Below are 54,522 nucleotides of genomic sequence, written 5' to 3' on the forward strand. Positions count from 1 at the left end.
CGCGTGCGCGACATGTTCGAGCAGGCCAAGAAGAATGCCCCCTGCATCGTCTTCATCGACGAAATCGATGCGGTCGGCCGTCATCGTGGTCATGGCCTCGGCAATTCGAATGATGAGCGCGAGCAGACCCTCAACCAGCTGCTGGTCGAAATGGACGGGTTCGAAGCCAACGAAGGCATCATCATCATCGCCGCAACCAACCGCCCCGATGTGCTCGATCCTGCCCTGCTGCGCCCGGGCCGGTTCGACCGCCAGGTGATCGTCCCGGTTCCCGACATCGAAGGCCGCGAGAAGATCCTGGCCGTGCACATGAAGAAGGTCCCGACCGCGCCCGACGTCAACCCGCGGGTGATCGCGCGCGGCACGCCGGGCTTTTCGGGCGCGGACCTCGCCAACCTGGTCAACGAGGCGGCCCTGCTCGCAGCCCGGCGCAACAAGCGCCTGGTGGCGATGAAGGAGTTCGAGGACGCCAAGGACAAGGTCATGATGGGCGCCGAGCGCCGCTCGATGGTGATGACCGACGACGAGAAGAAGATGACCGCCTATCACGAGGCCGGCCACGCGCTGGTCTCGGTCAACGAGGCGGCGTCGGACCCGATCCACAAGGCCACGATAATCCCGCGCGGCGGCGCACTCGGCATGGTGGTTCGTCTGCCAGAACGGGACCGTTATTCCTATCACCGTGACCAGATGCACGCCCAGCTGGCCGTGGCGATGGGCGGGCGCGTCGCCGAGGAAATAATCTTCGGGCACGACAAGGTCTCGTCCGGGGCTTCCAGCGATATCCAGCACGCCACGTCGCTGGCACGCAGCATGGTTACGCGCTGGGGCATGTCGGAAAAGCTCGGCCCGCTGCAGTATGAGGAAACCCAGGAGGGTTACCTCGGCTATGGCGGCTCGGCCCGGACCATGCAGTCGGCCGAGACCAACAAGCTGATCGATGCGGAGATCCGTGCGCTGGTGGAAGGCGGGCACAAGCGCGCCACCCAGATCCTCAAGGACAACGCCGACCAGCTGCACTTGCTGGCCAAGGCCCTGCTCGAATACGAGACGCTGACCGGCGAGGAGATCACCGAACTGCTACAGAACGGCAAGATCGACCGTCCGGCCGATCCCACCGGTCCCTCGCTGCTCCCTCCGGCCGGAGGCTCGGCGGTGCCGAAGGCGGGCAAGCGGTTTGCCGGAGCGGCGGCGCAGGGGGCCTAGGCCCCCGCGCGGTCAGCCGGCCGCGGCGTAAAGCGCAACCCCGGTGGCGAACAGGATCAGCACGACCGTGGCGAAGATCGCCAGAAACCACGTGCGCCACCATGCGCCAAAGCGGCTGAGCCCATAAGTCTCGCGGGCCTGTCGGTACATGTGGAACGGAGCGTAGAGCAGCAACAGGGCCGGGAACGGACCACCAAGCCCGCCCCACACTGTCAAGCCGCTGACCAGCGCCAGCAGCATCAGCTGGAAGCTGACCGAATAGGTCACGAAGACGGTATGATCGTACAGATGAAAGCGGCGGCTGAACGGGAACAGCAGCCACATGAACGGCACTGACAGCGGGATCACCAGCCAGGCATATTTGTAGGCGCTCGACTGCAGCTTGTAGGCGATCAGCTCGGGATTATCGCGCGCGTGCTGCCATGCGGCGTTGATCTTTTCTGCGCCTTCAGCGGAGCTGCCAAAATCCCCTTCGGCAATGGTTTCGGGCAGCTTGCCGCTGCGCGCCGAACGGATCACTTCCACCGCCTTGCGGGCATTGGCGAGATCTGCCTCGAGCCTGGTCACATCGCCGCCCTTGCCGGCGCGGGCATCGGCCAGCTTCTGCTCGAGCCCCGCCTGGACCTTCAGCGCCTCGACCTCGGCATCGGCCATGCCGGTCTGGACCTCACCCTTGGGTTTGGCATCGAAATTGACCGGGCTGCCGAGCGAATTGAACACCGCAAAGGTCAGGAACACCACGAACAGGAACAGCGCGATCGGGCTGACATAGCTGGCGCGGCGGCCATCGATGTATTCGCGGGTCAGCCTGCCCGGGCGCCAGACCAGCAGCGGAAAGGTCCGCCAGATCTTGCCTTCGAAGTGGAACACGCCGTGCAGCAGATCGTGAAAGAATGCGCCGATCGTGCGGTGGACGTGCGCCGCCTGACCGCAGGCATGGCAGTGGCTGCCCACCAGCGCGGTTCCGCAGTTGAGGCAGACCGCTTCGTGAGTATGGCCATCCTGGCCCTCGCCGTGATCCGGTTCGGCCGCGCGCGAAAGCAACGCGCCCTGGGCGATATCGCCGATAATCTCGCCGCCGTTGGTCATTTGCGTCTCCCCTGATATGCAGTTCATGGTCCGGCAAGCTTGGCGCGGTCAAGCCAGCAGCCGCACATTCGTTTGGGAGATTTCGATGAAGCGTTTCGCATTGGCCGTGGCGGCTACCTTTGCCTTGGCCACCCCGCTCGCCGCAGCACCGGGCGACATGAACGTGGCGACCTTCCTCGCCAAGGCCGACGCGCTGCGGGCCAAGGGTCCGGCCGCGCTGTTCTCGTCCGACTACAAGCTGCTCAAGAGCGAGGGCGAAGCGGCCGGCCAGGCCTATCGCGCGCGGCTTAATGCCGAGCGGGCCGCCGGAAAACCGTCAAGCTGCCCGCCGAAGGGCACCAGGGTCAATTCGGACAAGCTGATTGCCCACCTGCGGACCTATCCCGAGCCGGTCCGGCCCCGGGTCAGCATGAAGCAGGCGATCGGAGACTACTTCGCGCGCACTTACCCCTGCCGCTAGGCCAATCGCAAAGCGGCCCGCCTCCGATCAGGAAGCGGGCCGCCAATGCATTCGGCAATTGCCGGGGGCTCAGCCCTCGTAATCGCCGCCGATCGAGGTGTTGCGGACCGGGGCCGCAGCAGTGATCCGCAGGGCTTCGGCCGACTGGCTGAGCGAGCCGACATCGTCCATCTCGTCATCGTCATCCGGCAGGACGCGCTGCAGCGAGCTGACCACCGATTCCTTGAGGTTGGCCGGGTGCACGGTCTGCTCGGCGATTTCGCGCAGGGCGACCACCGGGTTCTTGTCGCGATCGCGTTCGATCGTCAGTTCCGCCCCGCCCGAAATCTCACGCGCACGCTGCGCAGCAAGCAGGACGAGGTCGAACCGGTTGGGGACCTTGTCGACACAATCTTCAACGGTAACGCGCGCCATCGGGCACTCCAGTTCAGCAAAATGCAGGGATTGGCACTGCGCCTACACGCCCCTTGATTCGCAAGTCAAGGAAAATTCGTATAACCTATTGATAATCAATCGTTATCGTAGGCGGAATATCCACGCGAATCGGGCGCAAGATTGCCGAACTTGGTGAATTCGCTCTGGAAGTGCAGCTGGACGTTTCCGGTCGAGCCGTGGCGCTGCTTGGAAATGATCACGGTCGCCTTGTTCACCACTTCCAGATGGCGCTGCATCCAGGTGTCGTACTTGGCCAACGCATCGCCGCTGCTGGTCTCGGTCGGTTCGTCCGGCTTGCTGGCGTTGTGGTAATATTCCTCGCGGTAAATGAACCAGACCATGTCGGCGTCCTGCTCGATCGAGCCGGATTCGCGCAGGTCCGACAGCTGCGGCCGCTTGTCCTCGCGGCTTTCGACCGCACGGCTGAGCTGCGACAACGCGATCACCGGGACCGCCAGCTCTTTGGCCAGTGTCTTGAGGCCGCGGCTGATTTCGGAGATTTCGTTGACCCGGTTGTCATTGGCCCGGCCCGAACCTTGCAGCAGCTGCAGGTAGTCGATCACGATCAGGCCAATGTTGTGGCGGCGCTTCAGCCGGCGTGCCCGGGTCCGCAGCGCCGCGATCGACAGCGCCGGGGTATCATCGATGTAAAGCGGCAGTTCGGCCAGACGCTGGCTGGCGAAGGAGATCCGCTGGAAATCCTCGCGGCTGATCTTGCCCATGCGCAGCCGCTCGCTGCTGATCTCGGCCTGTTCGGCCAGGATACGCGTGGCGAGCTGGTCGGCGCTCATTTCCAGGCTGAAGAAGGCGGTGGGCGCGCCGACCGACTTGGCCGGATCAATCCCGTCCTGCAGGTCGCGCAGATAGCGCTCGGCGCAGTTGAATGCGATGTTGGTGGCAAGCGAGGTCTTCCCCATGGCCGGGCGGCCGGCAAGGATGATCAGGTCCGAATCGTGCAGCCCGCCGACCTTGGCGTTGAGATCGTCGAGACCCGTGGTCAGGCCCGAGATGTGCCCGCCCGAGGCCAGCGCCTTTTCAATCTGAGTGATCGCGGTCAGACTCGATGTGCGGAACGACTGCGCCTCACTGCCAACCGATGCCCCTTCGGAGACACGGTAAAGCGCAGCCTCAGCCTCGGAAATCTGCTCCATAGGCTCAACCCGTTCAGAGGTGTCGAGTGCGGAATTGACCAGGTTTCGCCCCACCGAGACCAGTTCGCGCAGCAGGGCCAGGTCATAGATCTGGCCCGCCAGTTCGCGCGGGGCGAGCAGCCCCTGCCCGTCGGCGGTCAGCCGCGCGAGATAGCTGGCTCCGCCGAGGTCCTTGAGCGCCTCGTCCGCTTCGAAATAGGGCTTGAGCGTGACCGGGGTGACCACTGCCTTGCGATCGAGCAGCTGCATGATCCGGTCATAGATCCGGGCATGGATCGGCTCGAAGAAATGCTCGGGCTTGAGCGGGGTAACCAGTTCCTCGATCACCCGGTTGTCGATCAGCACCGCGCCCAGAAACGCGGCTTCGGCCTCGACATTCGAGGGCAGCGCGCGGGCGGCAGTTTCATCGGGACGGGGAAAGGGGATCGGTTCGGCCATAAGCGCTGTTAAATGCGCCGGGCGCGCGCCGCGCGCAAGCGTGTCGGAGCCAAGGTCCGAACCATTTTCATCCACAGGCTGTGGAAGGCGATGACACTCTTGCCCGCGAATCCCGCATCTGCGAGAAGCGCCCGCCATGGCAGACCCGCGCATCATCCATGTCGAGCTCGACGAAGCGACCATTCTGTGGCGCAACGCGGATATCGAACAGGAACGGCGGATCGCGATCTTCGACCTGATCGAAGAGAACACCTTCAAGCCCAACCGCGCCTGGGAAGCCGGGCACCAGGGGCCCTATCGGCTGCGTCTGGCGGTCGATGACGGGCGGCTCTCGCTCGACATTTCGGACGAGCACGGCGCCCAGCTTGAAACGCTGATTCTCGGTCTCGGCCGGTTCCGCCGCCCGATCCGCGAATATTTCGCGATCTGCGATTCCTATTACCAGGCGATACGCAAGGCGACTGCGGCCGAGATCGAAACGATCGACATGGCCCGCCGCGGGGTCCACAACGAGGCGGCTGAAATGCTGCTCGAACGGCTGGAGGGCAAAGTGGAGACCGATTTCGCCACGGCCCGCCGGCTCTTTACCCTGATCTGCGTCCTGCATATTAGGGGGTGATGGGGTCGCAAACCTGATGGCACGCAAAGCAACCAGCCGCTGGCGGCTGCGCCTGATCGCCGCAATCTCCCTTGTGGCGATCATGGCCGGGCTGTGGGGCTGGTGGACGATCCAGCACTGGCGGCCCGACAGCCGTGAATTCCCGATGCAGGGCGTCGAGGTTTCGGGCGAGGATGGCGTGGTTGACTGGAAGGCGTTGAAGGCGGTCGGGGCGAATTTTGCCTATCTCGATGCTTCGGCCAGCGCCTTTGCCCGCGATCCGGCCTTCGTGAAAAACCTGGAGGATGCCCGCACCGCGAAGCTGCGGGTCGGCGCGGTGCACCACTATGATCCATGCCAGCCGGCCGAGAAGCAGGCGGCAAATTTCGTCACCGTGGTCCCGCGCGACCGCACCATGCTGCCTCCGGCGGTCGATCTGGACATGCTGGCCGACGATTGCCCGGTCAAGGTCAGCGATGCGGCGGTGGAAAGCGAGTTGATGACCTTCCTCAACCAGATTGAGACTCACACCGGCAAGCCGACGATCCTGAAGATTTCGCCCGAATTCGAAGACCGCTATCATCTCGCCGCCGGGATCGATCGCAATCTGTGGCTGGTCCGCGGCGTGTTCGAGCCTGACTATGCCGGGCGGCCCTGGACCTTGTGGAGTGCCAATCCGATGCTCAAGACCGAAGCGGCGAACGGCCCGCTCAACTGGGTGGTAGTGCGATGAGCTGGACCCGTGAGAGTTTGATCGCCGCCGCGCGCGATGCCGCGACCCGCGCCTATGCCCCCTATTCCAACTTCCACGTCGGCGCCGCGCTGGGCTTTGCCGACGGCTCGGTGGTGACCGGCGCCAATGTCGAGAATGCCAGCTATGGCCTGACGCTCTGTGCCGAAACGGTCGCGGTCGGCAAGGCGCTGAGCGAGGACTGGCGCGGGCGGCTGGAAGCTGTCGCGGTGATCGGCGGAAAGGCCGGCGCGGTCGGCGCGGGCGATCCGGTCACGCCGTGCGGACGCTGCCGCCAGGTCCTCAACGAGGTCGCCGCACTGGGGGATAACGATCCGACGGTGTGGTGCGTTGGAGAGAACGACGTGCTGGAACTGGTGCTCTCGGACCTGCTGCCGCGGAGCTTTGGGCCGTCAAGTCTGAGCTAATAATCCTCCCCTGCAAGGGGAGGATTATTAGCCTCCCAACCACTCCAGCAGCGCGCCCAGACAATCCCGCCCCAGGATCGCGCTGCGTTCGGGCGACCAGCCTTGTGCGGCGCAGGGCAGGTCATCGTTGTCCTTGAACGGCATTTCCAGCGTCATCGAGACCGCGCCAAAGCGCTCGGCGAGCTGGTTGGTGCTCATCGTCAGGTTGGCCCTGCCCTTGCCCGCGACCGGATAGCCCTTGGCGGTCTGGAAATCGGGAGTACGCCGCGCGAGGATTGCCTTGTAGCGGTCATAGCCCGATTGTAGCTCCGCGCTCCACGCGGGGATGCCTTCGAACCCGGCCAGGAACACTGCGGCGATCGCCTCGTCGCCGTGGACGTCCATTGCGAAGTCGACCCCGGTTTCGTCCATGGCGCTCAGGATCGCCAGCACTTCGGGCGATTTCTCGGCGCTCGGCGCGGCCCATTCGCGGTTGAGGTTGATCCCGCCGGCATTGGTGCGCAGGTGCCCGCGCCGCGATCCGTCCGGGTTGGCATTGGGCACGATGTGGAACCGGCACAGCTGGCGCAGCCGCCGTCCGACCGGATCGGCCGGATCGGTCAGGCAATCGAGTGCGCCTTCCATCCACCATTCGGCCATCGTCTCGCCGGGGTGTTGGCGGGCATAAAGCCAGACCTGCTTTTCGCCCTCGCCGAGTTCCAGACAGTCGATCGGCTGGCCATCAAGGCTGTGGCCCAGAACCCGGTGCGTCACCCCATCGGCCATGGCCGCGCCTGCGACCAGGTCGTGATGCCGCTCCATCGAATAGGGCGCGAAATAGGCGAACCAGGCGATGTTCGCAGCCGGGGCATGGCGGATCGTCAGCGTCCCGTCCTGCTCGGCCTTGTCGTAGGATGAGGCGGCGCGGCCCCAGAACTCGCGGTCCTCGCTGACCGCCGCGTTATAGCGCGGCCAGCCGCCCGGATAGGCGGAGCCTTCCAGCCCGGTTATCTTGAGCACCAGTTCGCGCCCTGCGCAGTTCGATACGCGGAAGTGGAACCACTGGTAGAAGTCCGACAAGTGATCCTTGCGGATCGCGAGGTGCGCGGTTGCGCCCTCGATCGACAAGACTTCGATATTGCCGGCGTCGAACGCCGCGTCGATCAGGATCTGGCTCATTTCACTTCGATCGTTTCGCCCGATTTTCCGGGGAAGTTCAGGAACAATGCTTCGCTCATTTTCGGCGCGGCAAGGCCGGTGCCGGACAGCGGCGAGGCGGTGCTGGCGGTAAAGCTGGCGCGGCCTTCCCACAGCACCTTGCCGCTGGCGCGTTCGCGGATCGAAACCGCCAGTTCGGTCGAAACCTGGGCCTTCGGCTTGGGCGTCAGGTCGAACCCGATCCCGACCCCCAGGCCCGAGCCATAGCTGCCGGTCGATCCGCCGACCCCGACGCTGACCGGGCTGCCGCTGCGGTCGGGCTGGAAGGTGCTGCGGACCAGCCGCAACTGCGCGACCTGATCGCCCGCGCCTGTGCCCGCTTCGGTATAGCCGACCCGGACCAGCTGGCGCATCACCGCAGCGCGGTAAGTCTGCCATTCCAGAGTCGAGCCATCGCTGCCCGGTGCGGGTTCGACCGCGATCGTGCCCTTGCCGAGCGGACTGACATCCTCGGCATGGAACCGCGTGACCTCGACCGGGCCGACCGGGGTTACGCAGCCGGCCAGGGCGGCAAGTCCAACAGTCAACACGGCGATCCGCAAGCACTTCATCTCGGGCGACCTTTCACTCCAGAGCAGCCCTGCCGTTGTGGTGCCGATCAGCGCAGGATGCAAGCGTCAGGCAAAGGTCAGCGCCGCTCTCGCACCTCACCGGTGCGCTCGGGAAAGCCGGCGAACAGCGATTTGGACAGTCGCGCGGCGATCGCGTCGTCGTCCCAGCGCTCGTCTCCGTCGCGGCTGAACAGCTGGGCGCGACCTTCCCACAGCACCTGGCCCGTCGCGCGGTCGCGGATCCGGGTTTCGAGCCGGGTCGCGATCAGCGCCTTGCGCGGCTTGCTGCCATCGACATGGATCGCCATCCCAACCATCGAGCCGCGATTGGATACGCCGACGCTCATCTCGCCGCTGACCGGATTGCGCTTTTCCTCTGGCGGTTCGGCCTCGGACCGGACGATCCGGACCTCGGCGATCTGCGCGCTGTCCCCGCCCTGCCCGGCGAGATAGCCGTGCGAGACGAGCTGACCTTCGACCGCCGCCTCGAAAGTCGCGGTCAGCCGGGGGTCCTCCTCGCCTTCATCGCCCGGAATGCGGATCACCACGATCGGCCCCTTGACCAGCGCCGCCTGATCGATCCCCTCGGCGCGGAACCGTGCGACGTCGATCTGGCCTTCCAGCGATGGCGCGGCGCGCGGTGCGCGCATGCCCCAGCCCGGATCGCCCCAGCCACCCGGCTGCGCCAGCAGCGCGGTCCCGGTCAGGGTCAGCGCCCCGGCGGCGATATAGGGGAGAAGCTTGGCGGCAGATGCTTGCATGGATGGGCCCTCTGGCAGGTGAAACGATGTGCCCCTTCCCGCCCTCTCCTGTCTATCGCCTTGCCGGGGCATGAACGAAACCGAAAAGCCTGCATACGTTAACCACTTGCTTGGCTATCACTGCTAGGCCATCGCCCTGTCATGACCCAGAAATGTCCCGTCCTGGTAACCGGCGGCGCCGGTTATATCGGCAGCCACGCCGTTCTCGCCCTTGCCGACGCCGGCTGGCCGGTTTCGGTGATCGACAATCTGACCACCGGCTTTCGCTGGGCTGTGCCCGAAGGGGTGCCGTTCTATCAGGGCGACATCGAGGATCCGGCGCTGCTGGCCCGGATCTTTGCGGAACAGGGGATCAAGGCGGTGATGCATTTCGCCGGATCGATCATCGTCCCCGAATCGGTTGAGAACCCGCTGAAGTACTATCACAACAACACCGCCAAAAGCCGCGCGCTGATCGCTGCTGCGGTGGCCGGCGGGATCAAGCACTTCATCTTCAGCTCGACCGCGGCGACCTATGGCATTCCCGAGGTTTCGCCGGTCAGCGAAGACAGCCCCAAGCTGCCGATCAATCCCTATGGCATGTCCAAGCTGATGACCGAGATCATGCTGGGCGATGTCGCGGCGGCGCATCCGCTCAACTTCTGTGCGCTGCGCTATTTCAACGTCGCCGGGGCCGACCCACGCGCCCGCACCGGGCAATCGACTGCCGGGGCGACCCACCTGATCAAGGTCGCGGTCGAAGCTGCCCTGGGAAAGCGCGAAAAGGTCGAAGTATTCGGGACCGATTTCGACACCCCCGACGGCACCGGGGTCCGCGATTACATCCACGTTTCCGACCTCGCCAATGCCCATGTCCTTGCGCTCGAAGGCCTGATTGCCGAGCCGGAGCGGTCGCTGACCATGAATTGCGGCTACGGCCAGGGCTATTCGGTGCTCGAAGTGCTCGACGCGGTCGACCGGGTCACCAACCAGACGATCACCCGCGTTCTCAGCCCGCGCCGGGCCGGCGACCCTGATTCGCTGATTTCGGACAACCGCCGGATCAAGGCGACCCTGCCGTGGGTGCCGCAATATGCCGATCTCGATACAATCGTGGCCCACGCGCTGCAGTGGGAGCGAAAGCTCGGCGAATTGCGGTCTGGCGGTTGACTTCGCCGCGAGTCACCACTAACGGCCCACCTTCAATTTCAGCGGCGCCAAGCCGCCCCGAGGAAACCATGAAGATTCGCAACAGCCTCAAGTCGCTCAAGGGTCGCCACCGCGACAACCGCGTGATCCGTCGCCGCGGGCGCACCTATGTGATCAACAAGACCAACCGCCGCTTCAAGGCGCGCCAGGGCTAAGCGCCCTGGCTGGCGGGGCCGAGCGGCTCCGCGCTGGCATTCTGACGGCCCGCCTCCCATCCGGGGTGCGGGCCGAAAGTGTATTAACCGCAGGGGTTTGAACGTGTCCGACCGAGTGGAAGCCGTGGTCTTCGACATTGGCAAGGTGCTGGTCGAATGGGACCTGCGGCTGATCTACCGCGACCTGATTCCCGATCCGGCCGAGCGCGACTGGTTCGTGGAGCACGTGGTCACCCCCGAATGGCATTTCCAGCACGACGCCGGTCGCCCGCTGGCCGAGATCGTGCCCGAGCGGATCGCCCTGTTTCCTCAGCACGAGGCGCTGATCCGGCGCTATGCCAGCCACTTCGGCGATTCGGTTCCCGGCCCTGTGCCCGGTACTGCGGAACTGGTCGAGGCGCTGCACGCACGCGGGGTGCCGCTGTTCGCAATCACCAATTTCGGGGCCGAGTTCTGGCCGGAATTCGCCCCGCGCTTTCCGGTGTTGGAGCGCTTCCGCGATATCGTGATCTCGGGCGTCGAGCGGCTCGTCAAGCCCGATCCGGCGATCTACGCGCTGGCCGAGACGCGCTTTGGCCTGCCCGGCTCGGCGATGCTGTTCGTCGATGACAACGCCCACAACATCGTCGCAGCGAGCGATTGCGGCTGGCATGCTCATCACTTCAAGAATGCCGCCGGGCTTGAAGCTGAGTTGGTCCGGCGCGGGCTGCTCTGAGGATATTCTCTCGCAAAGGCGCTAAGGCGCTAAGGGGTTGCACCCGCCGCAGGCGGATTAAATCAGCCCCAGAGTTCAGCCCCAGAGTTGCGCCATCGGTCACAGTAACCTGAACAGCGTGGCTTCGCCGCTTGCGCAACATTTTCGCGCCTTTGCGCCTTAGCGAGAGCCCAAAAAAAGGGGGCCTATATACCTGCTTGACCCAATCTGGAATCCATCCATGATCGCGACCTATGCAGGAAGACGAATCGACCAGCGCGGGAGACATCTTAGCTAGAGCTTTGATGGCTGAAAGATCTGTCCCGCCTGACCTAATCCCAATTCCAGAATTCAGATATGCAGAACCGGCAGATTATGATGCTAGCCTTTCACCCGAAGCGGCACTTGCAAAGTTTCCGTTTGAGCCGATCACCGCAGTAACCCAGATCCACCGCGAGTTGGAAGTCGCCAGAGTTGTCGGAATCGCGGAGCATGCCATCTGGCGTAGGGACGGCGAGACAAGCCAAGCCTACTTTTTGATCGTAACAACGTGGTTTTGGAGCATCGAAACACCACTCGTGCACGACTTTTGGGTCACAGGTTATCGAGAGCGACTATTCCCAGCTAAGGGATACGGCATCAGTGGCGACAACTGGATCAAGCTTTTTGCAATACGATTTTGGTTCGCCAACTCGTCAACTGAATTGCCAAGCAAGCCCGCAGAGCCAACGGAAAGACAAGAGAAGCCAGTGGTCAGCAGGCAGGAATTGGCAAATTGGCACGAGGTGTTCAAATCGGTACATCCAAGTGCCGTTGAAGCGTTCGCCCAGCGCTCAGCCAAGGCGATGTTCCCGGACAATCATGTTCCTAGGTCATGGGTGCGGGAATTAAGAGGGCCTCAAAAGCGCGGAAAACCAGCAACTCGCCACGAATAGCGGCGAATATCCGGCGAATTAGCGGCAGATTTTGACGGCGATTTTTCATCCGTTCAAAACATCTCCATCAACCCGGCACACCGGGCAACTGATGGAGCGAAACATGGGACCGTGATTTAGCTGAAAACGAAAAAGGCCACCCGAGGGCGGCCTTCCCGAACCGGGGCCGATGGCCCGCGATCTGTCTGGAAAACAATCATCGCACCATCGGCCATCGGATGCAACCCACATCATGCGATGGAGGGACCAATGGTCTACATCTGCGCTTATTACCGCATCCGCTTTGGTCGTGTCGAACACGTCCGGGCGCACTTCCGCAGCGCTTAGCTAAGGCTTGGGCGCAGCCTTCTTTGCAACACCTGGGGGTCGCTTCGGCGGCCCCTCCTTTTGGCGCAGCTTGACGTTTTCCGGCAGCTCTGCGGGATCAACGCCGATGAACCGCTCCAGCGCCTCGCTGAACGGCATATCGAGCCCTAGCGGCTTCTCCCGCTTTTCAGTCATGCCTTGAGCATCTTGTAGGTGAGGCGTCCCGCAGTCTGCGCCAGCAGCGCGTTCACGCGGTCGCCCTCACCTATGCTGCGAAGATTGAAGCGCCATGTCATTTCGCCAAGATAGGCGTTCAGATGCTTGGGCGAAAGGAAATGATGCGTCCCGACGATCTGGCGCTTGAACAACGCCCAAACGCTCTCAATCCCGTTGGTGTGCAGGACATAGTGCCGGACATACTCGCCAACGCTGTGGTTCACCCGGTGGTGGCTGTAGTCACCTTGCAGGCCAACAAAAGCGCCATGCTCATCGGTCATGAGCGCTGCGCCGGTCTTCACGTTGTCGCGGATCACAGTCTGAATATTGCGGGCGCTTAGGTTCGGTGTGACGCCGGTCCGCAGTTCGCCGCCGCGTTCGAGCATACCCAGCACGGCAACCTTGCCTTTGCCGCCCTGCTTGCCGCCCGTGCGCTGCCACGCATGCTTGTTCTTTTCCTTGCCGCCGATGAACGTTTCATCGGCCTCAACCTCGCCGTCGAGCGGGCGATTGAACGACTGGGTTTTGATCGCGTAGCGCAGCCGGTGGGTCATGAACCAAGCGGTCTTTTGAGTGACGCCGATATCCTTGGCGAGTTGGGTGCTTGCGATGCCCTTCTTGTGCGACGTAATCAGCCAGATCGCCAGCATCCAAGACCGCAGCGGGATCTTACTGTCCTCAAAGATGGTGCCAACCTTGATCGAGAAGCGCTTCCGGCAATCGCCGCACTTGTGAGTGCGCTGGTCGGAGAAGTGATAGACCTTCACCGATTGGCAGTGCGGGCAGAACGCCCCGTTCTTCCAGCGGATCGCCGTGAAGTGGTCGATTGCGGCCTGTTCATCGGGGAGCGCGGCCATCATTTGAAGGATGGTGTCGAACTGCTGCATGGCGGGTTTCTTGCTCATGCAGCCTGATTAGCATGCCTTCCAATTTGGGTCAAGCATGTATATAAGTCTCAAAAAAAGCCCCCCGTCTTGCGACGAGGGGCGGAGGGGGCTGTTGAGGAGTGCCTGGGGCCGCTTGATAAGGGTGGGGGGCGCGGCCCTTCGGACCCTTTCGGGTCCGGCGGCTCAGGCGGCGCCGTTGCAGCTCTGAAGATCTTCAGCGCTGAGTTCGCCCTTCGGGGTGGCGAAGGTTGCAACCTTGCCAAAGGCCTTCACGACCTTGGCGCAGGTGTTGGCGGGGCGGGCACCGTCGACGGCGCCGGTGCAGGTATCGCCGGCGCAGTTCCAGACGACGCCATTGACGACCTTCTTGGCCGGAGCTTCGAGCGCTGTGCTCAGCTTGGCGGTATAGCGCGGCGCGGCGGCCTCAGCCGGCGAAACGGTGGCCGAGAAGCTGGCAACGGTGCCGAACAGGGCGAGGCCGGCAAGAACGGCGGTGCGGACGGTGCTGTGCGTGTTGGTCAAAGTCATTTTCTAAACTCCCCTTGGGTCTGGCACGCAGGGATCGAAGGGGTCCTGGGAGGGGAAGACTCGATTTGCGTTGCGAATCACTACCTATTACGATAGGTATTAAGTTGCAACTGAAAACTGTGCACCGCAGCAAAGATTTTTTTGTCGGTGGCGAAGCGAGAATCGGTTACAGCTCTCGCGGGTATGGGGAACGACTGATGGGTAAATTGCACGAACCGCTCAATGATATGCAGAACTGCGGGCTTCCCGCCGCGCTTGAGGTGATGGGCGAACGCTGGAGCTTCATGATCCTGCGCGCAGCCTTCAACGGCCTGCACCATTTTGAGGAATACCTTGGCGCGCTGGGAATCGCCCGCAACATCCTCTCGAATCGCCTCGCCCGGCTGGTCGAACACGGGATCATGAAGCGTGAGCATATGCCCGATGATCGCCGCAAGATCGAATACCGCCTGACCGAAAAGGGGCTCGACCTGCTCCCCGCCATGCTGGCGCTGCGCCAGTGGGGCGAAAAGTACGGCTGCGGCGTGCCCAACAACCCGGTGCTGTGCGACGAGCGCGACGGCTTGCCGATCGCCCCGATCGGCATCCACGCCCACGACGGCCGCGTGCTCGGCCCCAAGGAGCTCGAATGGCGCGAATCCGCCGACGTCGGCAAGGCGCGGGTGGAGTACGAGGACGAGGTGGTCAGGCCGGCGCTGAACGTGCTGCGGTGAGCGGAAGAGCTACACTTTCTTCCACCGTCATCCTGAACTCGTTTCAGGACCCATTTCGCCACCAAATCTGGAGTGCTGTGTAGCAACCGGCCTCTCGGTCTAGCTTATGAACTGACACATTGGGCCTGGTGGCACGATGGGCCCTGAAACAAGTTCAGGGTGACGATTTTGCTTTTTTGGCTCGGACTATGAGCCCTTTACAGGACGCTTGATTCGTTGGCAGTCTGCGGCAATGAAGTCGTCACCAATCTTGATCGTACTTTTGTTGCTGTTGGGCTGCGATCACGCTAAACCAAATCCCGTGCCCATCAAGGACCGCTTGGACGTAGCGGCAGTCAATGAAACCACTTGGCAAGATGTTGTCGCCTTGGAGTGCAAACCGGCTCGTTTGGATGCTTGTGGTGCAGATGGTTGCAAAATGAGTGAGCCGGTCGTTACCGTTCGTTGGGAACCAAAGGGAGTCTACCAACGATGCGATTTAAAAGGGTGCGACAGCTATCAGCCTGAGGTGTCTTATTCAGGAATATGGACCGAGATTTCTTTGCCGAAGCATGGGCTGCTAATGAAAGTATCGGCCGAAGGCGAATATATTGAAATTGCAACGATAAACGACACTGCGCTCGTCTATCGCGGCCAATGCACACGGCTGAAAATGCGATGACAATCTAGCTTCAATTACGTCAATCGCTTGAGCCCTCAAGCCCTAGGCGCCACCCGCCGATAGCTCAGCGCCTCGGCCACGTGGATCCGCCCCACCCCTTCGCTCCCCGCCAGATCGGCGATGGTCCGCGCGACGCGCAGCATCCGAGTATAGCCGCGCGCCGATAGCCGCATGGCTTCGGCTGCCTGCAGCAGCAGCTTGCGGCCCGGTTCGTCCGGAGTGCCGTGCTGTTCCAGCAGATCGCCATCGAGCTCGGCATTGCTGCGCCGCCCCGTCCCCGCCATCCGCGCGGTCTGGACGGCGCGCGCGGCTGCGACCCTCGCGGCGACCTGGGCGCTGCCTTCGGCCGGAGGCGGCAGGGCGAGGTCGGCGGCGCTGACCGGGTCAACCTCGACATGCAGGTCGATCCGGTCGAGCATCGGGCCGGAGACCTTGCTTTGGTAATCGGCCGCGCAACGCGGCGCGCGGGAACAGCCGAGCGCCGGATCGCCGAGGTGCCCGCAGCGACACGGGTTCATTGCCGCGATCAGCTGGACCCGTGCAGGGAAGGTGACGTGGGCATTGGCCCGGGCGACATCGACCACGCCTGTCTCGAGCGGCTGGCGCAGCGAATCGAGCACCGCGCGCTGGAATTCGGGCAGTTCATCCAGGAACAGCACGCCAAGGTGCGCCAGGCTGACCTCGCCCGGCCGCACCCGCAGTCCGCCGCCGGTCAGCGCCGCCATCGAGGCCGAATGGTGTGGTGAGCGGAACGGCCGGGTTCGGCTGATCCGCCCTTCCTCCAGCGTGCCCGCGACCGAGGCAACCATCGACACCTCCAGCGCCTCGGCCGGAGTCAGCGGCGGGAGGATCCCTGGCAGGCACGAGGCCAGCAGGCTCTTTCCCGCCCCCGGCGGCCCGATCATCAGCAGATTGTGCCCGCCGGCGGCGGCGATTTCGAGGGCGCGCTTGGCGGTCTCCTGCCCCTTGACCTGCTTGAGGTCGGGCCCGTGGCCCGGCTCCTCCGCCTCACCCGGCTTGGGCTGCGGCAATTGCTGGGTGCCCTTGAGGTGATTGAGCAGGCTGACCAGGTTCGGCGCCGGGACCACGGCCACGCCGTTCGCCCAGGCTGCTTCGCTGCCTTGCACCGCCGGGCAGATCAGGGTCAGGTCCTGCGCGCTGGCATGCAGCGCGGCGAGCAGCACCCCCGGCGAAGCGACGATCCGTCCATCGAGCGCCAGTTCCCCCACCGCGACGTAATCGCCAAGCTGCTCGGCATCGGTCACTCCCATCGCCGCGAGCAGCGCCAGCGCGATCGGCAAGTCATAATGCGAGCCTTCCTTGGGCAGGTCGGCAGGGGAAAGGTTGATGGTGATCCGCTTGGGCGGAAGCGACAGCCCCATCGCGCTCAGCGCCGAATGGACCCGTTCCTTGCTTTCGTTGATCGCCTTGTCAGGCAGGCCGACCAGATTGAAGCGCGGCATGCCGGGCGCGATCTGGCACTGTACTTCGACAGATCTTGCCTCCAGCCCCAAATAGGCAACCGTCTGAACCAGCGCGACCAAGTAAATCTCCACGCTCTTAAGTGCGAATACTTGGGTGATGCCGCCTGGCGCAGCGCTTGTCGAGCCGATAGAACCAAATTGGCGTTAACCCCTATTTAACCTGCTGCCTTGGCAAGGCGGTAAGGGGCGCAGGCCGAATAGGGTCGCATGCGCCGCTTGATCATCCTGCTGCTTTCGCTTCTCGCCCTGGCCCAGCCGGCCACGGCGCGCGAACGCGTGGTGATCGAGGAAACGGTCGAGGTCACCGAATATGTCGACGAGGGCGGCTCGGAACGCGCCGTTGGCGTTGCGCCGGTGGCGATTCCCAAGGGGATCGCGCGGTTCGGCCCGTTCGTGGTGCTCGACGGGACCCGCGCGGCAATGGTCGACGTGACCGACAGCGCCAGCCCGGCCCAGTTCGCGGCGATGGTCAAGGCCTATCCCGGGATCGCCCGGATCGAGATGATCGACGTCCCCGGCACCGAGGACGACCGCGCCAACCTGAAGCTGGGGCGGATGATCCGCGCCCGGGGGATGACCACCTATGTCCCGGCCGGCGGCTCGGTCCGCTCGGGCGGGGTTGAACTGTTTCTGGCCGGTGAGCGGCGGATTGCCGAGCCCGGCGCCGAGTTCGCGGTCCATGCCTGGGTCGACGAAGACGGCCGCGAGGCGACCGACTATTCCGCTGATGCCCCGGAGAATCGCGCTTACCTGGATTACTACCGGGAAATGGGCCTGCCCGATCCCCAAGCCCGCGCGTTTTACGCGATGACCAATTCGGTGCCGTTCTCCGATGCCAAGTGGCTGACCGCCGCAGACATGCGCCAATGGGTGGCTCTTGATTGAGTGCGGACAGGGCCTCCACCCTGTCCTTTGCAACGCCCGCCCGCTCCCCCTGCCCAACCACCCGTTAAAGGTTGCCCTGTGGGTGGTTGGGCCGGGGGAGCGGGCCGGCGTTGCAAGCCAATCGCGGAGGCGATTGGCGCACCAAACAAGGGACTCATCTATTGACTCATACCGGCACCCCTTGTAACGGCGCGCCTCTGATCCGGGCTTTGCCCCGCACACAAACAGATTTCTGAGGTTTTGAAATGAAGCGTACCTTCCAGCCCAGCCGCCTTGTCCGCGCCCGCCGTCACGGCTTCCGCGCCCGCACGGCTACCGTTGGTGGCCGCAAGGTGCTTCGTGCCCGCCGCGCCCGCGGCCGCAAGAAGCTCTCCGCCTGAGCGAAAGCCAGACGATGTCGGTCCTGACCAAAAGGGCCGATTTCCTAGCAGCAAACCGGGGCTTGCGGATCGCACGTCCCGGTTTTGTGTTGCTGGCCCGGCCCAACGGGCTGGATGAGATGCGCTGGGGCATCACCGTTACCAAGAAGATCGGCAACGCGGTGGTCCGCAACCGGATGAAGCGCCGGTTCCGCGCGCTGCTGCGCGAACTGCTGCCGCAAGCCGGCCTGCCGGCACACGATCACGTACTGATCGGCCGCGAAGGCGGGGTGGAGCGCGATTTCGCCAAGCTGCGCGAGGAACTGGCCATGGCCTTGTCCCGCGCCGCCGAGGGCAAGGGCGATCCGCCGAGGAAGAGAAAATGAATTCACGCAGAGGCGCAGAGATCAAGGAGAGGCGTAGACGAGTGGCTCTTGCGGCGAAGCCGCTTGCAATTCGTACTGCTGCGTTTGGCGCGGCGCAGGGATTAAGAGCGGCTTCGCCGCAGGCACAGCATCTCCGTGACTCCACTTCTTCTCTGCGCCTCTGCGTGAACGATCAAAGATGAAACGCCTGCTGATCCTGATTGCGCGGGGCTGGCAACTCGGTCCATCGCGGGTCCTTCCGCCTACCTGCCGCTATGCCCCGTCGTGCTCGCAGTATGCGATCGAGGCGCTCGACAAGCATGGCACGATTAAGGGTGGCTGGTTGGCCCTGAAGCGTATATTGCGCTGCCACCCATGGGGTGGGCATGGTTATGACCCGGTGCCTTGATCGGCACCGAACCCACCCCATCTGACCTAGAACGATTTTCCAAGCAGGGGCCCCCAGTGGACAACCAGAATTACCGCAACATGATCCTGGCCGGGATCCTGACCGTGACGATCCTGCTCGGCTGGGACCAGGCGATGCGGTATTTCTACCCCAACGCACACGCGCCCAAGCCGGCCGCAACCGCCAGTGCCGCCCCAACCCCGGCGGCCAGCGACGCAGTCAAGAAAACCCGCGAGGGCGGGCTGACCAATCCGGCCGACATTGCGCTGGAAGCAAAGGACATCAAGACCGCGCTGGCCAGCCCGGCCCGGGTCAGGATCGAAGCCCCCGGCCTGTCGGGTTCGATCAATCTGGTCGGCGGGATGCTCGATGACCTGTCGGCCAACCGCCATACCGCCACGCTTGACGCGGCGCAGGGCGCGCAGCGGATCTATTCCCCCGCCGGCACTCCGGCCCAGCAATTCGCGCAGTTCGGCTGGACCATGGGCGACGGCGTCCCGGCTATCGCCCTGCCCAACGCGCAGACGGTCTGGACCGCTCCCGCCGGAGCCAAGCTGACCCCGCAAAGCCCGGTCACGATCAGCTGGAACAATGGCAGCGGACAGACCTTTACCCTGACCTATGCGATCGACGCCGACTACATGCTGACCGTCACCCAGGGGATCAGCAACGCCGGCCCCGCGCCGGTTGCAGTCAAGCCGGTCGCGCAGCTCAACCGCACCGACAAGACCGCTGCGGTCGACAGCTTCAATGTCCACGCCGGACCGTTCGGCGCATTCGATGAAACCGTCTCGTTCGGGCCCGACTACAAGGACCTGGCGGAAGCCAACACGGTAACCAACCAGGGCAACCCCAACTGGATCGGGTTCACCGACATCTACTGGATGAGCACGCTGATCCCGGAAAAGGCCGGCGCGACCAGCGATTTCCGCAGCCTGGGGGGCGGGATCTTCCTGGCCAACCTGTTCTATCCGCAGGTCGCGATCGCACCGGGCCAGCAGAGCAGCCGCGTGACCAAGCTGTTTGCCGGTGCCAAGGAAACCGAAGTCCTCGATCGTTATGAGGCGGCGGGCATTCCGAACTTCGGCCTGGCGATCGACTGGGGCTGGTTCCGCTGGTTCGAAAAGCCCATCTTCTGGCTGCTCAAGAGCCTGTTCGACGCGGTCGGCAATTTCGGCGTGGCGATCATGCTGCTGACCGTAATCGTCAAGGGGATCATGTTCCCGGTATCGCAGAAGCAGTTTGCCAGCATGGCGGCGATGAAGGCGATCCAGCCGAAGATGAAGGCGCTGCAGGATCGCTACAAGGACGACAAGCAGAAGCAGCAGCAGGAAATCATGGCGCTGTACAAGCAGGAAGGCGTCAACCCGCTGGCGGGCTGTCTGCCAATCTTCCTGCAGATCCCGGTGTTCTTCGCGCTCTACAAGACCCTGATCGTCTCGGTCGAAATGCGCCACCAGCCGTTCGCGCTGTGGATCAAGGACCTGTCCGCACCCGATCCGCTGCACATCCTCAACCTGTTCGGTTTGCTGCCGTTCGACGTGCCCAGCTTCCTCGGCATCGGCGTGCTCGCGCTGCTGCTCGGCATCACCATGTGGCTGCAGTTCAAGCTTAACCCGGCGCAGATGGATCCTGTCCAGCAGCAGGTCTTCGCGATCATGCCGTGGATGATGATGTTCGTCATGGCACCCTTCGCAGCCGGGCTGCTGCTTTACTGGATCACCAACAACCTGCTGACCATCGCCCAGCAGGCCTACCTCTATTCTAAGCATCCGGCCCTGAAAGTGCAGGCCGATAAGGATGCCGAGGATGCCAAACGGGCCCAGGCCCGCGGCAAGTGACCGGTGACTGACGAACCAGACCTGACCGAGTCGGCGCGCAAGCTTTTCGCAGGGCGCGTCGAGTTCCTGCTCAGCGCCCCGGCGCTGAAGTTCCTGCCCGAGCCGGACGCGCCCGAGATTGCCTTCGCCGGGCGATCAAACGTGGGCAAGAGCAGCCTGCTCAACGCGATCACCGGGCGCAAGTCGATCGCCCGCGCCTCGGTCACGCCGGGGCGGACGCAGGAGCTCAACTTCTTCGAGGTGGGCGAGCCGACCCGGCTGCGGCTGGTCGACATGCCGGGCTATGGTTATGCCAAGGCCCCGCTCAAGGTGGTCGAGAACTGGCGCCGCCTGATCCGCGATTTCCTGCGCGGGCGGGTGGTGCTCAAGCGCACCCTGGTGCTGATCGACAGCCGCCACGGGGTGAAAGACGTCGACCGCGAGATGCTCAAGATGCTCGACGAAGCCGCGGTCGGTTACCGGCTGGTGCTGACCAAGGCCGACAAGATCAAGGCCAGCGAACTGGAGGCGGTTCTGGCCGCGACCCAGGTCGAGGCGCGCAAGCACTCAGCGGCCTATCCGGTGGTCCACGTCACCTCGGCCGAAAAGGGCATGGGGATTGCCGAACTGCGCGCGGCGGTGCTGGAGGATGCGGCGGTTTAGGCCTCGTTGGCAAATTTCCAAGTGAATGGATGACCGCTCCATGCGGTTTCACTTGCAGTTGGGAATGGCCACTAAGTCGGGGAAAGCGGACCCACGTCTCAACAAATAACTCCGTCGCCCCGTGCTTGACACGGGGCTTGGATTTCCTTGCGGCATCGCGTTTGACATGGGGTGCAAATGGAAAAGGGCGGCTGGGTCTACATCATGTCGAACCGCTATCGGGGCGGGACCTATGTGGGCGTCACCTCCGATCTGATCCGGCGCGTGTGGCATCACCGCGAAGGCACAGGATCGATTCATGTCGCGGACTTCAACAAAAAGCGGCTGGTCTATGCCGAGCGCCACGCGGAGATCGAGCCCGCGATCGCGCGCGAGAAGTTGGTCAAGAAATGGCGCCGTGAATGGAAATTCGCGCTGATCGAAAAGGAAAACCCGGACTGGCTGGATTTGTGGGACCTGTGGTATCCGAACGAGGTAGCGTCGGAAGGTGACGCCGAAAGCTAGCCAAGCCCCGTGTCAAGCACGGGGCGACGTGAATGTTTGAGTGCGGTTGGCTACCGCTCATCTGTCCTAGTTATGATGTCCGCATTTCACACACTTGCCTTCGCCTTGCCCGCTAATCAGCCATCGCAATGGTCGTTCGAGGTAAATACCCTTGCATTGCTCGCATAAAATGAAGCGTGAGAGCAGACCCATGGTAATCATACTTCCGTATATCAAATAATGGTTTAGCGAGAGGAAGCCTGCAAGCGACACCAGTATGGCGATAATGCCGAGTGGCCTGATCTGTTTGGCTCGTTCGAATCTGCTCACACCTCGGCCCTTACTCTACTGCTGATCGCCGCCTACTTAGCAAACAATTGCCCCAGATCGGCGAAGGCCTTCATCTCGATTGCGTTGCCGCTGGGGTCGCGGAAGAACATCGTGGCCTGTTCGCCGGCCTGGCCCTTGAAGCGCACGTAGGGTTCGATCTCGAACTTGGTGCCCGCGGCCCTGAGCCGCGCGGCCAGCGCCTTCCAGTCCGCCATCTCCAGCTCCAGGACGATCCCAAAGTGCGGCACCGGTACGCCATGGCCGTCGACCGGATTGTTTCCGGCATCGTCGGCGCGCTGACCGGTGCAATGGGCGACGATCTGGTGGCCGTAGAAATCGAAATCGATCCAGCTATCGGACGAGCGCCCTTCGCTGCAGCCGATCACCCCGCCCCAGAAGGCGCGCGCCGCGGCAAGATCGTGGACCGGAAAGGCGAGGTGGAAGGGGCGCAGGCTCATGGTTGTTCAGACTCGACAGAATTTTGATGAACGGCTAGCCGCTAGCGCATGAAGCTGATCATCGGCAACAAGAACTATTCCAGCTGGTCGCTGCGCGGCTGGCTGGCCTGCAAACAGTCCGGCCTCGCCTTCGAGGAGATCACCGTCCCGCTCTATGGCGAGGACTGGGATGCCCGCAAGAAGCAGACCGAGGGGATCGAGCCCAGTTCGGGCAAGGTTCCGGTGCTATGGGACGGCGATGCCGTAGCCTGGGACAGCGTGGCGATTATCGAATATCTGGCCGACAAGGTAGGACGTGAGCGCTTCTGGCCCAAAGCCGATGATGCCCGCGCCTTTGCCCGCTCGATGGTCGCGGAAATGCACAGCTCGTACCAGGCGCTGCGCAGCGAATGCCCGATGAACGTACGCCGCCGGGTCGAGGATTGGGAAATCAGCGAGGCCGCGCGCAGCGACGTGGTCCGGATCCTGACGCTTTGGGCCGAGGCCCGCGCCCGTTTCGGCAAAGGCGGCCCTTACCTGTTCGGCACTTTCAGCGCTGCCGACATCATCTATGCGCCCGTAGTCAGCCGCTTCATCACCTATGGCATTGGCGTTCCGGGCTTTGCGGTCGCCTATATGGAAGCGATCTGGACTCACGAATGGATGCAGGTCTGGATCGACGCGGCCGAGGCAGAGGAATGGGTGATCGAGCAGTGGGAAGAGCCCAGGGGAGCGAAATGATCCGCCGCTTCATCCTGGTCCTCGCAGCGCTTTCGGCGCTGTGGTCCCTTCCCGTGCGGGCCTGGGGCGAATACGGTCACCGCACAACGGCGGCGATTGCTTTGGCCAACATCAAGCCGCAGACCCGCCAACGGATCGCACTGCTGATGCAGGCCGAGCGCGGACTAGGCACGGCGACCTGCCGGGTCCGCAGCCTGGGCGATGCCGCTGTCTGGCCCGATTGCATCCGCCGCGACGGTTGGCGCTGGGGCTATTCATTCCCCTGGCATTACCAGACCGAGCCGGTCTGCAAGCCTTATGATCCAAAGGCCAATTGCGCCAACGGGAACTGCGTTTCCGCGCAAATCGAGCGCAACCGCCGAATTTTGACCGACCGCAGTCTTCCCGCGGCCCAGCGGCTTGAGGCACTGGCCTTCCTTGCCCATTTCATCGGCGATATCCACATGCCGCTGCATTCGGGCGACAACAACGATCAGGGCGGCAACGCGATCAAGGCGATGTACGGCGATGCCCCGGTCTACAACCTCCATGCGCTATGGGACGGGGCCCAGGCGGAACGGGCAATCAGTTCTGCGGTGCCGCCGCTGGTCCGGCGCTATCCGGCGGCAGACCTTGCCGCGCTAGGTAGCGGAACACCCGCCATCTGGGGTGAGGAAAGCTGGCGGCTGGCGCGGCAGGTCTATACCCGCGCCTTTGGGTTCGATCCCTGCCAGGGCACGCCGGCACCAACTGTGGTGATCTGGACGAACCAGACGATCGAGGCGACCTTGCCCGATGCGCGGCTGCGCCTGACCCAGGCCGGGCTGCGCCTTGCCCGGGTATTGGACGAGGCGTTGGGCGGCTAAAACTCGCTCCCGTCCTTGCGCTTCTGGCGCCCTTCCGCAGCGAACAGGTGCATGTCGATATCGGGATAGTGGCAGTCGGTTTCCGATGGACGCCCGATCGCGACGAAGGTGCACGGCGCGTCCGACCGGTTGATCAGGAGGTGACCGTTGCCATCATTTTTGGGGAAGGCCGCGACATCGCCCGCCAGCATCACGGTTTCGCCGCTGTCATCGACCAGCACCGCCTCGCCGCTCAGTATCACCACCAGCTCATCCTCGCCTTCGTGCCAGTGGCGCTGGCTGGACCAGGCACCGGGCTGGAGAACCACATGGCTCGCGCCGAAATCGCTCAGGCCAGCAGCCGGAGCCAGCCGGCGATACCAGCGGCCCTGAACGACATCAGCATATTGCGGAGGATAGCCGGTGGCGTTGGTCCGCGGGATCGCGTCGAGATCGAGTTTGGGCATGGCGGCGCTCCGTCTTGCGGGAGAAGAGCATACACCATATGCCAGGCCGCAATGAACAGCAAAGTCCTCCCGCTCGCCGAGGCCCTGATTGCCTGTCCCAGCGTCACCCCGGCGGCGGGGCTGGTGTTCGATTGCCTTGAAGCGCAGCTGCGCCCGCTGGGGTTCGAGGTGCACCGGGCCATATCGGGCGAGCCGCCACACGGACCGGTCGAGAACCTGTTCGCGGTCCGCCGCGGGCCCGAAGGCAGCCGCCACTTCGGCTTTGCCGGACACGTCGATGTCGTCCCGCCCGGCGAGGGCTGGACCAGCGCCCCCTTCGCTCCCGAAGTGCGCGGAGAACTGCTCTATGGGCGCGGCGCGGTCGACATGAAGGGATCGATCGCGGCGATGGTCGCCGCCGTGGCCGAAGTGCCGCAGGATGCCGGCACGATCAGCTTCACTATCACCGGCGACGAGGAGGGCCCGGCGATCCACGGCACGGTTGCTTTGATCGAGCATATGCGCGCTGCAAATGCGATCCCCGATCTGATCCTGGTCGGCGAGCCGACCAGCGTGAACCGCCTGGGCGACATGATGAAGATCGGCCGGCGCGGGTCGGTCAACATCTGGCTGGAAGTCGAAGGCGGCGAAGGCCACGTCGCCTATCCGCACTTGGCCAACAACCCGATCGGTCCGCTGGTCAACATGCTGGCGGAACTCAACGCGCTGGTCCTTGATGAAGGGACCGACTGGTTCCAGCCCAGCAACCTCGAAATTACCGACATCACGGTCGGCAATCCCGCCACCAACGTCATCCCGGCCAAAGCCACAGCGCGGCTGTCGATCCGGTTCAACGATCTCCACAGCGGGCAGGAACTGGCCGACCGGGTCAACGCGATCGCGGCAAAGCATGGCGGCACTGCGCGGCCGATGATTTCGGGCGAAGCCTTCCTGACCCCGCCCGGGGCGTTCTCTGCGATGATCGCCGATGCGGTCGAGGCCGAAACGGGCCTGCGGCCAGAAGCCAGCACCACCGGCGGGACCAGCGATGCCCGGTTCCTGCGCGCGCTGTGCCCGGTGATCGAATTCGGCCTGTGCAACGCGACGATGCACAAGCGCGACGAGGCGGTGGCGGTGCCTGATCTCGATGCCCTTGCACGGATCTATACCCGGGTGGCCAAGGCGGCTCTGGCAGGTTGATTGCGATAGCCGCGACAGCCTGTTAGGCTCACCGGTAACAATCTTACCTGACGGGGGACGCGCATCATGGACCGGCGGCTGACACTCTATATCCTGATTGGCATGGCGCTGGGGGTCGTGGTCGGTCAGGTGCTGCACATGTCGGTCGAAGCCGGGGTGATCAAGGAAAGCATCGCCCCCTGGTTCAAGCTGCTGTCCGACATATTCCTCAACCTGATCAAGATGCTGGTCGCCCCGCTGGTACTTTCCACCATCGTCGTCGGAATCGCTCACATGGGCGATTCGACCGCGCTGGGGCGGATTGGAGTGCGGGCGCTGGCCTGGTTCATCACCGCCAGCCTGATCTCGATCGGGCTTGGCCTGATCATGGTCAACCTGCTTCAGCCCGGGATAGGCGCACCGATCCCGGATGCCGCCGCCGCGGCCAAGGCGGTGGGCGAGGTCAAGGAACTCAAGGCGACCGAATTCATCCTCTCGGTCTTCCCCAAGAACGCCTTTGAGGCGATGGCGACCAACAACATATTGCAAATCCTGGTCTTCTCGATCTTCGCCGGGGTCGCACTTTCGGCAATCGGCGAGAAGGGCTCGGCGCTGGTCCGCGGGGCCGATGCCCTGGCCGAGATGATGCTGCAGATTACCGGCTATGTGATGCGCTACGCCCCGATCGCAGTGTTCGGCGCGCTGGCCAATGTGGTGGCGGCCAGCGGGCTTGAGATCCTCAAGACCTATCTCGAACTGCTGCTCGAATTCTATTTCAGCCTCGCCCTGCTGTGGGTGATCCTGCTGGGGATCGGGGCGCTGTTCCTCGGCGGCCGGATCTGGACGCTGATCCGCTATATCCGCCAGCCCATGATGATCGCCTTCTCGACCGCGTCGAGCGAGGCGGCGCTCCCCAAGATGTTCGAACAGCTTGACCGCTTCGGCGTGCCGCGCCGCATCTCGGGCTTCATGCTGCCGCTGGGCTACAGCTTCAACCTCGACGGATCGATGATGTACATGTCGTTTGCGACGATATTCATCGCCCAGGCCTATGGCATCGACCTGCCGATCGGCACGCAAATCATGATCCTGCTGACCCTGATGATCTCCTCCAAGGGCATTGCCGCGGTGCCGCGCGCTTCGCTGGTGGTGATCACCGGCACGCTGGCGATGTTCGGCCTGCCGGTCGAAGGCGTCGCGATCATCCTCGCGATCGACCAGTTCCTCGACATGGGCCGCACTGCAACCAACGTGGTCGGCAACGCGGTTGCCACTTCGGTGATCACCAAGTGGGAAGGCATGCTGGAGGTCGAGGAGCCCGAATTCGTCGAGCATCCCCACGCCCCGGCGCACACCGTTGCATCGGGCCGGGCCGGGCTGGAGCTCGACCCGTCGAACTTTGAGGATGACAGGAAGTAAGGGGTTCACGCGAACCCCCTTATTTCTTCCTCGGTTCCATCACCTTCGCCTTGAAGGCGCACAAGTCAACCACCGGGCAGCGCCAGCATTCCGGGGTGCGGGCCTTGCAGATGTAACGGCCGTGCAGGATCATCCAGTGGTGCGACCCGACGCGGAACGGCGCAGGCACTTTCTTTTCCAGCTGCTTCTCGACCGCCAGCGGGGTCTTGCCCTTGGCCAGACCGGTACGGTTGCCGACCCGGAAGATATGGGTATCGACCGCGAAGGTCTCCGCCCCGAAGGCGCAGTTCATCACCACATTGGCAGTCTTGCGACCAACCCCGGGGAGCGTGGTGAGCACATCGCGATCGGCCGGGACCTCACCGCCATGATCGCGCACCAGGATCTCTGACAGCGCGATCACGTTCTTCGCCTTGGCGTTGAACAAGCCGATCGTTTTGATGTGCTGCTTGAGGCCCTCCTCGCCCAGATCGACCATCTGCTGCGGCGTCTTGACCGTCTTGAACAAGGCCCGCGTCGCCTTGTTCACGCCGACATCGGTCGCCTGGGCGGACAGCACCACCGCGACCAGCAATTGGTAGGTGTTGCCGAATTCCAGCTCGGTTTCGGGGGACGGGTTATCCTCCGCCAGACGGCGGAAGAACTCGAAGATGTCGGCTTGCTTCACGGCGCGGGCGCGGCCTCCGGCTTGGGATGCGCCGCTTTCCACTCCATCGCCCGCAGCACCCGCTTTTCGACTGAAGGGTGCGTGTAGAACAGCACTTCCTGCAGCGTCGAGGGCCGCGGATAGCGATATTCCGCCGTCTTGACCAAGGCGCTGGCGAGCGCGTCCGGTTCGTTCACCGTGCGCAGTGAATAAGCATCAGCCGCGCTCTCTCCGATCCGGGTCAGGCTGTTCTGGATCGGTGTTGCGAGCAGGCTAAGCACCGATACCAGCACCATGAACACAGGCAGTCCGCGCGGTTCATGGAGCTGCGCATCGCTGCCAAGCATCCGCGCCGCCCAGGGGAACAGCCGCTGGATCAGCCACAGCGCCAGCGCGGCGAGCAGCGGGAACAGGATCACATAGCGCCAGACGTGACCGAGCTTGTAGTGCCCGGCTTCATGCCCGGTCACCGCGCGCACTTCGGCCAGCGAGGCTTCCTTCAGCGCGATATCCGAAATCGCGATCCGCGCGGTCGGCCCCAGCCCGGCAACATTGGCGGTGAAATACTCGGACTGGCGCGATCCATCATACATGAAGATCCGGTCGTGCGGGATCTTCACGTCATCGGCGATCTGTTCCAGTGCGGTGCGGACTTCGCCCGGCGGGACCGGTTTGAATTCGTTGAACAGCGGCATGATGTAGGCGGGGGTCGCCACGAGCATGACCAGCGTCACCACTCCGGTGAAACCCGCCCCCCACAGCCACCAGCGCTGGCCGGCCTTGCGGATCAGGGCATAGATGCCGAGCAGAAACAGCGCGCCAAGCACGACCCCGATCGCCTCGCTGAGCGCCAGTTGGCCCAGGAAATCGCCGAGCGGCTGCTTGGTCATCCCGTAGCTGCGCTCGCGCCACCAGCTTTCGTAGATCGTCCAGGGCAGGCGCAGCAGATCGCCGATCAGGTAGAAGGCACCGGCGGTGAGCAAGGTGGCGAGCGCCCAAGGCATACCCTTGCGCTCTTCGTCTTCCTGTTTTTCGGCCGCTGCATTCGCCGCTGCCGCCTCCCCGCCTTCTGACGCGTCCGGCTTGGGCTCCAGACGGGCGGCCACGCGGTCAAGCAACCGGAACCGGATCATGATCCACGCGGCCAGGATCGAAACACCTACCCCGACAATCAGCATCACGTGATTGCCCATGGTATAGGCCTCGGCCTTGGCCAGCGCCTCCGGCCCCAGCGAATCAATGTAACGCGCAGCTTCCTGCGCCGGTGCAAGTGTGGTGCTCACGGGTTTCTCCCTCCCCGGTTGTGTGTTATCTTAATAAGGCACTTCACCCCGCAGGCAAGAGCTCAGCGCATCCAGCGCTGCATTGCGGGGTATTCTGCCGACGTGGTCAGGCCCCACCAGGCCAGCAATGGCACGCCGAACGGCTGGCCGGCCTTGAAAGTCTCGATCAGGTGATCCGATCCGCCCTTGTAGCCATGCGGGTGGAACAGCACCTCCAGCGGCACGTTGCAGGCCCGCGCCGCGGCGACCGACCAGGCGATGGCGGCCATCTCGTCGCCCCCGTCCGCCGTCACCGCATCGGGCTCGCCCCGCCGCTCGGGATCAAGCACCGCGAGATGTCCGGCCTCATGCAGCAGGTCGCCGGGATAAGAGGGAACCGCCGGATCGATCACCAAGCGGCCTTGATCGACCGCCAGACCCGGCAGGAACGTCGCGCCCTCGATCGGCTCAATCGCCACGTCAAACCCGGCTTCGAGCAGAAAATCACCAATCACCTGCGCCGCCGGGGCGCCGCCCGGTTCATGCCAGGGCAGCGTGGACAGATTCACAGGTCCAGCACCTGCGGCATGGTGTAGCGTCCGGCCGGCTTGCCGATCAGCCACTGCGCCGCGCGCACCGCGCCTTTGGCGAAGATCCGGCGGTTCTCGGCAAGGTGCGACAATGCAATCCGCTCGTCGTCGGCAAGGAAATGGACCGTATGGTCTCCCGCCACGGTCCCGCCGCGCAGCGCCGCAAAGCCGATGTCGCCTGCCCGCCGCACCCCGGTGATCCCGTCGCGCCCGCGCGCCGAATGAGCCGCCAGATCGATCCCGCGTCCTTCAGCGGCGGCCTCGCCCAGCAGCAGCGCGGTGCCGGACGGCGAATCGACCTTCATGCGGTGATGCGTCTCGACCACTTCGATGTCCCAATCCTCGCCCAGTCGGCGCGCCGCCTCGCGCACCAGATGGGCCAGCAGGGTGATGCCGAGCGAGGTATTGCCGGTCTGCAGTACCGCAATTGCTTCACCCGCACTGTCGCACAGCCAGTGGTGGCGCTCTTCCAGACCGGTAGTGCCGACAACGATCGGCACGCCCGCGGCAATGGCCGCATCGAGGTTGCCTTCCAGCGCGGCAGGGGCCGAAAAATCGACCAGCACGTCGCTGCCGCGCGCCAGGGCCAGCACATCGTCGCCCTTGTCGACACCGCCCGAATGGACCGCGCCCGCCGCCGCGATCGCGTCGACCAGCGCCGCCCCCATGCGCCCTGCGCTGCCGATAATGCCGATTCTTGCCATTGCAGTCCCCAGTTCCGCCGTGCTTCATGGGCGACATGAGCCAAATCCGCAACATCGTGATCCTGACCGGGGCAGGGATTTCCGCCGAGAGCGGGATCGAAACCTTCCGCAGCGCCGGAGGCTTGTGGGAGAATCACCGGGTCGAGGATGTCGCCACGCCAGAGGCTTTCGCGCGCGATCCCAATCTGGTCCTGCGCTTCTATGACATGCGGCGTGAGGCGATCCAGGACAAGCAGCCGAACCCGGCTCACTTCGCGCTGGCAAAGCTGGAAGAGCGCTGGCCCGGCAAGCTGCTGCTGGTGACGCAGAACGTCGATGACCTGCACGAACGTTCCGGATCGCGTCGGGTGCTGCACATGCACGGTGAACACCTCAACGCCTGGTGCACGAGTTGCGACGTGCGCAGCCGCTGGACCGGCCCGTTGTTCGATCGCCCGCCCTGCTCGGTCTGCTCGGCGCGCAGCCTGCGCCCCGATGTCGTCTGGTTCGGCGAGATGCCTTACCGGATGGGCGAGATCTATGCCGCGCTGCGCGAGGCCGATCTGTTCGTCTCTATAGGAACCTCGGGTGCGGTCTATCCGGCGGCGGGCTTCGTCCAGAACGCAGTCGAGCTTGGTGCGCAGACGCTGGAGCTCAACCTGGAACGCAGCCAGGGCTCGCACATGTTCCACGAAAGCCGCCTGGGACCGGCGAGCCAAGTCGTGCCGCACTGGGTCGGGGAGATGCTGAGATGAGCGAACACCGCGGCAGTTGCCATTGCGGCGCCATCACGCTGGTCCTGCGGGAAACGCCGGCAGACGTCGCCGAGTGCAATTGCTCGCTGTGCCGCAGGACCGGCGGGCTGTGGCATCACACTGTTCCGGCGATGGTCACGGCCGCGGGCACCGGCGTGGCCTATAGGCAGGGCGATTGCATGCTCGACACCTGGCATTGCGCAACCTGCGGCTGCACCACGCACTGGACCCCGGTCGATCCGGACTATCCGCGTATGGCGGTAAACCTCAGGATGTTCGAACCGGAGCTATGGCAAAACCTGCCGCGCCGCTTCATCGACGGCGCGAGTTACTGAACCGCGCAACCCCGGCATTCGGGATCCTCGGCGATCCGCATCGTCCGCAGGCTGGGCACCAGCCCTTCGAACAGGTGCAGTTTGCCCCATTGCGGATCGCCCAGCGCGGTCTTTCCTTCGAGGATGACGCGAATCGCCTGCATCGCCGCGAAGGCCCCGATCATCCCGACCATCGCCCCCAGCACGCCATCGGCGGCGCAAGTATCGCAATCATCGGCATCGAAGGCATCGCCGACGAAGCAGCGATAACAGCTGTGCCCTTCGCGGTGCCCGGCAAAATTGGCAACCTGGCCCTGGAAGCGGCCCAGTGCGGCGCTGGTCAGCGGGATCCCTTGCCGGACGCAAGCGTCGGAGATGGCGAGCCGGGCGGCGAAGTTGTCTGTCCCGTCCACCACCAGGTCGGTCTTGGCGATGTAGCTGTCGGCGTTCGAAGGATCGATCCGGACCTTGCTTTCCTCAACCCGGATCGCCGGATCGAATCCTTCGACCCAGCCCGCAGCCATCTCGTTCTTGGGCTGGCCGACATCGTGCCGCTGGTAGATCACCTGCCGCTGCAGGTTGGACAGTTCGACCGAATCGCAATCGAGCAGCCGCAAGTGCCCGACCCCGGCGGCTGCGAGATATTGCACTACCGGGGCGCCGATCCCGCCAAGGCCGATCACCGTAACGCGTGCCTCGGCCAAGGCCACCTGTCCCGCGCCGCCCACTTCGGGCAGAACGATATGGCGGGCAAAACGATCGAGGCGTTCGGGCGGAAGGACCATCGGCACGGCCTTATGCCAAGGCGGGCGCTGCGCCAAGGGCGGGGTTCTATTGGTTCACGCAGAGGCGCAGCGATGTCCTGTTCGCGGCGAAGCCGAGTTCAAACCTCCAGCATCGTGGATGCCATAATGCCCGGGGTTCGAAAATCGCCACCGGCGGCTGTGCTGCGCCTCTGCGCCTCCGCTTTCTTCTCTGCGCCTATGCGTGAACCATTCCGCCCTTGCCGACTCCTCGATGATGCGGCACTTAATCGGGCAATTAAATCAAAAATGGGACGAGCGATGCATTATGCCGAGTTGCGCCAGGTGCGCGAAGAGCTGACCGGGCCGGGCGGACAGTTCGAGATTGTCGAGGAAGAGATCCTTGGCAACCGGATCAAGACCTTCAAGGCCGCACCCCCTTCGGTCCGCGAATTCTGGCTGTCCACAGTCGCTTGGGGTGACCGGCCCTACCTGATCTACGAAGGCGAGGTCACAACCTATGCCCAGGCCCACGCCCAGGTGAATGCCCTGGCTGCCTGGCTGGAGACGCAAGGTGTCCGGCCCGGAGACCGCGTGGCGATAGCGATGCGCAACTACCCTGAATGGCTGATCGCCTATTGGGCCTGCCTTTCGACCGGCGTCGCCGCCGTGGGCATGAATGCCTGGTGGACCGCCGAGGAGCTGGACTATGCGCTCAAGGATTCGCAGCCCAAGGTCCTGATCGCCGATGCCGAGCGACTGGCCCGCTACCGCGAACTCGTCCCGCACGGAATCAAGCTGGTCGGCGTGCGGCTGGCCGACTATCCCGCCGACGTCATCCCGTGGAGCGAGATCATCGCCGCCGGCGGAGCCATGCCGCAGGTTGCAGTCGATCCCGATGCCGATGCCTGCATCTTCTACACCAGCGGCACCACCGGCTTTCCCAAGGGCGCGCAGCTCACCCACCGCGGCTGCATCGCGAACCTGATGAACATGCTCTATTCGACCACCGCGCAGGCGCTGGCGACCGAGCGCGCTACCGGCATCGCCCCGCCGGCCGAGGCGCCGATCCCGGTCTCGCTGCTGACCACGCCGCTGTTCCACGTCACCGCCAACAATTGCGGCGCTTACCTGACCAGCGCCGCGGGCGGAGCGATCGTGCTCATGTACAAGTGGGATGCCGGCGAAGCCCTGAAGCTGATCGAAAAGTACGGGATCACCGGGGTCAGCGGCGTGCCGATCATGGCCCGCGAGATCATCAATCACCCGGACTTTGCGAAAACCGACACCTCGACCCTGTCCGGCCTGTCCGGCGGCGGGGCGCAGGTCCCGCCCGAGCAGGTCGGCGAAATCCATCGCAAGATCCCGGCTGCCAGCCCGACCACCGGCTATGGCATGACCGAGACTTGCGGGATCATCACCTCTGTCGCAGGTCCCTATTTCATCGACCGGCCCGACAGCGCCGGCCCCTATATGCCCAGTTTCGACGCCAAGGTGGTCGACGATGCAGGCAACGAACTGCCGCAGGGTGAAGTGGGCGAGCTGTGGGTGCGCGGCAGCCCGGTAATCAAGGGCTACCTCAACAGGCCCGATGCCACGGCGGAAACGATCACCCAGGGCTGGCTCCACACCGGCGACATAGCGCGGATCGATGCGGACGGCTTCGTCTATATCGTCGACCGCAAGAAGGATCTGGTGATCCGCGGCGGCGAGAATATCAGCTGCACCGAAGTCGAAGCCTGCATCTATCGCCACCCAGCGGTGGCCGAATGCAGCGTGTTCGGCGTGAAGGACGAGCGGATGGGCGAAGAGATCGGGGTCGCGGTCTACCTCAAGGAAGGCCACGCGCTCGACGAGACCGACCTCAAGAAGCATTGCCTTGACCACATGAGCAAGCACAAGGTCCCGCGCCACGTCTGGTTCCTGCCCGATCCGCTGCCGCGCAACGCCAGCGGCAAGTTCCTGCGGCGCGAGCTCAAGGAACATCTCAGCAAACTGGTTGAGGAGGCCTGAGCCATGGGTGATCTTGACGGGCGCATCGCGCTGGTAACGGGCGCTGCCAAGGGCCTTGGCGCGGCCACGGCGCGGGCCCTGGCGGCCGCAGGCGCAAAGGTCGCGGTGACCGATATGGCGGCGCCGGTTGATCTGGCGGCCGAGATCGGCGGGATCGCCTGCGCGCAGGACGTGACCAGCGAAGCCGACTGGGCCGCGACGATGGACTGGCTCCGCAGCGAGGCCGGCGGGCTCGACATTCTGGTCAACAATGCCGGGCTGTGGCTGTTCAAGCCGATCCTCGAAACCACGCTGGACGACTGGCGGCGGCTCCACGCGGTCAATGTCGAAGGGGTGTTCCTCGGCACCCGCGCGGCGGTGCCGTTGCTGGCCGAACGCGCGCACCTGTGGCGCGGGGGGACTGCGATCGTCAATCTGTCTTCGGTCGCGGGGATAGAGGGCGCGGCCGGGGCGACCTGCTACAACAGCACCAAGGGCGCCGTCCGGCTGTTCACCAAGGGCTGTGCCAAGGAGTTGGCCGCGGCCCGAGTCCGGGTCAACTCGGTCCACCCCGGGGTGATCGACACCGACATGGGCCGCACGCTGATCGACGATTTCGCAGTGGCGCAGGGCGTGGGCGGCAATGAGGTGCTGGCCAACGTGTCAGCCATGCACCCGCTGGGCCATCTCGGCGAGCCGCAGAACGTGGCCGATGCAGTGGTGTTCCTCGCCAGCGACCGCGCGGCTTTCACGACTGGGAGCGAACTGATCGTCGATGGCGGCCTATCGGCCTGACTCCTGTGCACATCCCGGTGCATAAGCCTGTGCACCGGCTGTGACCCGCCTGTTCATTTAAAGTGGAGGAGCGGTTCAGCTCTCTAGCTGCCGCAGCAGGCTGCGCACGTCGCCGTCCATGTCGGCATCGCGGGTCCGCAGGTCTTCGATCAGCCGCACCGCATGGATCACGGTCGAGTGATCGCGTCCGCCAAACTTGCGGCCGATCTCGGGATAAGAGCGCGGGGTCAGCACCTTGGCCAGATACATCGCCACCTGGCGCGGGCGCACCACCGCGCGGGCGCGGCGCTTGCTGGCCATTTCGGTCCGGTCGACCCGATAGAACTGGCAGACGGTGCGCTGAATTTCGTCGATCGTGATCCGGCGGCGGTTGGCCGAAAGGATGTCGGTCAGCTGTTCTTCGGCCAGCTGCAGCGACACGGCCTGGCCGGTCAACTGCGCATAGGCGATCAGCTTGTTGAGCCCGCCGACCAGCTCGCGCACGTTGCGGTTGATCGTCCGAGCGAGGAACTCGACCACGTCGGCCGGGACATGAGTCGGGCTGAAGCGCTGCAGGCGGTGTTCGAGGATCGAGCGGCGCAGTTCGATGTCGGCCGGCTGGATGTCCGCAACCAGGCCCATGCTGAGCCGGCTGAGCAGCCGCTGCTCGACGCCGTCCAATGCCTGCGGGGCACGGTCAGCCGCGAAGACCAGCCGCTTGCCTTCGGCCAGCAGCGCATCGATCGTATAGAGCAGTTCTTCCTGAGCGCTCGCCTTGCCGATGATGAACTGGATATCGTCGACCAGCAGCAGATCGAACCCGCGCAGCCGCGCCTTGAATTCGATCGTCTGGTTCTGGCGCAGCGCCTGGACGAATTCGACCATGAAGCGTTCGGCCGAGCAGTAGAAGATCCGCGCCCTCGGATGCGCCACCAGATAGGCATGGCCGATGGCATGCAGCAGGTGGGTCTTGCCCTGGCCGGTTGCCGCCTTGAGATAAAGCGGCGCGAACTGGGGAGTCTCGGTCGCCGCCATGCGCTGCGCGGCGTTGCTGGCCAGCACGTTGGCGCTGCCGGTGACGAAAGTGGTGAAGGTCAGCGAAGGATCGAGCCCGATCGAGCTCTGCCCCAGCGAGCCAAGTTCGGCCGCGCCCATACCCAGGGCATCGCCCGGCTGGGCCGGAGGGTTGGTATCGTTCGAACGGCGCTGGCCATCGGCCGATCCGAACCGCAGACCCTGCGGAGCCCGGCGGGCCGGCGAAACCGAGATGCGGACATTGCGGATATCCGGGCGGGCAATCTTCCAGGCCAGCGAGAGGCGGTCGGCAAACCGGTCTGCGACCCAATTGGCCGAAAACTCGGTCGGCAGGAACAGATCGAGCGTCCCGTCGTCTTTGGCAAAGCTGCCAAGCTGAATCGGCTTGATCCATTGGCTGTGAAGCTGTTGGCCCAGATCCTTGCGCAAACCCTGGCTGATATCAGCCCAGTCCGCCGCCAGATCCATCGCCTCTTGCTCCTCACGCAGCCGATCCGCGTCAGACATTTCTGAAGCGGAAGGCTTGCCCTGCATTCCGCCCATTCCCGTTCCCGTCACTTCGGTACGCCCCCGTACGAATACATTCAAACTGGCGTACGCTGGCGCACGCCTCGACACATCGGCCGCCCTCTTGCCGATGTAGTATGCTGTTTTTTGCTGTGATGCCCGGTGAGCCCGAAGGCCGCCGAACCATGATCGTTTTATGGACGGTTCCACGGCGAGGGCAAGGCGATCATAGTAAAAAAACTGAAATAAAGTCCCTTGACTCTATCGGACCCCTGCAATTCTCCGGATGGGAAATCAACGCATTGAAAGCACTGTAGTTTTTGAATGCGGGCAATGCGAATCGCCGGAATCCATGACCTTAGTGCGACGCAGCATTTACCTTGCACTGCACAAGCAAAAGGGCCCGCCGGTCAACCGGGGGCCCTGCCATGCCTTCGTTCCGCTTTCGTCCCGCGAATCATCGCGGGACCAGCCGAATCAGAGCGAAGCGACTCGCTTGGTCAGCCGCGACAGCTTACGTGCCGCGGTGTTCTTGTGAAGCACGCCCCGAGCCACGCCGCGAGCGAGTTCCGGCTGAGCTTCCTTCAGCGCTTCGGCAGCGGCGCCCTTGTCGCCACCAGCCAGAGCCGATTCGACCTTCTTCACGAAGGTGCGGATGCGGCTCATGCGGTTGCCGTTGATTTCCGCGCGGCGTTCATTGCGGCGGATGCGCTTCTTGGCTTGCGGCGTATTGGCCATGTTCGTCCTTAAGAATCTCGTGCAAAACGGGAGGCCGGAATGGAATCGGCCCCACGGGAAGCGCGGCCCTTAACCGCGAGGCCCCGAATCGTCAAGCGTAACGCTTACTTTTGGCACCTTGCACAATACCAGGTGCTGCGCCCGCCTTGGGGCAGACGCTGGACCATGGCGCCGCAGCGGGTGCAATCCTGCCCGTGCCGGTCATAAACCTCAAAGCGTTTGGAGAAATAGCCGAGCTCGCCATCCGGCTGGGCATAGTCGCGCAAAGTCGATCCGCCGGCTTCGATCGCTTCGGCGATCACGGCGCGGATTTCGGGGACCAGCCGCGCCAACGCCGGGCCAGAGACCTTGCCGGCCGCCTTGTGCGGATCGATCCCGGCCCGGAACAGCGCCTCACAGACATAGATATTGCCGAGCCCCGCAACGATCCGCTGATCGAGCAGCATCAGCTTGATCGCCGCGCTGCGCCCGGCCAGCGCGGCCTTGAGGTGCGCCGCAGTCAGCCCCTCCCCCACCGGTTCGGGTCCGAGCGCGGCAAAGGCCGGCCACTCAGCGAGCTGCGCCTCTGCCACCAGATCGACCGAGCCGAACCGGCGCGGATCGCACAGGGCCAGCACATGGCCGCTTGCTGTCTCCAGTACCAGGTGGTCGTGCTTGCCCAGTTCCTCCGGCTCGATCCGCCAGCGCCCGGACATGCCGAGATGGAAGATCATGGACTGGCCGCGATCGGTATGGATCAGGCCATATTTGGCCCGGCGCGACAGCCCGGTGACCGTGGCCCCGGTCAGGACCTGGACCAGATCCTGCGGAAACGGACGGCGCAGATCGGCGCGGCGCGTCTCGACCCGCGCCAGACGCGCGCCATCGAGATAGCGGGCCAGACCGCGTACGGTGGTTTCGACTTCAGGAAGCTCCGGCATGGCGGCTGGTTAGAGCCAGCATGGCGCGACGACAATCAGTTTCTGATTGAAACTAAAAAGCCCGGGCGCTAGGACCGCGCTCAACCAAAACCGCATCTCGGGAGAATGCACATGTCCGCTTCGCTTCACGCTACCTCGGTTCCTGCCTTCATCGGCATGCTCGGCAACATCAAGGCCTGGCTCGACATGGCCGCTGGGACCGGCAACGAAGCCGATCTGCTCGAAGCCAGGCTGACCGACGACATGTTTCCGCTGGTGCGGCAGATCCAGATCGCCTCTGACGCGGCAAAGGGCGCCGGTGCGCGGATGACCGGAACCGAGGCGCCGGCCATGCCTGATGAGGAAAAGACGTTCGCCGAATTGAAGGCGCGCTGCGACAAGACCATCGCCTATCTGCGGGGCCTAGATCCCGCAGCCTATGACGCTGGCGCTGACCGCGAGATCGTCATCACCTTTCCCAATGGCGGCGGCGTGAAGTTCGATGGCCAGACCTTCCTTAGTGGTTTCGCCCTGCCCAACTTCTATTTCCACGCCACCACCACCTACGCGATCCTTCGGGCGGGCGGCGGACCGCTCGGCAAGCAGAACTTCCTTGGGCACCTCGCCCCCTACATGTTCGCCCCGCCTGCCTGATCACGATACCTTCACCTTCTAAGCACTGGCACCGCGCCCGCCTTGTCGCTAAGGCGCGGTGCCATGAGCGATACAGTATCCTTTGGTTACGAAGAGGTCTCTCCCGAGGAGAAGACCGAGAAGGTCGGCGCGGTGTTTTCCAGCGTCGCCAAGAAATACGACGTGATGAACGATGCCATGTCGGCCGGCATGCACCGTCTGTGGAAGGACAAGTTCGTCCGGCGGGTCAAGCCGCAGCCGGGCGAGCAGATCCTCGACATGGCCGGCGGCACCGGGGACATCGCCTTTCGCATGGTCGCGCACGGCGCGACGATCACGGTATCCGACATCAACCAGGACATGCTCGACGTCGGGATCGAGCGGGCCATGGACAAGGGCCTCGATAGTCTCGTCTGGTCCCGCCAGAATGCCGAGACCCTGACCTTCCCCGACCGGTTCTTCGATGGCTACACGATCGCCTTCGGGATCCGCAACGTGACCCGGATCGATGCTGCCTTGGCCGAGGCCTACCGCGTGCTCAAGCATGGCGGACGGTTCTTCTGCCTCGAATTTTCGACCACCGAATGGCCGGGCTTCAAGGAAGTCTATGACGCCTATTCACACCATCTGGTGCCGAAGTTGGGGCAGGCAATCGCCGGCGATGCCGAAAGCTATCGCTACCTGATCGAATCGATCCGCCGCTTTCCGCCGATGCCGGAATTCGAGGCGATGATCCGCCGCGCCGGTTTCGTGAATACCCGGGTCGAGCCGATCCTCGGCGGGCTGGTCGCGATTCACTCGGGGTGGAAGATCTGACCCGCCCCAGCACCCACGTTTTCCGTTTGCTGCGCTGGGGCCGGACCTTGGCGCGGCACGGTGCGCTGCGCGGGATCGAGCGCGATCCCAACACTCCGCCGCAGGTTCGCCGGCTGATCAAGATCGCGCGGCTCGGCACCTTCCAGCCTCGCGTTCCCGACTATGCCGGGGCCTTTCAGGCTATCGGCCCGGCGGCAATCAAGCTGGGCCAGACGCTCGCCACCCGCCCCGATATCGTCGGCGAGGAAGCAGCGCACAATCTGCTGAGCCTGCAGGACAGCCTGCCGCCGGTGCCTTTTGCGGCGATTCGGCGCGAGATCGAATCGAGCTTCGGCAAGCCGCTCGAAGCGCTGTTTGCCAGCATCGAGGAAGAGCCGGTCGGCGCGGCCTCGATCGCCCAGGTCCACCGCGCGGTCACCACCGAAGGCCGGACGGTTGCGATAAAGGTGCTGCGCCCGGGGATCCGCGAAAAGTTCGGCGCCGACATCCAGACCTACGAATGGGCCGCCGCCCATTTCGAGGCGTTGGGCGGCGAGGCGGCGCGGCTGCGGCCCCGGCTCGTAATTGCCAACTTCAAACGCTGGACCCTGCGCGAGCTTGACCTGCGCCGCGAAGCGGCGTCAGCCTCGGAACTGGCCGAAAAGATGGCCTCGACCGAAGGTTACCGGGTTCCGGCAATCGACTGGGACCGCACCAACGGCCGGGTGATGACGATCGACTGGATCGACGGCATCAAGATCAGCGAGACCGATGCCCTGCGCGCCGCCGGGCATGACCTGAAGGCGCTGGCCCAGCATCTGGTGCTGACCTTCCTGCGCCAGGCGATCAGCCTCGGCTACTTCCATGCCGACATGCACCAGGGCAACCTGTTCGTGCAGCAGGACGGGTCGATCGCGGCGATCGATTTCGGGATCATGGGCCGGATCGACCGCCGCGCCCGGCTGTGGCTCGCGGAAATACTCTATGGCCTGACCACCGGCAATTACCGCCGCGTCGCCGAGATCCACTTCGAAGCGCAATATGTCCCGAGCTATCACTCGGTCGACGAGTTCGCGACCGCGCTGCGGGCGGTGGGTGAGCCGACCCGCGGCCGCCCGGTCAGCGAGCTGTCGGTCGGGCAGATGCTTGACAGCCTGTTTGCAATCACCCGCGAATTCGACATGCAGACCCAGCCGCACCTGCTGCTGCTGCAAAAGACCATGGTGATGGTCGAGGGGCTGGCGACCCAGCTCGATCCCGAGATCAACATGTGGGACGTCGCCGCGCCTTATGTCCGCGAGTGGATCCGCGACGAGCTTGGCCCCGAGGCCGCGATTGCCGATCGGCTGCGCAAGGATGCTGAGACGCTGCTGCGCCTGCCCGATCTGGTGCGACGGATCGAGGACAAGTTCCCGCCCAAGGGCGGCGCACCCGAGGCGCCGCCGCTGCCCGATGTGGAGCTGATCTGGGACCGCAAGCCCGGCACCGAGCGCAGCTGGAGCGGCTATCTGCTGGCCGTGCTGGCAGGCGGCGGCGCGGTCTGGGCGGCGCGGGCGCTGGGCTGGTTCTGAGCCAATGGACCTCGAAGCCCTGCTGGCTCATTTCTTCGGGACCGACGATCCTGCGAGCCTGACCGAGGACGAATTCGAGCGGGCAATCGAACGGCTCAAAATCGGCTTTGGCGTGGAACGCGATGCAGGCCGCAAGTTCGCCTTGTGGACAATGCTTCACGCTTTCGATCACGCCCCGCTTCCGGCCGAGGCCTTTCCCAAGGACCCCAAGCTGAAAGCCGCCGCCGAGGACTACCTCAGCGCCGCCTTCCGGCTCGAACGGTTCGGAGACGGCGATGCCTGAACCGGCGGTGCTGTTCGTCTGCCTGGGCAATATCTGCAGATCGCCGCTGGCCGAGGCTGCGTTCCGCGCCGAAGCAGCTAGAGCGGGTCTCAAGGCGCAGGCCGATTCCGCCGGGACCGCCAATTACCATATCGGCGAGCCGCCCGATCCGCGCGCAATTCGCACTGCGGCGCGGTTCGGGATCGATATCTCGGGCTATCGCGGGCGGCAGGTGCAGCGCGCCGACTTCGAGCGGTTCAGCCATATTCTGGCCGCCGATCACACCAATCTGGCCAACCTGGAGCGGATTGCGCCCGCCGGGCATGGCGCGAGGCTGTCGCTGCTGCTCGATCTGGTTCCCGACTGCGCGGGTCAGGCCGTGGCCGATCCCTGGTACGGCGACGAGGAAGGCTTTCTCGTCACCTGGAACGAAGTGAGCGCGGCCGCCCGCGCCCTGGTTACGGAGTTGCAAGAATGAGCGCCGAAAGCGTCATGGCCTGGCTGGCCGAACATGCCCCCGATCTGGCCCTGATCGACCATTCCCGCTCCACCGCCACGGTGGCCGAGGCGGCCGACGTACTGGGGGTCGAACCCGGTCGGATCGCCAAGACCCTGGCCTTCCGGGTCGGCGAGACGGTCTACCTGCTGCTGGCACGCGGTGATGCCCGGCTCGACAACGGCAAGTGCAAGGCCGAGCTGGGCGGACGCCCGCGAATGCTCGATCCCGAGGAAACGCTGGCGGTAACCGGTCATGCGGTTGGCGGAGTCTGCCCGTTCGGGCTGGCCAGCGACCTGCCAATCGTGGCCGACCGCTCGCTGCTGGCCTATGAAACGGTCTTTCCCGCCGCCGGATCGCAGACCAACTCGCTCGAGCTGACGCCGCAGCGGCTGGCCGAACTGGTCGGTGCGCGCTGGGTCGAAATCTGCAAGCTGCCCGAATAAAGCAAAACGCCCCGAACCGCTTGGATTCGGGGCGTCTTGGTCTTTTTGCGCTAGATCAGTGGATCAGAAATCCACGCCGAGCCGCACCCCGATCGTGCGCGGCATGATTGGCACCACGTATGGGCGCTGACCGCACTGGCCGCACTGCAGGAAGCGCGAGACCTGGCCGCGTTCATCGAACACGTTCGAAGCGAACAGCTCCAGGTTGAACTTCTCCCATTCCATCCCGAAGGCCAGATTCACCGTCGCGAATTCCGGCAGTTCGCCGATGATCGCGGCTGGGCCAGCGCGCACTTCGCTGGGGGCCGAGCTCTGATACGAAGCATTGACCTGACCATAGGCCTTGGTCGTCGCGCCGACTTCAGCAGTATAGCGCATGGTGGCCGCGGCCTTGAACTTCGGTGTGATCGGCAGACGGGTGCCAGCCGGCGACGAAATCGAATTGCCAGGACCGGTGCAGGCATAGGTCGGATCGTCGATCGCGCAGAGGTTCTTGGTCATCTTTGCGTCGGTATAGGCCGCATCGACTTGCAGGCTGAGCGGGCCGCGGTTGTAGGCCATGCTCAGGTCTATCCCGCGGATCCGGGCGTCGGGACCGTTGTGGATTTCGGTGAAGCTGTTGGCGCCCAGGAAGCTGAACTGGAACTTCTTCCAGTCCTGCTGATAGATCGCACCGTTGATCCGGAAGCCGGGGGCCAGCGTCGCTTTCCACCCAAGTTCATAGTTGTAGAGGAAGTCCGGAGCATAAGGCGCGACATCGGCGCGGCGGTTGATGCCGCCCGGACGGAAGCCCTTCGATGCCGTGGCATAGAGCAACAGATCGCTATTGGGCTTGTAGTTCAGGTTGGCGCGCCAGGTGAAGCCATCATCCTTGGCCCGGACGGGATCGACGCCGCTGCCGTTCCAGACACCCAGGTTGGTGCACGGGCTACCCGCCACAACCGGCGGTGCCAGCGTGACGCCCGGCGTACCCGCCACCGGACGCAGGCGCGAGCCGGTGGTGGTGAAGCAGCCGGCTACGCCGGTACGCGACGAACCCGCCGCATTGTAAGGCGTGGCGGAGTAATTCCCGTTGGGATTGCGGCCAAAGCCGAAGAACCCGACCAGCGTGTTGTCATACTTGAAGTACCGGCCACCGGCGGTGAATGTCAGCTGATCGGTCAGATCAAAGCTCAGTTCACCGAAGGCTGCATAGTCCTTGTCGACGCGGTACTGCTCGGTCAGCCACAGCGTGCCCGGCAGGCCGTTAACCGAGACCAGCGGGCCGAGGTTGGCGACCTGGTAATCCTGGTGGATGTCGTTCGTTTGGCGCTGCCAGAACAGACCGGCGACCAGACGGATGCGGGCGTCCGAAGGCGATGCGATCCGCAGTTCCTGGCTGGCCTTCTTGAAATGATCGCTGCCGATCACCTTCTGGCTGGGGTTGATCGTGTTGCCCAACGAATCGGTGAAATAGAAGTAGCCGGCGAGACCGCCGTAGCTCGAATAGAGCGAATCGTAGGCTTCGGCGTAGTCGGTGTAGTCGCTTGAGCTGGCGGTCTTGCGGTCAAGATAGGCACCGGCATAGGTGATGTCCCAGTTTCCGATCTTGCCCTCGATGGTCAGGGCCGCCTGGGTGAAGTGATCTTTCCGGTATTCCGGGAAGAAGTGCTGCACTTCCAAATCGCCAACCGACGGATCATAGGCGAAGGACCCGCGCGAGCTGGTGCTCTGGTACATCACGGCGGGCGTGATGGTCCAGTTGTCATCCAGCTCGATGCCGAGAGCGGCGCGACCACCGATGGTTTCGGCTTCGTTGTAGTCAGCTTCAACAAAGGCCGCATTATTCATCCGGATGCCGCCGTTGGTCGCGGGCGGGCAACCCAGCGGGTTGGTTTCCGGCAGGAAGGCGCGGCAACCTGGCACGTTGTCGATATAGCCCGCGTCACGCTTGTAGTAGCCGACCACGCGGATCGCCATCTTGTTGTTGATCGGGGCATTGGCAAAGAACTCTAGCTTGCCTCCAATCTTGCCGTGTGCGACCGAATTGACTTCGAAATCCGCTCCGCCTTCTACCTTCGAAGGGTCGGGCTTGTTGGTGATGATGCGGATCGTCCCGGCCTGCGAGGAGGCACCATAAAGCGTGCCCTGCGGTCCCGAAAGGCTTTCGATCCGGGCGATGTCATAGACGTAAACGTCAAGGTTGCCGCCAATCGTCGTGACCGGCTGTTCGTCGAGATAGACACCGACCGAAGGCAGCGAGCCCGAGTGGTTGCCGTCTCCGCCCGAAGCGACGCCGCGCATGTAGATCACGTTGACACCAGGGGTGCCGGTGCCCTGGAACGAAACCGAGGGAAGCTGCTGGGCATAGCCGCTGAAGTTCGAGATGTTGAGCTGCTCAAGCTTCTGCGTGCCAATCGCCTGAATCGAGATCGGAACGTTCTGCAGGCTTTCCGAGCGCTTCTGCGCGGTAACGACGATTTCGGTCGAATCCGCTTCGTCTTCGGCTGCGGCATCCTGAGCCAGAGCCGGCGACGCGATCAGCGCGGTCGATGTGAGCAAAGCCGCAAAAGTGGCGCGGCGAGTGGTAATGCGCATTCTGTACCCCCTATTCCCTTGGGTTTCAGGATTGACCCTGATTCGTGCTCAGCTTCCCGTCAAGCAGCCACGTTAAGAAATTGCCAATCGGCGGCAAAGCGTGGCAGTTTTACCACGTTTTCGGTGCGTCTGGGTAACAATCCAAAACCGGACCCAGCGCTTCGCGCAACGGATCGAGTTGCGCTGCAAACGGCTTCCAGGCCTCGGTACCGTCGCGGAAGATCGGCTGACGGACCTGCTCCGAACTTGGCGTGCGAACCGCGCGTTCGGTCTTGTGGAAGGCGAGGCAAGCCTCTTCGAATTCGACCCCGCAGAAATCGAGCAACTTGCGGACCTCAGTCTCGGTATCGTCGACCATCCGTTCATAGATCACGCGGTGGACCTTGCCGGGCTGGACCCGTTCAAAATGGTCCATCAACCGCACATAATCGCGGTAATACCGGCCCATGTCGCTGAGCGAATAGGAAAAGGCCTGGCCCTTGGCGAAGTGCTGCTTGAAGTTCGAAAAGCAGCAGCCGAGCGGATGGCGCCGCGCATCGATAATCTTCGCATGGGGCAGGATCAGGCGGATATAGGCGACGTGCATCCAGTTGTTGGGCAGCTTGTCGATGAAGAACGGGCGCTCGCTCTTGCGCTGGATCCGGCTGCGACGCAGGAATTCCTCGCCTTGCCGGACCAGTTGCTCGCCCGTCAGGCGCGGCAAGTTGAGCGGGTAGTCCGCCGCTCGCCTCGCCAGCGCCGGAATATCCGGCAGCTCGGTCGTGCCCTCGATCAGGCTGTGGCTCGAAAGGATCTGTTCGACCAGCGTCGATCCGGCGCGCGGCATGCCGAGCACGAAGATCGGGTCGCTGGCATCGCTGCCCTGCCCCGCCGCGCTGGCGAACAGATCGGGCGTGCAGACTTCGATTATCTGGTCGACCAGCCGCTCGGTCTCGTCCGCGTCATAGTCGAGGTCTGTCCGGCGCAGCGCGTTGGCGGCGGCATAGTGGCTGAATGCAGCCGCGGGCTCGGCGCGATCTTCGTAAGCCTTGCCCAGCGCGAAATCGAGGTGGAAGCGGTCTTCCTTGGCCAGGTCCGTTCCTGCCAGCGCCGCTTCCATCGCGGCGAGATCGGCATCGCTGAACTTCACGGTCTTGAGGTTGGCCAGGCTCCACCAGACTTCGCCCAGGCTCGGCATCAGGTCGATCGCCTTGCGATAGGCCGCGATCCCTTCATCGAGCCGACCAACCGTCTTGAGCATGTGGCCAAAGCTCATCCATACCCTCGGCTGGTTCGGGGTCTTGGCCAGGACCTGCTCGTATAGCACGATCGCTTCTTCGAAATCGCCGATCCGGCCGAATGCGGCGGCCTTCAAGTTGGCGTGACCGGGGTTCTCGGGCTCTTCGGCCAGCACCTGATCCAGCTCGGCGATCGCGTCAGTCGCGCGGTTCTGGCGGTAAAGCACCAGGGCCAGATTGGCCCGCGCCGCAGTGAAGCCGGGCGAGAGTTCCAGCGCACGGCGCAGCAGGTTTTCGGAATCGCGGTAACGCCCGATCCGCCCGGCGACTTCCGCCAGCATGCGGATTGCGGCGACTTCGAACGGATCGTCCTTGAGCAGGCCGCGCAGCAGGAATTCGGCCCGCGGAATGTCATTCGCATTCATGGCCAGGGCCGCCTCGATCAGGCGCGGCGGGTATTGGCCAAGGCGGGATAGCCAGCTCTGGTTGGTAAGCTTGTTCATCGTGCCCGCAAGAAACATGGTGACGCGGCGCAATCAAGCGATAGGTTGCCCCTGGAAGGGGAAAACATGAACCGCAAGCTCGGGTACTGGGCGCTCCTCGCGCTGGTGATCGGCAACATGGTCGGCTCGGGAATCTACGTCCTGCCGGCGCAGCTTGCCCCGCTGGGCTGGAACCAGTTCGCTGGCTGGGGGATTACGGTGATCGGTGCCCTGGCCTTGGCGCAGGTGTTCTCCGCGCTCGGTGCCAGACTGCCGTTAGCAGGCGGACCCTATGCTTTCGCCACCGCTGCCTTCGGACCGTTGGCAGGATTTACCACGGCCTGGGCCTATTGGGTGATGAGCTGGGTCGGCAATGCCGCCGTGGCGGTCGCCGTGGTCAGCGCGTTGGCGCTGATTTTCCCCGCGATCGGTTCGACCCAAGGCGTGCCTGCCGTTCTGGCGGTGGCCTGTGTCTGGGTAGTAACTCTGGTCAACATTCGCGGTGTCCGGGCTGCGGGGCGGCTGCAGGAAGTGACCGTCGTGCTCAAGCTTCTGCCGCTGCTCGCGCTGATCGCGATCGCGCTATGGCTGTGGTTGACTGGCGGCAAACGCGCGCCCAATCCGCAAGTCCCTTTTACCGGCGACAAAGTAGCAATTGCCGCCGGTCTGACCTTTTGGGGCTTTCTTGGGCTGGAAGCAGCCACCGTGCCGGCCGACAAGGTTGAGAACGCCGCCCGCAACATTCCCCGCGCCACCATGATCGGGGTGGCCCTGACCGGGCTGATCTACATCGGGATCTCGGGCGCCTTCGCGTTGTTCATGCCGATCGCTGATGCCGCCGCTTCGCCTGCTCCCATTGCCAGCTTTCTGGGCCGCTATCTGGGCAGCGACGTGGCGATGGTGGTCGCCCTGTTCGCAGCGATCAGCGCCTTCGGCACGCTTAACGGCTGGGTCCTGGTCCAGGCCGAAATGCCGTGGGCGATGGCCAAGGGCGGAGTCTTTCCGCAGTGGTTCGCAGTCGAAGGGCGGCACGGTACTCCGGTCCGCTCGCATCTGGTTTCCAGCGGTCTGCTTACCGCGATAACCCTGATGAACTATTCCAAAGGCCTGACCGAACTATTCGCTTTCATTGCTTCGGTCAGCCTTGCTGCCGGTCTGGTCGCCTACCTGTTCGCCGCACTATCTGCACTGCGATTGATGCGAGACCAGGCGCTGACTGTCATCGCGGCGCTGATCGCGGTCGCCTTCTTCGTCTGGGCTGAATACGGACTCGGCCTTGAAGCGATGGTCTATGCAGGGCTGCTGATCGTTGCCGGCCTTCCGGTCTACTGGCTCGTCAACTCCGCAAGATCTTCCGGATGAACGGCCGATCTGCCAGGATCGCATGCGCTGCATTATGCCCCGGCGCGCCGGTCACGCCGCCGCCGGGATGCGTCCCCGCGCCGCACATGTAGAGGCCTTTGATGGGCCCACGATAGTCGCCGTGGCCCAGCACCGGACGTGCGGCCCAGAGCTGGTCGATCCCCATGGTCCCGTGCATGATGTCCCCGCCGATCAGCCCGAACTTGCGTTCCAGGTCCCAGGGCGAGTGGATCTGCGTTGCGATCACGCTCTTCTTGAAGTTGGGCGCATGATCATTGACGGTATCGATGATCAGGTCAGCCACCTTGTCGCGGTTGGCATCCCAATCGAGGGTCGGATCGAACTGCTGGCAGAACAATGAAGCGACGTGCTGACCCGGAGGGGCCAGGCTGTCATCCACCGTTGAGGGGATCTTGATCTCGACGATCGGCTTCTTTGACCAGCCGTGCTGCTGGGCATCGATGAAGGCCTGGTCCATGTAATCCATGCCCGGCGCGATGATGATCCCGGCGGTGTGGTGCTCGGCCTTGTCCTTGCCCGGCAGGACCGAGAAAGAGGGCAGTTCCGACAGCGCGACGTTCATCCGGAACGTGCCCGAGCAGGTCTTGAAGCCCTTGATCCGGCGCTTGAAATCGTCGTCGAGATCGCTTTCGTCGACCAGCTGGCGATAGAGCAGCGCCGGCCCAGCGTTCGAGGCGACAATGCTCGCGGCGATCTCCTCGCCGCCTTCCAGCTGCACGCCCTTCACCTTGCCGCCATCGACCAGCACTTTGGCGACCGGAGCCTCAAGGCTGATCTCGACCCCGGCGTCCTCGCAGGCGCGAGCCATCGCCTGGGTGATCGCGCCCATGCCGCCGACTGAATGCCCCCAGGCTCCCAACTTGCCGTTCACTTCGCCGAACACGTGGTGCAGCAGGACATAGGCCGAACCGGGGGTGGAAACCCCGGCATAGTTGCCGACTACCGCGTCGAAGGCGAAGGCCGACTGGATATAGTCGTGCTCGTACCAGCCATCGAGGAACTGGCGGGCCGACTTGGTGAAAATATCCAGCAGGTCGCGCTGAACCGAAATGTCGAGGTTGGCCATCGGCCAGCCCTGCTTGGCCGCAGAGACCAGCGAAGCGAGGCCGCCGCCGACATTGGGCGGGATCTGCAAGGAGAGGTCACGCAAGACATTGGCGACCTTTTCCAATGCGGCGTCATACTTCGGGTAAGCTTCGGCGTCCTTCTGGGAGAACCGAGCGAATTCCGCCTCGGTCCGGCCAGCGCCGCCGCCCAGCTTCACATAGTCGTTTTCGAACGGGAAGAAGTTGCTGATCGTCCGCTCGATCACGCGGTAGCCGTAATCGTGCAGCTTCATGTCCGCGATCACCTTGGGACGCAGCAGGCTGACCGTGTAGCTGGCGGTTGAATTGCGGAAGCCGGGATGGAATTCCTCGGTCACCGCGGCGCCACCGACAATGTGCCGCCGCTCCAGCACCCGCACCCGCATCCCCGCCTTGGCGAGATAGAAGGCGCAGGTCAGGCCGTTGTGGCCACCGCCGATGATGAGGGCGTCATAGGTCTTGGTCATGCGAAACTCCCCAACGGTGGACTGACCCACCCCTAACCCCTCCCGCCTGCGGGAGGGGGACTGTCACTGATTCTGGCGCAACCTTGCTCCCCTCCCGCAGGCGGGAGGGGTTGGGGGTGGGCCGGTTAGGTCTTGCTCCACCCCGCCATGGGCGGAAACGGCTGCCGGGCCTCCGGAATGATCGCCCGGATCTTCTTCGCGAAGCTGCGCAGGCAGACCTCGCTCGTGCCGATCGGGCCATTGCCATAGGTCTTGCTCTGCATCCCCTGCTGGACGCGGGTGATCAGCCAGGTATCCTCGGCATTGACGTTGCGGTTGATCCGCCAGTTCGCATAACGGACCAGCTTCATCTCGCGTCGGTCGTCCGGCAGGCAATAGGCCACTTCGCGCAGCAGGCATTCGGTCGGGCTGACCGGCAGCCACTGCATGAAGTCGATCTGATCGGCGTAGATGTCGAAGGCCATGTTCGGCCACAGCTTGTAATAGAGCCACAGCCCGTGGGCCTCGTCGGACAGGTGATCGACCTTGGGCATATAGGCCCCGTAGAACTTCTCCCAGAAGTTCTGCTTGTCGTTCTTCACCACATCACCCTTGAGCCGGTCGGCCCAGCCATGCGCCTCGATCCGGTAGGTCTTGCCGACCAGCCGGGTCAGCCCGTCATGCGCCACCGGAATGTGCAGGTTGTCGGAATAGTTGTCGCCCACGTTCTTCCAGTTGACCCCGCGCGGGCGGTGGCGGACATCGCCCATCGGCTGCATGTCCTCGAACCGGTACTGCGCGACTTCGGCTTCGAACGGAGCCATCATTTCGCCGACCGAGGGGAAACCCGCGTCCTCCAGCCGGACGAAGACGAAGCCGTGCCACACTTCGAGCGCGACGGGGACGAGTCCGTTCTCTTCCAGCTTGAGCGCCGGATATTCGGACTTCATCGGCACCCCGGAAAGGCGCCCGTCGGTTTCAAAGGTCCAGGCGTGGTAGGGGCAGACCAGCTTCTTCGTGCAACCCGAAGGACCCTCTACCAGTCGCATCGCGCGGTGGCGGCAGACGTTGGTGAAGGCGCGGATCTGACCGTCATCGCCGCGGATTACGATGATACTCTCACCCAGATAGTCGAGCGTGCGATAGTCGCCGGGACTGGCGACCTCGCTGATGTGGCAGACGATCTGCCACGATGGACGGAAGATCCGCTCCATTTCCAGATCGAAGAATTCGCGGTCGTGATAGATCCAGCCCGGCAGGCTGAAATCGGCATCGGGATCGACATCCTCACCGGCGATTTCCGCAAAGGCATGATCGAGCTTGGTCATAGGTCCCCAGCGAATCCTTGATCGAATTGTTGAACGATCGTATAACAAGCGCAATGACATCGCAACCTGCTTTCCGAAGGGCCGAACCCGACGAACGCCGCGCCAGCCTGATCGAGGCTTGCGCGCGGGTGCTGGCGCGCGAGGGCGCGGCCGGGGCCAGCGTGCGGGCAATTGCAGTGGAGGCCGGGGTCTCGCCGGGGCTGATCGGGCACTATTTCGGCGGGGTCGATGCGCTGATCGCCGCGACCTATGCCCATGTCGAAGCGCGGGTGGCCGATGCGCTGGACCAGGCGGTCAGCGCGGCGGGAGACGATCCCCGGGCCCGGCTGGACGCCTATGTCAGCGCCAGCCTGCTTCCGCCGATTGCCGATAGCGAACTGCTCTCAACCTGGATCGCGTTCTGGAGCCTGGTCCGTGCCCGGCCTGAGATCGCCGGTCTGCATGACGAACAGTACGGCCGGTTCCGCGCCGGGCTCGAGGCTCTGTTGAGTGCAAGCGGCGTGCCCGCCGAGAACCTGCGCCGCATCGCGATCGCGGTCACCGCTCTGGTCGACGGACTGTGGCTGGAACTGTGCCTTTCGCCCCGGACTTTCGCCGAGGGCGAGGCCGCCGCGATCGCCCGCAGCGGCCTTGCCGCGCTTATTTCGACAGTTCGGTGAACAGGATCAGGAAGTAGTTGACCCCCGGCTTGATGTTCGACAGCCGGACCCGCTCGTTAAGGCCGTGCGCGAAGTCTTCCGAATCCTTGCTGAAGGTCGGGCTGGCGCCATAGCTCGGCACACCCAGCGCGCGGTACCACATCGAATCCGATGCGCCCGAAGCCTGGCTGGGAAACACCGGCACGCCGGGATAGACCAGCTTCATCGCCTTTTCGACTGCACCGCCGAAATCGGCCCGCATCGGCGAGGCCGGCGACGAGATCGAATCTTCGCCGCTGATCGCGGTGACCTTGACCTCGGGCATGCCGATCACCCGTTCCAGTTCCGCGCGGATTTCTTCGCGGCTGTGTCCGGGGAAGACGCGGCAGTTGACGTTGGCGGTAACGCGCTGCGGCAAAGCGTTCTGGGCGTGGCCGCCGTGGATCATGGTCGGAACGCAGGTGGTGCCGATCTTGCCGACATAGGTCGGACTGGCGCGCAGGGTGGCCGTCGCTGCCTCGTCGTTCGGATTGGCGGCAAAGGCACGCATCGCCGCCGCCAGCCGGGCATCGCCCTCGAACTGTGCCGCCTTTTCGAAATAGGCCTTGGTCAGCGGGCTCAGTTCGGGCTTGAAGTGATAAGCGCCGACCTTGCTCAGGGCCGCCGAAAGCTGGACGATGGCATTCTCGGGCCGTGGGGCTGAGCTGTGCCCGCCGGGGTTGGTCACCTCAAGCTGGTAGTCGTCATAGGTCTTCTCGGCACCCTGCCAGGTCCAGTAAAGCGGCTTGCCGCTCGCCTCGTCATAGGTGCCGCCGCCGCCGTCGATGTTAATCACCATTTCGGCATGCTTGAGCCGCTCGGCGATAATCCGGCCGGTCTTCATCGTGGTTTCTTCGTCGCCCGAGAACTGCAGGATGATGGTCCGCTTGGGCCGATAGCCCTGGCGGCGCAGCTCGATCAGGCTGGCGGTGGCCAGCGCCGCGTCGAACTTCATGTCGCTGGCCCCGCGGCCGTAGAGAATCCCGTCCTCGACCACCGGGGTGAAGGGATCGCGGGTCCAGTCCTTGGGGTCGGCCTCGACCACGTCCATGTGGCCGGAAATGACCAGCGGCTTGAGGCTGGGATCGCTGCCCGGCCAGGTCGCGATCATGTAGGCGGTGTCCTCCATCGCCGCGATCTCTACCTCACCGGCCTGCCAGCCGCCCGCAACCAGCGCATCCTTGACCACGCCCAGCGCCTTGTCGGTCTGGTTTCCGGGGCCGCGCACCGAACGGATCGCGATCATCCGCTTGGCCAGATCGAGGGTCTGCGTCTCTGCCTCGGGATGGCTGGCCAGCTTGAGCAGGCCGCCAGACCGGGCGGAAAGCTGCGGACCGGCCAGCAGGGCAAGAGCGGAAACGGCAAGGACAAGGGCAGTACGACGCATCGGGCGAATCTCCTTCGGACCTTCCTCTAGCCCATCCCCAGCGGAAAACGAGTCAGACAAGGCTAGCGAGATCTTAACCTTGTTCCGGTTAGTTCGCAGGGTTTGAAATCCCTGGGGGCGCACAGGAATGGTCAGCAAACAGGCAGCTCTGCGGGCCGCCGTTCCTGTGGAATTGCAGGACTGGGTCGATAATCGGCTGATCAGTGCGCACGTCCGCATTGTCCGCGCGCTTGCGCTGGGCACGATTTTCAACGCCGCAGCGATCATCCTGGGCCTGCTGGGGCAGCTGCCCGGCGGGCTGCTGGCGCTGTTCGGCAGTTCGACCGTCGCCGCCTGTCTGCACCGTCTGTGGCTCGCCGAAGGGATCGAGCGCGGCCGCCGCCGCCGCAATACCGTAAAGATCCTGCGCGCCTTCTGGCTCAATTCATTGTGGCTCGGCCTGACGATCGGGGTGGCGATGGGACACTGGTTCCCGATGCTTTCGCCCAGTGGTCAGGTGCTGCTGGCAACGGGCGGGATCGTGCAGATAGCCGCCGCAGCCTACATGGTGCGTACTCTTGTCGGCAGCGCGACCATCTATATCGCGCTTCAGGCGGCTGGTCTGTCGGTCGGACTGCTGCGGATTGGCGATTTCGGAGCCTTTGCTACAACCGCGATCCTGCTGGTCGCCAGTGGCCTGCTAATCCGCATGACCCATACCGCGCGCGACCTGTTCGTTACCCGCATTCTGTCTGACCGCGAGCTCGCTGCGAGCAGCCGCACGGTCAAGCTGCTGCTCAACGAGTACGAGGAAAACGGCTCTGACTGGCTGTTCGAGCTTGATCGCAACGGCAGGCTGACCGGCGTCAGCAAGCGCTTTGCAGAAGCTGCCGGCGGCACTGTTACCGCGCTGGAAGGATTAAGCTTCGTCTCGCTGTTCACCCCCGACGGTTCGCGCAGTGCACTGGCCGAGGCTATTACCGACCGGCGTCCGCTGCGCTCGATGGTGGTTTCGATCGATGGGCTGGGCAATGGCGCAACGCGGTGGTGGTCGATCAGCGGCAGGCCTTGCCGGGCTGGCGAGAACTCGGCCTATCGCGGGGTGATTTCCGACATCACCGACCGCCGCCTGGCCGAGGACCGGGTTCAGCGCATGGCGCACTTCGACGCGCTGACCGGCCTGCCCAATCGCGCGCTGTTTGACAAATCGCTGACCAACCTGCTTCAGACCCGCCGTCCCGAAGAACATGTCGCGCTGCTGCTGTTCGATGTCGATCACTTCAAGTCGATCAACGACATGCACGGCCACCCGCTGGGCGATGCCTTCCTGCGCCGGATCGGCGACAAGACCGCCAGCCTGATCGAGGCCAGCGGCCTCGGGGGCAGCCAGCCATTGCTCGCGCGGCTTGGCGGTGATGAATTCGCCGTGGTCGTCTGCGGCGCCGATGCCTGTGACCATGCCGTCCGGCTGGCCGAGCTGCTGCTGGTCGGGCTGGCCGAACCGGTCGAGGTGGATGGGCACGAACTGCACAGCGGCGTCAGTATCGGCATCGCGCTCGCCCCGTTCCATTCGGAAACGAAGGAGCAGCTGCAATCCTACGCCGATATCGCGCTCAATGCCGCCAAGGCCAATGGCCGCGGAGATTGGG

Annotated in this window: 60 protein-coding genes (1 of these 60 only partly in view); 35 read left to right on the forward strand and 25 right to left on the reverse strand. The window is 64.0% G+C overall.

The features are described 5' to 3' along the window. Positions 1-1,206: ATP-dependent metallopeptidase FtsH/Yme1/Tma family protein (locus B2V17_RS12940; protein WP_292998340.1), on the forward strand; the 1,206-nt coding region annotated here is incomplete at its 5' end. A 12-nt stretch (positions 1,207-1,218) separates the two neighbouring features. On the opposite strand, the gene B2V17_RS12945 is transcribed toward B2V17_RS12940, so the two are convergent. Then, a complete protein-coding gene (locus B2V17_RS12945; protein ID WP_292998342.1) occupies positions 1,219-2,295 on the reverse strand; it encodes a DUF3667 domain-containing protein in 1,077 nt (358 codons plus the stop codon). 85 nt (positions 2,296-2,380) lie between these two features. Between B2V17_RS12945 and B2V17_RS12950 the strand changes: the two genes are divergently transcribed. After that, a complete protein-coding gene (locus B2V17_RS12950) occupies positions 2,381-2,755 on the forward strand; it encodes a hypothetical protein (RefSeq protein ID WP_292998344.1) in 375 nt (124 codons plus the stop codon). A gap of 69 nt (positions 2,756-2,824) precedes the next feature. Here B2V17_RS12950 and rpoZ read toward each other — a convergent pair whose 3' ends face one another. Together rpoZ and B2V17_RS12960 are read right to left on the reverse strand one after the other, a co-directional pair. After that, a complete protein-coding gene (rpoZ, locus tag B2V17_RS12955) occupies positions 2,825-3,169 on the reverse strand; it encodes a DNA-directed RNA polymerase subunit omega (protein WP_292998346.1) in 345 nt (114 codons plus the stop codon). A gap of 95 nt (positions 3,170-3,264) precedes the next feature. Next, positions 3,265-4,779, reverse strand: a complete 1,515-nt coding sequence (locus B2V17_RS12960) for a replicative DNA helicase (RefSeq protein ID WP_292998348.1) — start codon at positions 4,777-4,779, stop codon at positions 3,265-3,267. Positions 4,780-4,915: 136 nt separating this feature from the next. On the opposite strand from B2V17_RS12960, the gene B2V17_RS12965 reads away from it, so the two are divergent. From B2V17_RS12965 to B2V17_RS12975, 3 genes are read left to right on the forward strand one after another with little or no spacing between them, the layout of a single operon-like run. Continuing rightward, positions 4,916-5,398 (forward strand): UPF0262 family protein, encoded by a 483-nt coding sequence (locus B2V17_RS12965; RefSeq protein ID WP_292998350.1) that lies wholly within the window; start codon positions 4,916-4,918, stop codon positions 5,396-5,398. Positions 5,399-5,414: 16 nt separating this feature from the next. Beyond that, the gene (locus B2V17_RS12970) at positions 5,415-6,110 is read left to right on the forward strand and encodes a glycoside hydrolase family 25 protein (RefSeq protein ID WP_292998352.1); all 696 of its coding nucleotides are present in this window, start codon (positions 5,415-5,417) and stop codon (positions 6,108-6,110) included. Further along, entirely contained in the window at positions 6,107-6,535 is a 429-nt protein-coding gene (locus B2V17_RS12975; RefSeq protein WP_292998354.1) for a cytidine deaminase, read from the forward strand. The genes B2V17_RS12970 and B2V17_RS12975 overlap by 4 nt, the downstream gene beginning before the upstream one ends. A 27-nt stretch (positions 6,536-6,562) precedes the next feature. Here the strand turns inward: B2V17_RS12975 and B2V17_RS12980 are convergent, their stop codons facing one another. The 3 genes from B2V17_RS12980 to B2V17_RS12990 all read right to left on the reverse strand — a co-directional run bounded on the left by B2V17_RS12980 (position 6,563) and on the right by B2V17_RS12990 (position 9,044). Further along, positions 6,563-7,693: a M14 family metallopeptidase gene (locus tag B2V17_RS12980; protein ID WP_292998356.1), complete on the reverse strand. Its 1,131-nt coding sequence runs from the start codon at positions 7,691-7,693 to the stop codon at positions 6,563-6,565. Then, positions 7,690-8,262 carry a DUF4136 domain-containing protein gene (locus tag B2V17_RS12985; protein ID WP_324474254.1) on the reverse strand — a complete coding sequence of 191 codons (573 nt, stop codon included), beginning with the start codon at positions 8,260-8,262 and terminating at the stop codon, positions 7,690-7,692. Before B2V17_RS12985 ends, B2V17_RS12980 begins: the two co-directional genes overlap by 4 nt. A gap of 98 nt (positions 8,263-8,360) precedes the next feature. Further along, complete coding sequence (locus B2V17_RS12990) at positions 8,361-9,044, reverse strand: hypothetical protein (RefSeq protein ID WP_292998360.1); 684 nt, start codon at positions 9,042-9,044, stop codon at positions 8,361-8,363. A gap of 141 nt (positions 9,045-9,185) precedes the next feature. Here B2V17_RS12990 and galE point away from each other — a divergent pair, with 141 nt between their 5' ends. From galE to B2V17_RS13010, 4 genes are all read left to right on the forward strand, one after another. Further along, entirely contained in the window at positions 9,186-10,193 is a 1,008-nt protein-coding gene (gene galE / locus B2V17_RS12995; protein WP_292998362.1) for a UDP-glucose 4-epimerase GalE, read from the forward strand. A gap of 68 nt (positions 10,194-10,261) precedes the next feature. Further along, positions 10,262-10,387, forward strand: coding sequence for a type B 50S ribosomal protein L36 (ykgO, locus tag B2V17_RS13000; RefSeq protein ID WP_004210176.1), 126 nt, complete (start codon positions 10,262-10,264; stop codon positions 10,385-10,387). Positions 10,388-10,490: 103 nt separating this feature from the next. Further along, positions 10,491-11,102: an HAD family hydrolase gene (locus tag B2V17_RS13005; RefSeq protein WP_292998364.1), complete on the forward strand. Its 612-nt coding sequence runs from the start codon at positions 10,491-10,493 to the stop codon at positions 11,100-11,102. A 233-nt stretch (positions 11,103-11,335) separates the two neighbouring features. Beyond that, positions 11,336-12,016: a hypothetical protein gene (locus B2V17_RS13010; protein ID WP_292998366.1), complete on the forward strand. Its 681-nt coding sequence runs from the start codon at positions 11,336-11,338 to the stop codon at positions 12,014-12,016. A 327-nt stretch (positions 12,017-12,343) separates the two neighbouring features. Here B2V17_RS13010 and B2V17_RS13015 read toward each other — a convergent pair whose 3' ends face one another. The 3 genes from B2V17_RS13015 to B2V17_RS13025 all read right to left on the reverse strand — a co-directional run bounded on the left by B2V17_RS13015 (position 12,344) and on the right by B2V17_RS13025 (position 13,953). After that, positions 12,344-12,517: a hypothetical protein gene (locus B2V17_RS13015; RefSeq protein WP_292998368.1), complete on the reverse strand. Its 174-nt coding sequence runs from the start codon at positions 12,515-12,517 to the stop codon at positions 12,344-12,346. Then, positions 12,514-13,443 (reverse strand): IS1595 family transposase, encoded by a 930-nt coding sequence (locus B2V17_RS13020; protein WP_292998370.1) that lies wholly within the window; start codon positions 13,441-13,443, stop codon positions 12,514-12,516. Before B2V17_RS13020 ends, B2V17_RS13015 begins: the two co-directional genes overlap by 4 nt. A gap of 165 nt (positions 13,444-13,608) precedes the next feature. Beyond that, on the reverse strand, positions 13,609-13,953 hold the full coding sequence (locus B2V17_RS13025; protein WP_292998372.1) for a CC_3452 family protein: 345 nt from the start codon (positions 13,951-13,953) through the stop codon (positions 13,609-13,611). A 197-nt stretch (positions 13,954-14,150) separates the two neighbouring features. On the opposite strand from B2V17_RS13025, the gene B2V17_RS13030 reads away from it, so the two are divergent. Together B2V17_RS13030 and B2V17_RS13035 are read left to right on the forward strand one after the other, a co-directional pair. After that, entirely contained in the window at positions 14,151-14,666 is a 516-nt protein-coding gene (locus B2V17_RS13030) for a winged helix-turn-helix transcriptional regulator (protein WP_292998374.1), read from the forward strand. A 232-nt stretch (positions 14,667-14,898) separates the two neighbouring features. Then, positions 14,899-15,327 (forward strand): hypothetical protein, encoded by a 429-nt coding sequence (locus B2V17_RS13035; protein ID WP_292998376.1) that lies wholly within the window; start codon positions 14,899-14,901, stop codon positions 15,325-15,327. Positions 15,328-15,362: 35 nt separating this feature from the next. On the opposite strand, the gene B2V17_RS13040 is transcribed toward B2V17_RS13035, so the two are convergent. Continuing rightward, positions 15,363-16,871 carry a YifB family Mg chelatase-like AAA ATPase gene (locus B2V17_RS13040; RefSeq protein ID WP_292998749.1) on the reverse strand — a complete coding sequence of 503 codons (1,509 nt, stop codon included), beginning with the start codon at positions 16,869-16,871 and terminating at the stop codon, positions 15,363-15,365. 147 nt (positions 16,872-17,018) lie between these two features. Here B2V17_RS13040 and B2V17_RS13045 point away from each other — a divergent pair, with 147 nt between their 5' ends. The 7 genes from B2V17_RS13045 to B2V17_RS13075 all read left to right on the forward strand — a co-directional run bounded on the left by B2V17_RS13045 (position 17,019) and on the right by B2V17_RS13075 (position 21,816). Beyond that, positions 17,019-17,696, forward strand: a complete 678-nt coding sequence (locus B2V17_RS13045) for an alpha/beta hydrolase (RefSeq protein ID WP_292998378.1) — start codon at positions 17,019-17,021, stop codon at positions 17,694-17,696. Between the two features lie 245 nt (positions 17,697-17,941). Further along, a complete protein-coding gene (gene rpmH, locus B2V17_RS13050; RefSeq protein ID WP_039388288.1) occupies positions 17,942-18,076 on the forward strand; it encodes a 50S ribosomal protein L34 in 135 nt (44 codons plus the stop codon). 14 nt (positions 18,077-18,090) lie between these two features. Further along, the gene (gene rnpA / locus B2V17_RS13055) at positions 18,091-18,441 is read left to right on the forward strand and encodes a ribonuclease P protein component (RefSeq protein WP_292998380.1); all 351 of its coding nucleotides are present in this window, start codon (positions 18,091-18,093) and stop codon (positions 18,439-18,441) included. A 178-nt stretch (positions 18,442-18,619) separates the two neighbouring features. Then, entirely contained in the window at positions 18,620-18,829 is a 210-nt protein-coding gene (yidD, locus tag B2V17_RS13060; protein WP_292998382.1) for a membrane protein insertion efficiency factor YidD, read from the forward strand. 56 nt (positions 18,830-18,885) lie between these two features. After that, positions 18,886-20,670: a membrane protein insertase YidC gene (gene yidC, locus B2V17_RS13065; protein WP_292998384.1), complete on the forward strand. Its 1,785-nt coding sequence runs from the start codon at positions 18,886-18,888 to the stop codon at positions 20,668-20,670. Between the two features lie 3 nt (positions 20,671-20,673). After that, a complete protein-coding gene (gene yihA / locus B2V17_RS13070; protein ID WP_292998386.1) occupies positions 20,674-21,312 on the forward strand; it encodes a ribosome biogenesis GTP-binding protein YihA/YsxC in 639 nt (212 codons plus the stop codon). 177 nt (positions 21,313-21,489) lie between these two features. Beyond that, positions 21,490-21,816, forward strand: a complete 327-nt coding sequence (locus tag B2V17_RS13075) for a GIY-YIG nuclease family protein (protein WP_292998388.1) — start codon at positions 21,490-21,492, stop codon at positions 21,814-21,816. A gap of 341 nt (positions 21,817-22,157) precedes the next feature. On the opposite strand, the gene B2V17_RS13080 is transcribed toward B2V17_RS13075, so the two are convergent. After that, positions 22,158-22,583 carry a VOC family protein gene (locus tag B2V17_RS13080; RefSeq protein ID WP_292998390.1) on the reverse strand — a complete coding sequence of 142 codons (426 nt, stop codon included), beginning with the start codon at positions 22,581-22,583 and terminating at the stop codon, positions 22,158-22,160. A gap of 48 nt (positions 22,584-22,631) precedes the next feature. On the opposite strand from B2V17_RS13080, the gene B2V17_RS13085 reads away from it, so the two are divergent. Both B2V17_RS13085 and B2V17_RS13090 read left to right on the forward strand, forming a co-directional pair. Then, positions 22,632-23,303, forward strand: a complete 672-nt coding sequence (locus B2V17_RS13085; protein WP_292998392.1) for a glutathione S-transferase family protein — start codon at positions 22,632-22,634, stop codon at positions 23,301-23,303. Then, positions 23,300-24,148 carry a S1/P1 nuclease gene (locus B2V17_RS13090; protein WP_292998394.1) on the forward strand — a complete coding sequence of 283 codons (849 nt, stop codon included), beginning with the start codon at positions 23,300-23,302 and terminating at the stop codon, positions 24,146-24,148. The genes B2V17_RS13085 and B2V17_RS13090 overlap by 4 nt, the downstream gene beginning before the upstream one ends. Here the strand turns inward: B2V17_RS13090 and B2V17_RS13095 are convergent. Beyond that, entirely contained in the window at positions 24,145-24,594 is a 450-nt protein-coding gene (locus B2V17_RS13095; protein ID WP_292998396.1) for a cupin domain-containing protein, read from the reverse strand. The genes B2V17_RS13090 and B2V17_RS13095 overlap by 4 nt on opposite strands. Before the next feature lie 51 nt (positions 24,595-24,645). Between B2V17_RS13095 and dapE the strand changes: the two genes are divergently transcribed. Then, the gene (gene dapE, locus B2V17_RS13100; RefSeq protein WP_292998398.1) at positions 24,646-25,773 is read left to right on the forward strand and encodes a succinyl-diaminopimelate desuccinylase; all 1,128 of its coding nucleotides are present in this window, start codon (positions 24,646-24,648) and stop codon (positions 25,771-25,773) included. Positions 25,774-25,839: 66 nt separating this feature from the next. Beyond that, positions 25,840-27,171, forward strand: coding sequence for a dicarboxylate/amino acid:cation symporter (locus B2V17_RS13105; RefSeq protein ID WP_292998400.1), 1,332 nt, complete (start codon positions 25,840-25,842; stop codon positions 27,169-27,171). A gap of 19 nt (positions 27,172-27,190) precedes the next feature. Here B2V17_RS13105 and nth read toward each other — a convergent pair whose 3' ends face one another. The 4 genes from nth to dapB form a co-directional block, all read right to left on the reverse strand. After that, entirely contained in the window at positions 27,191-27,838 is a 648-nt protein-coding gene (nth, locus tag B2V17_RS13110) for an endonuclease III (protein ID WP_292998402.1), read from the reverse strand. Then, entirely contained in the window at positions 27,835-29,100 is a 1,266-nt protein-coding gene (locus tag B2V17_RS13115) for a M48 family metallopeptidase (RefSeq protein ID WP_292998404.1), read from the reverse strand. Before B2V17_RS13115 ends, nth begins: the two co-directional genes overlap by 4 nt. Positions 29,101-29,162: 62 nt before the next feature. Then, positions 29,163-29,648, reverse strand: a complete 486-nt coding sequence (locus tag B2V17_RS13120) for a hypothetical protein (protein WP_292998406.1) — start codon at positions 29,646-29,648, stop codon at positions 29,163-29,165. Then, a complete protein-coding gene (dapB, locus tag B2V17_RS13125) occupies positions 29,645-30,373 on the reverse strand; it encodes a 4-hydroxy-tetrahydrodipicolinate reductase (protein ID WP_292998408.1) in 729 nt (242 codons plus the stop codon). The genes B2V17_RS13120 and dapB overlap by 4 nt, the downstream gene beginning before the upstream one ends. A 35-nt stretch (positions 30,374-30,408) precedes the next feature. Here dapB and B2V17_RS13130 point away from each other — a divergent pair, with 35 nt between their 5' ends. Beyond that, positions 30,409-31,107: an NAD-dependent deacylase gene (locus B2V17_RS13130; RefSeq protein ID WP_292998410.1), complete on the forward strand. Its 699-nt coding sequence runs from the start codon at positions 30,409-30,411 to the stop codon at positions 31,105-31,107. Beyond that, positions 31,104-31,442, forward strand: a complete 339-nt coding sequence (locus B2V17_RS13135) for a GFA family protein (RefSeq protein ID WP_292998412.1) — start codon at positions 31,104-31,106, stop codon at positions 31,440-31,442. The genes B2V17_RS13130 and B2V17_RS13135 overlap by 4 nt, the downstream gene beginning before the upstream one ends. On the opposite strand, the gene B2V17_RS13140 is transcribed toward B2V17_RS13135, so the two are convergent. Then, the gene (locus B2V17_RS13140) at positions 31,436-32,206 is read right to left on the reverse strand and encodes a HesA/MoeB/ThiF family protein (protein ID WP_292998414.1); all 771 of its coding nucleotides are present in this window, start codon (positions 32,204-32,206) and stop codon (positions 31,436-31,438) included. The two genes, B2V17_RS13135 and B2V17_RS13140, sit on opposite strands and share 7 nt — an antisense overlap. Before the next feature lie 279 nt (positions 32,207-32,485). Between B2V17_RS13140 and B2V17_RS13145 the strand changes: the two genes are divergently transcribed. Then, complete coding sequence (locus B2V17_RS13145) at positions 32,486-34,177, forward strand: class I adenylate-forming enzyme family protein (protein WP_292998416.1); 1,692 nt, start codon at positions 32,486-32,488, stop codon at positions 34,175-34,177. A 3-nt stretch (positions 34,178-34,180) separates the two neighbouring features. Next, positions 34,181-34,951, forward strand: coding sequence for an SDR family oxidoreductase (locus B2V17_RS13150; protein WP_292998418.1), 771 nt, complete (start codon positions 34,181-34,183; stop codon positions 34,949-34,951). Between the two features lie 75 nt (positions 34,952-35,026). On the opposite strand, the gene dnaA is transcribed toward B2V17_RS13150, so the two are convergent. From dnaA to mutM, 3 genes are all read right to left on the reverse strand, one after another. Next, the gene (dnaA, locus tag B2V17_RS13155; protein WP_292998420.1) at positions 35,027-36,472 is read right to left on the reverse strand and encodes a chromosomal replication initiator protein DnaA; all 1,446 of its coding nucleotides are present in this window, start codon (positions 36,470-36,472) and stop codon (positions 35,027-35,029) included. 477 nt (positions 36,473-36,949) lie between these two features. Next, positions 36,950-37,210 carry a 30S ribosomal protein S20 gene (gene rpsT / locus B2V17_RS13160; protein WP_292998422.1) on the reverse strand — a complete coding sequence of 87 codons (261 nt, stop codon included), beginning with the start codon at positions 37,208-37,210 and terminating at the stop codon, positions 36,950-36,952. Between the two features lie 104 nt (positions 37,211-37,314). Further along, entirely contained in the window at positions 37,315-38,130 is an 816-nt protein-coding gene (mutM, locus tag B2V17_RS13165) for a bifunctional DNA-formamidopyrimidine glycosylase/DNA-(apurinic or apyrimidinic site) lyase (RefSeq protein ID WP_292998424.1), read from the reverse strand. A 111-nt stretch (positions 38,131-38,241) separates the two neighbouring features. Here mutM and B2V17_RS13170 point away from each other — a divergent pair, with 111 nt between their 5' ends. From B2V17_RS13170 to B2V17_RS13195, 6 genes are all read left to right on the forward strand, one after another. Further along, positions 38,242-38,763: a DUF1993 domain-containing protein gene (locus B2V17_RS13170; protein ID WP_292998426.1), complete on the forward strand. Its 522-nt coding sequence runs from the start codon at positions 38,242-38,244 to the stop codon at positions 38,761-38,763. 63 nt (positions 38,764-38,826) lie between these two features. Beyond that, positions 38,827-39,558: a class I SAM-dependent methyltransferase gene (locus B2V17_RS13175; RefSeq protein ID WP_292998428.1), complete on the forward strand. Its 732-nt coding sequence runs from the start codon at positions 38,827-38,829 to the stop codon at positions 39,556-39,558. After that, a complete protein-coding gene (gene ubiB, locus B2V17_RS13180) occupies positions 39,555-41,108 on the forward strand; it encodes a 2-polyprenylphenol 6-hydroxylase (RefSeq protein ID WP_292998751.1) in 1,554 nt (517 codons plus the stop codon). Before B2V17_RS13175 ends, ubiB begins: the two co-directional genes overlap by 4 nt. Positions 41,109-41,112: 4 nt before the next feature. Continuing rightward, positions 41,113-41,391, forward strand: a complete 279-nt coding sequence (locus B2V17_RS13185; protein WP_292998430.1) for a hypothetical protein — start codon at positions 41,113-41,115, stop codon at positions 41,389-41,391. Next, on the forward strand, positions 41,384-41,848 hold the full coding sequence (locus B2V17_RS13190; protein ID WP_292998432.1) for a low molecular weight protein-tyrosine-phosphatase: 465 nt from the start codon (positions 41,384-41,386) through the stop codon (positions 41,846-41,848). Before B2V17_RS13185 ends, B2V17_RS13190 begins: the two co-directional genes overlap by 8 nt. Then, complete coding sequence (locus tag B2V17_RS13195; RefSeq protein WP_292998434.1) at positions 41,845-42,312, forward strand: YbaK/EbsC family protein; 468 nt, start codon at positions 41,845-41,847, stop codon at positions 42,310-42,312. The genes B2V17_RS13190 and B2V17_RS13195 overlap by 4 nt, the downstream gene beginning before the upstream one ends. Positions 42,313-42,375: 63 nt before the next feature. Here B2V17_RS13195 and B2V17_RS13200 read toward each other — a convergent pair whose 3' ends face one another. Both B2V17_RS13200 and B2V17_RS13205 read right to left on the reverse strand, forming a co-directional pair. Continuing rightward, positions 42,376-44,889, reverse strand: coding sequence for a TonB-dependent receptor (locus tag B2V17_RS13200; RefSeq protein WP_292998436.1), 2,514 nt, complete (start codon positions 44,887-44,889; stop codon positions 42,376-42,378). A 109-nt stretch (positions 44,890-44,998) separates the two neighbouring features. Further along, a complete protein-coding gene (locus B2V17_RS13205; RefSeq protein ID WP_292998438.1) occupies positions 44,999-46,609 on the reverse strand; it encodes a tetratricopeptide repeat-containing sulfotransferase family protein in 1,611 nt (536 codons plus the stop codon). Positions 46,610-46,675: 66 nt separating this feature from the next. Here B2V17_RS13205 and B2V17_RS13210 point away from each other — a divergent pair, with 66 nt between their 5' ends. Continuing rightward, entirely contained in the window at positions 46,676-47,950 is a 1,275-nt protein-coding gene (locus tag B2V17_RS13210) for an amino acid permease (RefSeq protein ID WP_292998440.1), read from the forward strand. Here the strand turns inward: B2V17_RS13210 and B2V17_RS13215 are convergent. Together B2V17_RS13215 and B2V17_RS13220 are read right to left on the reverse strand one after the other, a co-directional pair. Beyond that, a complete protein-coding gene (locus B2V17_RS13215) occupies positions 47,925-49,523 on the reverse strand; it encodes a phytoene desaturase family protein (protein WP_292998442.1) in 1,599 nt (532 codons plus the stop codon). The two genes, B2V17_RS13210 and B2V17_RS13215, sit on opposite strands and share 26 nt — an antisense overlap. Before the next feature lie 125 nt (positions 49,524-49,648). Continuing rightward, a complete protein-coding gene (locus tag B2V17_RS13220; protein WP_292998444.1) occupies positions 49,649-50,830 on the reverse strand; it encodes an aromatic ring-hydroxylating oxygenase subunit alpha in 1,182 nt (393 codons plus the stop codon). A 53-nt stretch (positions 50,831-50,883) separates the two neighbouring features. Here B2V17_RS13220 and B2V17_RS13225 point away from each other — a divergent pair, with 53 nt between their 5' ends. Next, entirely contained in the window at positions 50,884-51,489 is a 606-nt protein-coding gene (locus tag B2V17_RS13225; protein ID WP_292998446.1) for a TetR family transcriptional regulator C-terminal domain-containing protein, read from the forward strand. On the opposite strand, the gene B2V17_RS13230 is transcribed toward B2V17_RS13225, so the two are convergent. Beyond that, complete coding sequence (locus B2V17_RS13230; RefSeq protein ID WP_292998448.1) at positions 51,470-52,894, reverse strand: M20/M25/M40 family metallo-hydrolase; 1,425 nt, start codon at positions 52,892-52,894, stop codon at positions 51,470-51,472. The two genes, B2V17_RS13225 and B2V17_RS13230, sit on opposite strands and share 20 nt — an antisense overlap. A gap of 127 nt (positions 52,895-53,021) precedes the next feature. Between B2V17_RS13230 and B2V17_RS13235 the strand changes: the two genes are divergently transcribed. Next, a protein-coding gene (locus B2V17_RS13235; protein WP_292998450.1) for a putative bifunctional diguanylate cyclase/phosphodiesterase crosses the window boundary here: on the forward strand, positions 53,022-54,522 show its 5' portion. It continues 872 nt past the right edge of the window; 1,501 of the gene's 2,373 nt are visible here — the first part of the coding sequence; its start codon is at positions 53,022-53,024; the stop codon falls past the right edge of the window.

This window comes from Novosphingobium sp. UBA6272 (genome assembly GCF_002440635.1).
Lineage (GTDB): Bacteria > Pseudomonadota > Alphaproteobacteria > Sphingomonadales > Sphingomonadaceae > Novosphingobium.

Bases quoted from the DNA above. Each gene is read 5' to 3' on its own strand.
- B2V17_RS12945 (WP_292998342.1), bottom strand. From the start codon at position 2,295: ATGACCAACGGCGGCGAGATTATCGGCGATATCGCCCAGGGCGCGTTG.
- B2V17_RS12950 (WP_292998344.1), top strand. From the start codon at position 2,381: ATGAAGCGTTTCGCATTGGCCGTGGCGGCTACCTTTGCCTTGGCCACC.
- rpoZ (WP_292998346.1), bottom strand. From the start codon at position 3,169: ATGGCGCGCGTTACCGTTGAAGATTGTGTCGACAAGGTCCCCAACCGG.
- B2V17_RS12960 (WP_292998348.1), bottom strand. From the start codon at position 4,779: ATGGCCGAACCGATCCCCTTTCCCCGTCCCGATGAAACTGCCGCCCGC.
- B2V17_RS12965 (WP_292998350.1), top strand. From the start codon at position 4,916: ATGGCAGACCCGCGCATCATCCATGTCGAGCTCGACGAAGCGACCATT.
- B2V17_RS12970 (WP_292998352.1), top strand. From the start codon at position 5,415: ATGGCACGCAAAGCAACCAGCCGCTGGCGGCTGCGCCTGATCGCCGCA.
- B2V17_RS12975 (WP_292998354.1), top strand. From the start codon at position 6,107: ATGAGCTGGACCCGTGAGAGTTTGATCGCCGCCGCGCGCGATGCCGCG.
- B2V17_RS12980 (WP_292998356.1), bottom strand. From the start codon at position 7,693: ATGAGCCAGATCCTGATCGACGCGGCGTTCGACGCCGGCAATATCGAA.
- B2V17_RS12990 (WP_292998360.1), bottom strand. From the start codon at position 9,044: ATGCAAGCATCTGCCGCCAAGCTTCTCCCCTATATCGCCGCCGGGGCG.
- galE (WP_292998362.1), top strand. From the start codon at position 9,186: ATGACCCAGAAATGTCCCGTCCTGGTAACCGGCGGCGCCGGTTATATC.
- ykgO (WP_004210176.1), top strand. From the start codon at position 10,262: ATGAAGATTCGCAACAGCCTCAAGTCGCTCAAGGGTCGCCACCGCGAC.
- B2V17_RS13010 (WP_292998366.1), top strand. From the start codon at position 11,336: ATGCAGGAAGACGAATCGACCAGCGCGGGAGACATCTTAGCTAGAGCT.
- B2V17_RS13015 (WP_292998368.1), bottom strand. From the start codon at position 12,517: ATGACTGAAAAGCGGGAGAAGCCGCTAGGGCTCGATATGCCGTTCAGC.
- B2V17_RS13020 (WP_292998370.1), bottom strand. From the start codon at position 13,443: ATGAGCAAGAAACCCGCCATGCAGCAGTTCGACACCATCCTTCAAATG.
- B2V17_RS13025 (WP_292998372.1), bottom strand. From the start codon at position 13,953: ATGACTTTGACCAACACGCACAGCACCGTCCGCACCGCCGTTCTTGCC.
- B2V17_RS13030 (WP_292998374.1), top strand. From the start codon at position 14,151: ATGGGTAAATTGCACGAACCGCTCAATGATATGCAGAACTGCGGGCTT.
- B2V17_RS13035 (WP_292998376.1), top strand. From the start codon at position 14,899: ATGAAGTCGTCACCAATCTTGATCGTACTTTTGTTGCTGTTGGGCTGC.
- B2V17_RS13045 (WP_292998378.1), top strand. From the start codon at position 17,019: ATGCGCCGCTTGATCATCCTGCTGCTTTCGCTTCTCGCCCTGGCCCAG.
- rpmH (WP_039388288.1), top strand. From the start codon at position 17,942: ATGAAGCGTACCTTCCAGCCCAGCCGCCTTGTCCGCGCCCGCCGTCAC.
- rnpA (WP_292998380.1), top strand. From the start codon at position 18,091: ATGTCGGTCCTGACCAAAAGGGCCGATTTCCTAGCAGCAAACCGGGGC.
- yidD (WP_292998382.1), top strand. From the start codon at position 18,620: ATGAAACGCCTGCTGATCCTGATTGCGCGGGGCTGGCAACTCGGTCCA.
- B2V17_RS13075 (WP_292998388.1), top strand. From the start codon at position 21,490: ATGGAAAAGGGCGGCTGGGTCTACATCATGTCGAACCGCTATCGGGGC.
- B2V17_RS13080 (WP_292998390.1), bottom strand. From the start codon at position 22,583: ATGAGCCTGCGCCCCTTCCACCTCGCCTTTCCGGTCCACGATCTTGCC.
- B2V17_RS13085 (WP_292998392.1), top strand. From the start codon at position 22,632: ATGAAGCTGATCATCGGCAACAAGAACTATTCCAGCTGGTCGCTGCGC.
- B2V17_RS13090 (WP_292998394.1), top strand. From the start codon at position 23,300: ATGATCCGCCGCTTCATCCTGGTCCTCGCAGCGCTTTCGGCGCTGTGG.
- B2V17_RS13095 (WP_292998396.1), bottom strand. From the start codon at position 24,594: ATGCCCAAACTCGATCTCGACGCGATCCCGCGGACCAACGCCACCGGC.
- dapE (WP_292998398.1), top strand. From the start codon at position 24,646: ATGAACAGCAAAGTCCTCCCGCTCGCCGAGGCCCTGATTGCCTGTCCC.
- B2V17_RS13105 (WP_292998400.1), top strand. From the start codon at position 25,840: ATGGACCGGCGGCTGACACTCTATATCCTGATTGGCATGGCGCTGGGG.
- dapB (WP_292998408.1), bottom strand. From the start codon at position 30,373: ATGGCAAGAATCGGCATTATCGGCAGCGCAGGGCGCATGGGGGCGGCG.
- B2V17_RS13130 (WP_292998410.1), top strand. From the start codon at position 30,409: ATGAGCCAAATCCGCAACATCGTGATCCTGACCGGGGCAGGGATTTCC.
- B2V17_RS13135 (WP_292998412.1), top strand. From the start codon at position 31,104: ATGAGCGAACACCGCGGCAGTTGCCATTGCGGCGCCATCACGCTGGTC.
- B2V17_RS13140 (WP_292998414.1), bottom strand. From the start codon at position 32,206: ATGGTCCTTCCGCCCGAACGCCTCGATCGTTTTGCCCGCCATATCGTT.
- B2V17_RS13145 (WP_292998416.1), top strand. From the start codon at position 32,486: ATGCATTATGCCGAGTTGCGCCAGGTGCGCGAAGAGCTGACCGGGCCG.
- B2V17_RS13150 (WP_292998418.1), top strand. From the start codon at position 34,181: ATGGGTGATCTTGACGGGCGCATCGCGCTGGTAACGGGCGCTGCCAAG.
- dnaA (WP_292998420.1), bottom strand. From the start codon at position 36,472: ATGTCTGACGCGGATCGGCTGCGTGAGGAGCAAGAGGCGATGGATCTG.
- rpsT (WP_292998422.1), bottom strand. From the start codon at position 37,210: ATGGCCAATACGCCGCAAGCCAAGAAGCGCATCCGCCGCAATGAACGC.
- mutM (WP_292998424.1), bottom strand. From the start codon at position 38,130: ATGCCGGAGCTTCCTGAAGTCGAAACCACCGTACGCGGTCTGGCCCGC.
- B2V17_RS13170 (WP_292998426.1), top strand. From the start codon at position 38,242: ATGTCCGCTTCGCTTCACGCTACCTCGGTTCCTGCCTTCATCGGCATG.
- B2V17_RS13175 (WP_292998428.1), top strand. From the start codon at position 38,827: ATGAGCGATACAGTATCCTTTGGTTACGAAGAGGTCTCTCCCGAGGAG.
- B2V17_RS13185 (WP_292998430.1), top strand. From the start codon at position 41,113: ATGGACCTCGAAGCCCTGCTGGCTCATTTCTTCGGGACCGACGATCCT.
- B2V17_RS13190 (WP_292998432.1), top strand. From the start codon at position 41,384: ATGCCTGAACCGGCGGTGCTGTTCGTCTGCCTGGGCAATATCTGCAGA.
- B2V17_RS13195 (WP_292998434.1), top strand. From the start codon at position 41,845: ATGAGCGCCGAAAGCGTCATGGCCTGGCTGGCCGAACATGCCCCCGAT.
- B2V17_RS13200 (WP_292998436.1), bottom strand. From the start codon at position 44,889: ATGCGCATTACCACTCGCCGCGCCACTTTTGCGGCTTTGCTCACATCG.
- B2V17_RS13205 (WP_292998438.1), bottom strand. From the start codon at position 46,609: ATGAACAAGCTTACCAACCAGAGCTGGCTATCCCGCCTTGGCCAATAC.
- B2V17_RS13210 (WP_292998440.1), top strand. From the start codon at position 46,676: ATGAACCGCAAGCTCGGGTACTGGGCGCTCCTCGCGCTGGTGATCGGC.
- B2V17_RS13215 (WP_292998442.1), bottom strand. From the start codon at position 49,523: ATGACCAAGACCTATGACGCCCTCATCATCGGCGGTGGCCACAACGGC.
- B2V17_RS13220 (WP_292998444.1), bottom strand. From the start codon at position 50,830: ATGACCAAGCTCGATCATGCCTTTGCGGAAATCGCCGGTGAGGATGTC.
- B2V17_RS13225 (WP_292998446.1), top strand. From the start codon at position 50,884: ATGACATCGCAACCTGCTTTCCGAAGGGCCGAACCCGACGAACGCCGC.
- B2V17_RS13230 (WP_292998448.1), bottom strand. From the start codon at position 52,894: ATGCGTCGTACTGCCCTTGTCCTTGCCGTTTCCGCTCTTGCCCTGCTG.